The sequence below is a fragment of the Desulfacinum infernum DSM 9756 genome, assembly GCF_900129305.1.
Classification (GTDB): Bacteria; Desulfobacterota; Syntrophobacteria; order Syntrophobacterales; family DSM-9756; genus Desulfacinum; species Desulfacinum infernum.
In genome coordinates, this window is sequence record NZ_FQVB01000003.1 from 171,319 (window position 1) to 228,234 (window position 56,916).

The 56,916-nt window shown below is 62.3% G+C and carries 53 protein-coding genes (2 of these 53 cut by a window edge); 43 read left to right on the top strand and 10 right to left on the bottom strand.

Features of this window, described 5'->3' with window-relative positions; translation table 11 throughout:
* From BUB04_RS00765 to BUB04_RS00840, 16 genes are all read left to right on the top strand, one after another.
* On the top strand, positions 1-200 hold the final stretch of the coding sequence (locus BUB04_RS00765) for a phenylacetate--CoA ligase family protein (protein WP_073035999.1). Its footprint begins 1,102 nt before the window's first position; only the last 200 of its 1,302 coding nucleotides appear in the window; the start codon falls outside the window, past its left edge; it ends in the stop codon at positions 198-200.
* Between the two features lie 19 nt (positions 201-219).
* Positions 220-1,518: a phenylacetate--CoA ligase family protein gene (locus BUB04_RS00770; RefSeq protein WP_073036001.1), complete on the top strand. Its 1,299-nt coding sequence runs from the start codon at positions 220-222 to the stop codon at positions 1,516-1,518.
* Between the two features lie 212 nt (positions 1,519-1,730).
* Positions 1,731-2,915: an ABC transporter substrate-binding protein gene (locus BUB04_RS00775; protein ID WP_073036003.1), complete on the top strand. Its 1,185-nt coding sequence runs from the start codon at positions 1,731-1,733 to the stop codon at positions 2,913-2,915.
* Positions 2,915-3,676, top strand: coding sequence for a polysaccharide deacetylase family protein (locus tag BUB04_RS00780; protein WP_073036005.1), 762 nt, complete (start codon positions 2,915-2,917; stop codon positions 3,674-3,676). The genes BUB04_RS00775 and BUB04_RS00780 overlap by 1 nt, the downstream gene beginning before the upstream one ends.
* Positions 3,673-4,743, top strand: coding sequence for a glycosyltransferase (locus BUB04_RS00785; protein ID WP_178371862.1), 1,071 nt, complete (start codon positions 3,673-3,675; stop codon positions 4,741-4,743). The genes BUB04_RS00780 and BUB04_RS00785 overlap by 4 nt, the downstream gene beginning before the upstream one ends.
* On the top strand, positions 4,740-5,801 hold the full coding sequence (locus BUB04_RS00790) for a glycosyltransferase family 9 protein (RefSeq protein WP_084075814.1): 1,062 nt from the start codon (positions 4,740-4,742) through the stop codon (positions 5,799-5,801). The genes BUB04_RS00785 and BUB04_RS00790 overlap by 4 nt, the downstream gene beginning before the upstream one ends.
* 4 nt (positions 5,802-5,805) lie before the next feature.
* Positions 5,806-6,885 carry a glycosyltransferase family 4 protein gene (locus tag BUB04_RS00795; RefSeq protein WP_073036007.1) on the top strand — a complete coding sequence of 360 codons (1,080 nt, stop codon included), beginning with the start codon at positions 5,806-5,808 and terminating at the stop codon, positions 6,883-6,885.
* A gap of 54 nt (positions 6,886-6,939) precedes the next feature.
* A complete protein-coding gene (locus BUB04_RS00800) occupies positions 6,940-8,163 on the top strand; it encodes a glycosyltransferase family 4 protein (RefSeq protein WP_073036009.1) in 1,224 nt (407 codons plus the stop codon).
* A gap of 4 nt (positions 8,164-8,167) precedes the next feature.
* Positions 8,168-9,298: a glycosyltransferase gene (locus BUB04_RS00805; protein WP_073036011.1), complete on the top strand. Its 1,131-nt coding sequence runs from the start codon at positions 8,168-8,170 to the stop codon at positions 9,296-9,298.
* A 44-nt stretch (positions 9,299-9,342) separates the two neighbouring features.
* On the top strand, positions 9,343-10,980 hold the full coding sequence (locus BUB04_RS00810) for a glycosyltransferase family protein (protein ID WP_073036014.1): 1,638 nt from the start codon (positions 9,343-9,345) through the stop codon (positions 10,978-10,980).
* A gap of 40 nt (positions 10,981-11,020) precedes the next feature.
* Positions 11,021-12,118 (top strand): glycosyltransferase, encoded by a 1,098-nt coding sequence (locus BUB04_RS00815; protein ID WP_073036016.1) that lies wholly within the window; start codon positions 11,021-11,023, stop codon positions 12,116-12,118.
* Between the two features lie 12 nt (positions 12,119-12,130).
* A complete protein-coding gene (locus BUB04_RS00820; protein WP_073036018.1) occupies positions 12,131-13,264 on the top strand; it encodes a glycosyltransferase in 1,134 nt (377 codons plus the stop codon).
* Positions 13,265-13,366: 102 nt separating this feature from the next.
* Entirely contained in the window at positions 13,367-14,500 is a 1,134-nt protein-coding gene (locus BUB04_RS00825) for a glycosyltransferase (protein ID WP_073036020.1), read from the top strand.
* A complete protein-coding gene (locus BUB04_RS00830; RefSeq protein ID WP_073036022.1) occupies positions 14,497-15,648 on the top strand; it encodes a glycosyltransferase in 1,152 nt (383 codons plus the stop codon). Before BUB04_RS00825 ends, BUB04_RS00830 begins: the two co-directional genes overlap by 4 nt.
* Complete coding sequence (locus BUB04_RS00835; RefSeq protein WP_218588338.1) at positions 15,645-16,778, top strand: glycosyltransferase; 1,134 nt, start codon at positions 15,645-15,647, stop codon at positions 16,776-16,778. Before BUB04_RS00830 ends, BUB04_RS00835 begins: the two co-directional genes overlap by 4 nt.
* A 303-nt stretch (positions 16,779-17,081) precedes the next feature.
* Positions 17,082-17,741 (top strand): sulfotransferase family 2 domain-containing protein, encoded by a 660-nt coding sequence (locus tag BUB04_RS00840; protein ID WP_073036024.1) that lies wholly within the window; start codon positions 17,082-17,084, stop codon positions 17,739-17,741.
* Positions 17,742-18,281: 540 nt separating this feature from the next.
* On the opposite strand, the gene BUB04_RS00845 is transcribed toward BUB04_RS00840, so the two are convergent.
* The gene (locus BUB04_RS00845; RefSeq protein WP_178371864.1) at positions 18,282-19,424 is read right to left on the bottom strand and encodes a class II fructose-bisphosphate aldolase; all 1,143 of its coding nucleotides are present in this window, start codon (positions 19,422-19,424) and stop codon (positions 18,282-18,284) included.
* 148 nt (positions 19,425-19,572) lie between these two features.
* Between BUB04_RS00845 and BUB04_RS00850 the strand changes: the two genes are divergently transcribed.
* The 3 genes from BUB04_RS00850 (at position 19,573) to BUB04_RS00860 (ending at position 21,802) form a co-directional block, all read left to right on the top strand.
* A complete protein-coding gene (locus BUB04_RS00850; protein ID WP_073036027.1) occupies positions 19,573-20,346 on the top strand; it encodes a 5-formyltetrahydrofolate cyclo-ligase in 774 nt (257 codons plus the stop codon).
* 119 nt (positions 20,347-20,465) lie between these two features.
* A complete protein-coding gene (locus BUB04_RS00855) occupies positions 20,466-21,440 on the top strand; it encodes a L,D-transpeptidase family protein (RefSeq protein ID WP_178371865.1) in 975 nt (324 codons plus the stop codon).
* 101 nt (positions 21,441-21,541) lie between these two features.
* Entirely contained in the window at positions 21,542-21,802 is a 261-nt protein-coding gene (locus BUB04_RS00860) for a hypothetical protein (protein ID WP_073036029.1), read from the top strand.
* 84 nt (positions 21,803-21,886) lie between these two features.
* Here BUB04_RS00860 and mlaD read toward each other — a convergent pair whose 3' ends face one another.
* The 4 genes from mlaD to BUB04_RS00880 all read right to left on the bottom strand — a co-directional run bounded on the left by mlaD (position 21,887) and on the right by BUB04_RS00880 (position 24,386).
* Positions 21,887-22,345, bottom strand: coding sequence for an outer membrane lipid asymmetry maintenance protein MlaD (mlaD, locus tag BUB04_RS00865; RefSeq protein WP_073036030.1), 459 nt, complete (start codon positions 22,343-22,345; stop codon positions 21,887-21,889).
* A gap of 73 nt (positions 22,346-22,418) precedes the next feature.
* A complete protein-coding gene (locus tag BUB04_RS00870) occupies positions 22,419-23,255 on the bottom strand; it encodes an MlaE family ABC transporter permease (protein WP_084075820.1) in 837 nt (278 codons plus the stop codon).
* The gene (locus BUB04_RS00875) at positions 23,252-24,073 is read right to left on the bottom strand and encodes an ABC transporter ATP-binding protein (protein ID WP_073036032.1); all 822 of its coding nucleotides are present in this window, start codon (positions 24,071-24,073) and stop codon (positions 23,252-23,254) included. Before BUB04_RS00875 ends, BUB04_RS00870 begins: the two co-directional genes overlap by 4 nt.
* A complete protein-coding gene (locus tag BUB04_RS00880) occupies positions 24,060-24,386 on the bottom strand; it encodes an STAS domain-containing protein (protein ID WP_073036034.1) in 327 nt (108 codons plus the stop codon). Before BUB04_RS00880 ends, BUB04_RS00875 begins: the two co-directional genes overlap by 14 nt.
* Positions 24,387-24,794: 408 nt before the next feature.
* Between BUB04_RS00880 and BUB04_RS00885 the strand changes: the two genes are divergently transcribed.
* The 13 genes from BUB04_RS00885 (at position 24,795) to BUB04_RS00950 (ending at position 36,719) form a co-directional block, all read left to right on the top strand.
* Complete coding sequence (locus BUB04_RS00885; RefSeq protein WP_073036036.1) at positions 24,795-25,319, top strand: nitroreductase family protein; 525 nt, start codon at positions 24,795-24,797, stop codon at positions 25,317-25,319.
* Between the two features lie 24 nt (positions 25,320-25,343).
* Positions 25,344-25,976: an MBL fold metallo-hydrolase gene (locus tag BUB04_RS00890; protein WP_073036038.1), complete on the top strand. Its 633-nt coding sequence runs from the start codon at positions 25,344-25,346 to the stop codon at positions 25,974-25,976.
* 23 nt (positions 25,977-25,999) lie between these two features.
* Positions 26,000-26,440, top strand: a complete 441-nt coding sequence (locus tag BUB04_RS00895) for a hypothetical protein (protein WP_073036040.1) — start codon at positions 26,000-26,002, stop codon at positions 26,438-26,440.
* A 217-nt stretch (positions 26,441-26,657) separates the two neighbouring features.
* Entirely contained in the window at positions 26,658-27,866 is a 1,209-nt protein-coding gene (gene coaBC / locus BUB04_RS00900) for a bifunctional phosphopantothenoylcysteine decarboxylase/phosphopantothenate--cysteine ligase CoaBC (protein WP_073036042.1), read from the top strand.
* Positions 27,859-28,641: a uracil-DNA glycosylase gene (locus BUB04_RS00905; RefSeq protein ID WP_073036044.1), complete on the top strand. Its 783-nt coding sequence runs from the start codon at positions 27,859-27,861 to the stop codon at positions 28,639-28,641. The genes coaBC and BUB04_RS00905 overlap by 8 nt, the downstream gene beginning before the upstream one ends.
* 304 nt (positions 28,642-28,945) lie before the next feature.
* Entirely contained in the window at positions 28,946-30,268 is a 1,323-nt protein-coding gene (locus tag BUB04_RS00910) for an NfeD family protein (protein ID WP_073036046.1), read from the top strand.
* 54 nt (positions 30,269-30,322) lie between these two features.
* On the top strand, positions 30,323-31,111 hold the full coding sequence (locus tag BUB04_RS00915) for a slipin family protein (RefSeq protein ID WP_073036048.1): 789 nt from the start codon (positions 30,323-30,325) through the stop codon (positions 31,109-31,111).
* The gene (locus BUB04_RS00920) at positions 31,104-31,433 is read left to right on the top strand and encodes a Rho termination factor N-terminal domain-containing protein (RefSeq protein ID WP_073036050.1); all 330 of its coding nucleotides are present in this window, start codon (positions 31,104-31,106) and stop codon (positions 31,431-31,433) included. The genes BUB04_RS00915 and BUB04_RS00920 overlap by 8 nt, the downstream gene beginning before the upstream one ends.
* Positions 31,434-31,562: 129 nt before the next feature.
* Positions 31,563-32,117 carry an HDIG domain-containing metalloprotein gene (locus BUB04_RS00925; protein ID WP_073036052.1) on the top strand — a complete coding sequence of 185 codons (555 nt, stop codon included), beginning with the start codon at positions 31,563-31,565 and terminating at the stop codon, positions 32,115-32,117.
* Between the two features lie 89 nt (positions 32,118-32,206).
* Complete coding sequence (locus BUB04_RS00930; protein ID WP_073036054.1) at positions 32,207-32,419, top strand: hypothetical protein; 213 nt, start codon at positions 32,207-32,209, stop codon at positions 32,417-32,419.
* A gap of 45 nt (positions 32,420-32,464) precedes the next feature.
* Complete coding sequence (locus BUB04_RS00935) at positions 32,465-34,492, top strand: pyruvate carboxylase subunit B (RefSeq protein WP_073036055.1); 2,028 nt, start codon at positions 32,465-32,467, stop codon at positions 34,490-34,492.
* A gap of 185 nt (positions 34,493-34,677) precedes the next feature.
* The gene (mdh, locus tag BUB04_RS00940; protein WP_073036145.1) at positions 34,678-35,607 is read left to right on the top strand and encodes a malate dehydrogenase; all 930 of its coding nucleotides are present in this window, start codon (positions 34,678-34,680) and stop codon (positions 35,605-35,607) included.
* 770 nt (positions 35,608-36,377) lie between these two features.
* The gene (locus tag BUB04_RS00950) at positions 36,378-36,719 is read left to right on the top strand and encodes a hypothetical protein (protein ID WP_143156300.1); all 342 of its coding nucleotides are present in this window, start codon (positions 36,378-36,380) and stop codon (positions 36,717-36,719) included.
* 68 nt (positions 36,720-36,787) lie between these two features.
* Here BUB04_RS00950 and BUB04_RS00955 read toward each other — a convergent pair whose 3' ends face one another.
* Entirely contained in the window at positions 36,788-37,153 is a 366-nt protein-coding gene (locus BUB04_RS00955; protein WP_073036070.1) for a molybdenum cofactor biosynthesis protein MoaE, read from the bottom strand.
* A 752-nt stretch (positions 37,154-37,905) separates the two neighbouring features.
* Between BUB04_RS00955 and BUB04_RS00960 the strand changes: the two genes are divergently transcribed.
* From BUB04_RS00960 to mce, 5 genes are all read left to right on the top strand, one after another.
* Positions 37,906-39,585 (top strand): acyl-CoA mutase large subunit family protein, encoded by a 1,680-nt coding sequence (locus BUB04_RS00960; protein ID WP_073036072.1) that lies wholly within the window; start codon positions 37,906-37,908, stop codon positions 39,583-39,585.
* Between the two features lie 141 nt (positions 39,586-39,726).
* A complete protein-coding gene (locus BUB04_RS00965; protein WP_073036074.1) occupies positions 39,727-40,134 on the top strand; it encodes a cobalamin B12-binding domain-containing protein in 408 nt (135 codons plus the stop codon).
* Positions 40,135-40,144: 10 nt separating this feature from the next.
* Entirely contained in the window at positions 40,145-41,095 is a 951-nt protein-coding gene (gene meaB / locus BUB04_RS00970) for a methylmalonyl Co-A mutase-associated GTPase MeaB (protein WP_073036076.1), read from the top strand.
* Between the two features lie 143 nt (positions 41,096-41,238).
* Positions 41,239-41,625, top strand: coding sequence for a GxxExxY protein (locus BUB04_RS00975; protein ID WP_073036078.1), 387 nt, complete (start codon positions 41,239-41,241; stop codon positions 41,623-41,625).
* A gap of 213 nt (positions 41,626-41,838) precedes the next feature.
* Positions 41,839-42,249 carry a methylmalonyl-CoA epimerase gene (gene mce / locus BUB04_RS00980; protein ID WP_073036080.1) on the top strand — a complete coding sequence of 137 codons (411 nt, stop codon included), beginning with the start codon at positions 41,839-41,841 and terminating at the stop codon, positions 42,247-42,249.
* A gap of 84 nt (positions 42,250-42,333) precedes the next feature.
* Here the strand turns inward: mce and BUB04_RS00985 are convergent, their stop codons facing one another.
* Positions 42,334-45,414, bottom strand: coding sequence for an inverse autotransporter beta domain-containing protein (locus BUB04_RS00985; RefSeq protein WP_143156301.1), 3,081 nt, complete (start codon positions 45,412-45,414; stop codon positions 42,334-42,336).
* Between the two features lie 565 nt (positions 45,415-45,979).
* On the opposite strand from BUB04_RS00985, the gene BUB04_RS00990 reads away from it, so the two are divergent.
* Complete coding sequence (locus BUB04_RS00990) at positions 45,980-47,926, top strand: VWA domain-containing protein (RefSeq protein WP_073036084.1); 1,947 nt, start codon at positions 45,980-45,982, stop codon at positions 47,924-47,926.
* A 72-nt stretch (positions 47,927-47,998) separates the two neighbouring features.
* On the top strand, positions 47,999-48,481 hold the full coding sequence (locus BUB04_RS18915) for a hypothetical protein (RefSeq protein WP_073036086.1): 483 nt from the start codon (positions 47,999-48,001) through the stop codon (positions 48,479-48,481).
* 620 nt (positions 48,482-49,101) lie between these two features.
* On the opposite strand, the gene era is transcribed toward BUB04_RS18915, so the two are convergent.
* From era to BUB04_RS01010, 3 genes are all read right to left on the bottom strand, one after another.
* Positions 49,102-50,019 carry a GTPase Era gene (gene era, locus BUB04_RS01000; RefSeq protein ID WP_073036088.1) on the bottom strand — a complete coding sequence of 306 codons (918 nt, stop codon included), beginning with the start codon at positions 50,017-50,019 and terminating at the stop codon, positions 49,102-49,104.
* A 104-nt stretch (positions 50,020-50,123) separates the two neighbouring features.
* The gene (locus tag BUB04_RS01005; protein ID WP_073036090.1) at positions 50,124-52,031 is read right to left on the bottom strand and encodes a polysaccharide biosynthesis protein; all 1,908 of its coding nucleotides are present in this window, start codon (positions 52,029-52,031) and stop codon (positions 50,124-50,126) included.
* Complete coding sequence (locus BUB04_RS01010) at positions 52,028-53,182, bottom strand: glycosyltransferase (protein WP_073036092.1); 1,155 nt, start codon at positions 53,180-53,182, stop codon at positions 52,028-52,030. The genes BUB04_RS01005 and BUB04_RS01010 overlap by 4 nt, the downstream gene beginning before the upstream one ends.
* A 342-nt stretch (positions 53,183-53,524) precedes the next feature.
* Here BUB04_RS01010 and BUB04_RS01015 point away from each other — a divergent pair, with 342 nt between their 5' ends.
* The 4 genes in view from BUB04_RS01015 to BUB04_RS01030 are tightly spaced (each overlapping or abutting the next) and all read left to right on the top strand, a layout consistent with a single transcriptional unit that may run on beyond the window.
* Positions 53,525-54,679 (top strand): glycosyltransferase family 4 protein, encoded by a 1,155-nt coding sequence (locus tag BUB04_RS01015; RefSeq protein ID WP_073036094.1) that lies wholly within the window; start codon positions 53,525-53,527, stop codon positions 54,677-54,679.
* Entirely contained in the window at positions 54,679-55,473 is a 795-nt protein-coding gene (locus BUB04_RS01020; RefSeq protein WP_073036096.1) for an ABC transporter permease, read from the top strand. The genes BUB04_RS01015 and BUB04_RS01020 overlap by 1 nt, the downstream gene beginning before the upstream one ends.
* Positions 55,470-56,711 (top strand): ABC transporter ATP-binding protein, encoded by a 1,242-nt coding sequence (locus tag BUB04_RS01025; protein ID WP_073036098.1) that lies wholly within the window; start codon positions 55,470-55,472, stop codon positions 56,709-56,711. Before BUB04_RS01020 ends, BUB04_RS01025 begins: the two co-directional genes overlap by 4 nt.
* Positions 56,708-56,916: the 5' end (the start) of a class I SAM-dependent methyltransferase gene (locus BUB04_RS01030; RefSeq protein ID WP_073036100.1), read on the top strand. It continues 1,006 nt past the right edge of the window; 209 of the gene's 1,215 nt are visible here — the first part of the coding sequence; it begins with the start codon at positions 56,708-56,710; the stop codon falls past the right edge of the window. Before BUB04_RS01025 ends, BUB04_RS01030 begins: the two co-directional genes overlap by 4 nt.

Consider the following 56,916-nt stretch of genomic DNA (forward strand, 5'->3'; position numbering starts at 1 on the left):
TGGGAGACACCCTGGAGGTGCTCATCTGTCGCCGGGGAGGATCCGGGCAGGCCCATGAAACGCGCGGCAACCGCCTGGAAGAGATCCGAAGCCGCCTTCGACGCGAGCTGGGCCTGGGTGTGCGGGTGCAGGAGGTTTCCGCCGACCGGATGCCCCAGGAAGGATTGACATTCAAGACCGTCTTTCGAGAAAAAGTGTAAGCACGAAAGGAGCCACCCCATGAGTGTGAGTTTCATGCCGGTGCGGTCCAGCCTCGAGGACCTGGAAAGCCTTCAGCTGCAGGGCCTCCAGTGGACCGTGAGCCACGCCTACCACCATTCGCCCTTCTACCGGCAGCGCCTGGACGCGGCGGGCGTGACCCCCGAAAAGATCCGCTCGCTGGACGACCTGCGGCGCCTGCCCTTCACCACGGCCGACGACCTGCAGGCGGGCTACCCCTTCCCGCTCCGGGCCGTGCCCTTCGAAAAAATCGTGCGCATCCACGCCTCGTCCGGAACCACCGGCAAGCGGAAGGTCCTGTGTTACACCCAAAAGGATATCGACGACTGGGCCATGATGTTCGCCCGTTGCTTCGAGATGGCGGGCCTCACCCGGGAAGACCGGGTGCAGATCGCCGTGGGCTACGGGCTGTGGACCGCCGGGGTGGGATTCCAGCTGGGCTGCGAGCGGTTCGGGGCCATGGCCGTCCCGGTGGGCCCGGCCAACACGGAAATCCACTGCCAGATGCTGGTGGACATGCAGTCCACGGTCTTCTGCGCCACGGCCTCCATGGCTCTGCTCATGGCCGAGGAGATCGAAAGGCGGGGCCTTCGGGACAAGATCGCCCTGAAAAAGATCATCTTCGGCGCCGAACGCCACAGCCGCCGCATGCGCCAGCGCATCCAGGACATCACGGGAGCGGAACACATCTTCGACATCCCCGGCCTCACCGAACTGTACGGACCCGGCACGGGCCTGGAATGCACCGCCCACCAGGGCATCCACTACTGGGCGGACTACTACATCCTGGAAATCCTGAACCCGGAAACCCTGGAGCCGGTGGCCCCCGGCGAGCTGGGCGAGATGGTGGTGACCACCCTCCGAAAGGAGGCGGCGCCGCTCATCCGCTACCGCACCCGGGACCTCACCCGGCTTCTTCCCGAGCCGTGTCCCTGCGGCAACCCACTGCCGCGTCACGACCACCTGCTGGGCCGCTCGGACGACATGTTCATCTTCCGGGCCGTCAACATCTACCCGGGCCAGATCGACCACGTGCTTTCCCAGATGCCCGGTGTCGGAAGCGAATACCAGGTCCATCTCCACCACCGGGAGGACGGCCGGGACATGATGATCATCCGGGTGGAACGGGCCCGGGGTCGATCCCCGGAAGGAGACGACGAACTGAAGGAACGGATCGCCACGGAAATCCGGCGCCAGATCCTGGTCCGCGCCAATGTGGACGTGGTGGACTACGGGTCCCTGCCGCGGACGGAACGCAAGAGCAAGCGGGTCTTCGACCACCGCATCCGCGAAGAGTGAGGCAGGAAAACCGCTGTCAAGACGCAGAGGCCACATCATCCATTGAGACATGGCTCTGGACGTTCCGGGTTCGCCGGCTGTAGGGGCGAATGACTATTCGCCCCTACAGCTCCGATCCCCATAGCAGGATAGCCGGTCATTCGCGTCGTTTTGCTTCGGTGCGCAGCGCAACGGGAACGGCGCCTAACGTCTAACGCCACAAGGAGGTTGCCATGAAAGAACGTGGAAGTGCACGGAAAGCCCTCACCGCGGCGGCGGCCGTTCTGGTCGCGATCTGTCTGGGATTTTCGCCCGCGTGGGCGATGGAACCCATCAAGATCGGCGCCTTCTTCGACCTTTCCGGGCCCGCCTCGTCCATCGGAACACCCACCAAGCTGGTGGCCGAGATGGTGGTGGACAAGATCAACAAGGAAGGCGGCATCAACGGCAGGCCCCTGGAACTGGTGATCGGAGACACGGAAGGCGATCCCACCAAGGCGCTCATGGTGGCCAAGCGCCTGGTGGAAAAGGACCAGGTGACGGCGCTCATCGGCCCCACGCGGACCGGAACGGGCATGGCCGTCAAGGCCTATACGGAAAAGGCCAAGATCCCCACCATCATGACCGTGGGGGGCGATCCCGTGATCGCGGGAGGAAAGTTCGGCCCGTTCACCTGGACCTTCAAGACCCCGCAGCGGACGTCCGTGGCGGTGCGAAAGATCTACGGCTATCTCAAGGAGAAGGGCTGGACCAAGGTGGCCCTGCTCCACGCCACCGACGGCTTCGGCCGTGACGGTCTGGGCTGGCTCAAAAGGCTGGCTCCGGAATACGGCATCGAAATCGTGGCCGAAGAGGCCTTCGGGGTGAGCGACACGGACATGACCGCCCAACTGGTGAAGATCAAGTCCGGCCCGGCCCAGGTGCTCATCTGCTGGACCATCGGCCCCGCCGGCGCCCGGGTGGCCAAGAACGTGAAGCAGCTGGCCATGACCATCCCGCTCTTCCAGTGCCACGGGCAGCCCGATCCCAAGTACGTGGAGCTGGCCGGTGAAGCCGCCGAAGGCAGCCTCATGCCGTCCACCAAGCTCATGGTGGCCGACCAGCTTCCGGACACCGACCCCCAGAAGGCGGTCATCCAGGAATTCATCCACCTCTACAGGGACGTGTACCAATACGACAGCCAATACCCCATCAACACGCACAGCGGCTACGCCTGGGACGCCATCATGATGCTGGCCAACGCCATGCGCCAGGTGGGCACGGACCGGGACGCCCTCCGGAGCGCCATCGAGCAGACCCGGGGCTACGTGGGCATCAGCGGCATTTACAACTTGACACCCGAGGACCACAATGGTTTAGGTACCGATTCGCTGGTGATTGTTCAGGTGGTCAACGGAAGTTGGAAACTGGTTCAATAATGGGTTCGATACCGCGCATTTCCATTCTCATGTACCATCAGGTTGGTATTTTTCGTCGCCCGGCCGCCCACCGGGCGACTTTTTGTCATGTGCGCCGCTTTCGCACCCAAATGGCGTGGCTCAAACGGGCGGGCTACCATGTAATCAGCCTCACCGAGGCACTGAGAGGTCTCAAGGGGGAAATACCCCTGCCAAGCCACAGCGTGGTCCTGACCTTCGACGACGGGTATCGGAACTTTTATGAACACGCCTATCCCGTGCTCCGTGAGCTCGGTTTTCCGGCGACCGTCTTCATGGTTGCGGGGCTTATCGGGACCAACGCCCGATGGATCGACGAGGATGGAAGGCAGGGCGCTCCTCTGATGGAACCGGACCAGCTGCTGGAGATCCGGGCGGGCGGTATTGAGATCGGCTCGCACACCGTCACCCATCCAAGATTGAGCCGACTGGCCGTCTCTGAAGCCCAAAGGGAAATAACGGACAGCAAGGCGATCCTGGAATCCGTGTTGGGAACTCCAGTCGTCCATTTCTGCTATCCCTACGGGGATTTCGATCAGCGGGTCGCGGACTTGGTGCGGGAAGCCGGCTACGAAAGCGGACTCACATGCATCCGTGGAGCGGCAACGGGGGAAGACAGCTTGTTTCTCCTTCCGAGAAAGGCCGTTTCCTACGGCGACAGTCTCATCGGCTACCTATGGAAGCTTCATATAAAGAACAAGAAAAAGAACCCCCCCGGCGCTGCGAAGGCTCCGTTCATGTGATCGGCAGCCGGCAGTTCGGCGGGGCGGACAGATTCTACGTAAGACTGGTCAGGGCGCTGGCGGGCAAGGGACACCGGGTACTGGCCGTAAACAGACCGGGAAGCCCCGTGCACCAGGCCCTGAAAGACGTGGTGCCCCAGAGGCCCGTGCCCATGATCAACGGCTTCGATGTCTATTCCATGTGGCAAATAAGGCGCCTCGTGGAAACTCACCGCTATCCCGTGATTCAAACCTACATGGGAAGAGCCACGCGGCTGACGAGACTTCCGAAGCGTTCGCCCGCCATCCACGTTGCACGGCTGGGAGGCTTCTACAAGATCGACGGCTATTATCGCCATGCGGACGCCTGGGTTGGAAACACAAGGGGCGTGTGCGACTACCTGATCAGGGAAGGCCTGCCCGCATCCAGGGTTTTTCATATCGGCAACTTCGTGGATCCTCCCGAGAGGATCGCCGAAGATGAGCTGTCTCAATTCCGACAGCGCTGGGACATCCCCGAGGATGCCTTCGTGATCGCAAGCTTGGGCCGATTCATTCCCTTGAAAGGCTTTCAGGACCTTCTCAAGGCCATCTCCCTGCGCCCCCAACCCTCCAAGGTTCGGCCGGTTGTGTGGGTCATCGCAGGGGACGGGCCCATGGGGCCCCGCCTGCGGGAGGCGGCAAGACGGTTGAACATCGAACCGCATGTGCGTTTCGTGGGATGGCAGGACAACCCCGCCATCGTCTACAACCTGGCGCACCTGTTCATTTGCCCGTCCCGCCATGAAACCCTCGGAAACGTCATCCTGGAAGCCTGGAGCTACGGACTTCCGGTGGTGGCGACCAGGACTCCCGGGGCCCTTGAGCTCATCCAACCAAACGAAAACGGCTTTCTCGTCGAGGTGGCGGAACCCGCCAAAATGGCTTCGCTCCTGGATCTTGTCGTCAACTCTTCGGAAGATGTCCTGCGGGAGACGGGGCGCAAGGGTCTGCAGCTGGTGCGGGAGCGGTACAGCGTACGAGCCATCGTGGAGTCCTACGAATCCCTTTATCAGAGCCTGCTGTCATCCGGGAGACTAGACCGGTGAGGATCCAGTGTGGACGGCCCGAGAGCATCCTCGTGATCCGCCCGAGCGCCATCGGAGACATCGTCATGGCGTCTCCCATGCTGCCCCGCCTTCGAGGCGCCTTTCCTCAGGCGCGCATCCACTGGGTTGCGGAACCGGCCATGGCCGATCTCCTCGCCCACCATCCCGATCTGGACGGCGTTATCGTCTGGCCGAAGCAGGAATGGAACCGCCTGATCAAGAAGGGGCGATTTCCGGCTCTCATCCGGAAGGTCCGAGCCTTCCGCGAGGAACTTGCCTCAAAGCGGCCGGACCTGGTGCTGGACATCCAGGGTTTGCTTCGCAGCCGCTTTCTCGCCCGGCTTTCCGGAGCTCCCCTTCGCGTGGGCTTCCGGTCCAAGGAACCCCCTCTGGGACTCATGACCCACATCATCGACAGAGGCCCCTCCACCAAGCACATCGGATCCGAATACCATTACATCCTGGACGTCCTCGGCGTGGGTCCGGCCCGCCCGGGTTGTGCGTTCCCCATCGGTGAAAGCGCCATGGAAAGGGCCCGTAACCTCCTCGAAAGGGAGAACATGCGCGGGCCCTATTGCGTCCTGGCGCCTTTCACCACCAGACCCCAGAAACACTGGCTGGAAGATCGGTGGGCCCGTGTGGCCGACATCCTGCGAGATGATCTGGGCCTCGAAGTCATCCTTCTTGGCGGACCGGCGGACCGGCCATCGGCAAAACGGATCCAGAGCCTCTGCAGCGGAAGGGTCCACGTGATGTGCGGCAAGAGCAACCTCCTGGAGAGCTTCGCCATTGTGACAGGGGCTTCCCTCACGATCGGGGTCGACACGGGCCTCACGCATATGGCCATGGTCCAGTGTCGCCCGGCGATCGCCCTTTTCGGAGCCACGTGCCCCTACCTTTTCACCGACGGAACCCGAAGCCGGGTGCTATACCACCCCCTGGCCTGCTCACCCTGCAAGCGCAGCCCCGTGTGCGGGTCCAGCTATCCTTGCATGCGGTCCATCACGGTGGAGGAAGTCGTCGAAAACGCCAAAGAGCTTGTAGGGTCAGGGGGCTGAAGCCATGCGCATCCTTCACGTGGAAACGGGCCGCCATTTGTATGGCGGCGCCTACCAGGTGCTGCTCCTTTTGAAGGGCCTGGCGGATCTTGGCATGGAAAACATTCTCGTGGCCCCGCACGACAGCGCCATCCTATCCCAGGCCGCCTCGTATGCCCGAACTCACCCCGTTCGCATGGGTGGAGACCTGGATCCCCGACTGCCGCTCGAGATCCTGCGCGCGATCCGATCCGGCAGGCCCCACTGGGTCCACGTGCACAGTCGGCGGGGAGCCGACTGGTGGGGGGGAGCCGTCGCCGGAGCTCTCGGCATTCCCGCCATGATCACCAGGCGGGTCGACAACCCGGAGCCCCCCGCCATCGTTCGCCTCAAGTACCGGTGCTACCGGAGGGTTGTGGCCATCTCCTCCGCCATAACGAAGATCCTTGAAGAGCAGGGAGTGCCCTCCCGGAAACTCGCTCTGATTCCCAGTGCCGTGCCAACAGGGGAATTCGCCGGCCAATGCGCCCGGGATGGTTTTCTACGCCGATTTCACCTGGAACCGGACCATCTGGCCGTGGGGATGATTGCACAGTTCATTCCCCGCAAAGGGCATCACATGCTGCTTCAGGCGGCTCCTATGATCCTCGAGTCTTTCCCGACCGCCCGATTCCTGCTGTTCGGTAAGGGCCCCCTTCTTCCATCGGTGCGCCAGGAATGCGAAAACCGGGGGCTCGGCTCATGCTTTCGTTTTCCCGGATTCAGGCACGATCTTCCCCGCATCCTTCCGTGCCTGGACCTGGTCGTTCATCCGGCGAGCATGGAAGGGCTCGGCGTCTCCTTGATTCAGGCGGCCGCGGCAGGAAAAGCCGTTGTGGCCTGCAGAGCAGGCGGTATTCCGGAGGTCGTGCGGGACCGTTTCAATGGTTTGCTTGTGGAACCGGGCGATGTGGAGGGCCTGGCCGGGGCGGTCAACGCCCTCCTGGGGGATCCGGAAAAACGCCGGCAAATGGGCGAAGCGGGCCGACGGTGGGCCCTCGAGCGCTTCAGTCCCGAGGCCATGGTGGCCCGGTACGCAGCCCTTTACAAAGAGATCGCCTCCTGACCTTGAAGAGGGCAAGATCCACAGATTCACGGGAAAGAGCAAGGACAGAGCCGGATGAGCGACGAAAAAGAGTTCGTGGACATTGCACACTTTGTCAGCCTCCGGAAGGTGGGCGGTGTTGAACGTTGTTACGCCGAACTGATCAACACGCCACTGTCCGCACCCGTCAGGCACCACACCATCCTGCCGCGCCCCAAGATTGCCCGCCCCCTTGCGGCACCCATTTCCGCCGGATCCTCATCCATCCAGAGTCTCAAAAGGTGGGGCCGGCTTCCTCTTCCCGCTCATCCCCGCTTTCTGCGAGCGAAAAACACGCGCAGGATCTTCCAGCGGATCCGCCCCCATGCCGTGTTGTTTTGGAACACACCCACCGGAATCCTGTTGTACGGGATGGAAACGATCCAAGCCCCGGCGGTCTATTATGAACATGGTGCCTCTTGGTACAAAAACGACGCGGCCGTGATGAGAAAAGCTCTCGGCCGGTTCCGCGCCATCATCGCCAACTCCCGCGCCGCCAAGAGGGTGATCGAACTCCGCTGGGGGGAACGCTACGGCGGGAAAACCCGCGTGTGCCTCAACGCCGTCCGTCCCGGGTGCGTTCCGAGCCCTGGTGGGCCCAGGGAACTTCCCGTCGGTCGACCCGTTCGGCTGGGGATCGCCGGGAGGTTGGAACCCGTCAAGGGGTTTCCCCTGATCTTCCATGCGCTTGCCCGACTCAAGCGGAGCGGGATCTTTCCGGAACTGCACATGGCGGGGACGGGAAGCGAACGACATCGACTCCAGAGCCTCGCGCATGAACTGGGGGTCGAGAAACAGGTTCATTTCTGGGGATTCCAAGAGAACATCAATCCGTTCTTTTCCTCCATCGACATCTTTCTCTGTCCCTCGCTTCGAGAACCTTTCGGGCTCGTTTGTGTGGAAGCCATGGCCCATGGGATTCCCGTCATCGCCTCCCGGATCGACGGCCTAGGGGAAGTGGTCGTGCACGGCCGAACGGGACTTCTCGTGGACCCTCTCCTGCCCGTGTCCCAATACCCTCGATACGGAGGCGTCAGGGAAGGACTGCCGCCTTTTGCCTATGACCCTCTTACGGACACACTTTCCGAGCTTCGCTTCCCGGATCCGGAAGCATTGGCCGCGGCCGTTCGTTGTCTCGTTGAAGACCCCGACACCTACAAGCAAATGAGCGAAGAAGCTCAGAAGGTGTGCCGGGAGAACTTCCGATTCCAATCCTACGCAGAAAAGCTGCAAAATACGCTGTTTACCTGCATGGACTGACCCCATGGAAAGAATGGGTGGAGTGGACGAGTTGAAACTGAGGATCGCCTACATCGCTTACCTGGGTTTTCCCTCCAATACGGCCGGAAGCCTCAATGTTGTGCGGGCCTGCAGCGCCATGGGTGAAATGGGCCACGAGGTTCTCCTGCTGGTCCCCTCCCGACATCCACTCAAGCTGGACACGGTCACCAACTGTTTCTCGCATTACGGCGTCCCGCCCACCTTTTCCGTCCAGCCACTGCCAGCGTGGCAGGGCCTCGGGGGCCGCCACTATTTTTCGTGGCGTTGCCTGATGAAATTGCATGGCTTCAGGCCGGACCTGGTGATCTGCCGCTACCTGCGATCAGCCAGATATACATGCCTTGCTGGATTCAACACCGTGTGTGAACTCCACAGTCCCATCAAGAAAAAAAGAAAACAGATCGAAAAGCTTCTGAGCAGCGCCCACATGAAGCTGTTCGTAACCGTGAGTCACCGGCTGAGGCACCACTATCTCGCCCAGAATCTTCCAGGCCTCTCCCCCGACCGGATTGTCGCCCTTCCGAGCGGACGGGCCCCCTTGGAACAGACACCTCCGCCCGTGCCTCTGTCCAAGACGACACCGGGATGGAACATCGGGTATGTGGGAAAGTTGCAGCATCAGAAAGGCATGACCGTGGTCAGGGACTTGGCCCGTAGGTTGCCGCACCACGACTTTCACATCATCGGAGGAGACCAGGAGAGCGTCTCCTCGTGGCGATCTCAAATGCCCGGCGGGAATGTCCATTTCCACGGATACATTCCACCGGCTGAGGTCCCTTCCTACATAGAGGCGATGGACATCTGCCTGCTTCCCAATCAGCCCCATTCCGCCAACCCATCAGATACCCTATATACTTCTCCCATGAAAGCTTTCGACTACATGGCCCAGGGCAAGGCGATATTTGCATCCGACTATCCCGAGATACGTGAAATACTCTCAGAAGACACATCGGTTCTCCTACCGCCGCAAGACACGGATGCCTGGGTTCATGCGATTGAATCGTCCCGCAAGGAAGACCTTCTGTCCATCGGGCGCACCGCCAAGGAATTTTTCATGAAGAATTTTACAATACAATCAAAGTATAGAAGGATCATCGAACAATCGACACGGTAAATTATGATCATAATCGAGATCCATCAGCATTAGCATTCTGAGACATGATGAAGAAATCCACCTATTTCGGTAACCATGAAGAAGGTCCCCGGAGGCGGAACCGCCGACTCGCCTGGCTGGACAGCCCCGACGGCCTCTACGTGATATTGGGCCTCTCCTGCCTGTTGAAGCTTGCCCTGCTGATCGTCACCCTGGACAAGACCCCCAACGCGGACGGCATCCGATACATACGGGCCGCGCAGGAGCTTGCTTCGGGCAATCTGGAAGGGTCCTTGAGGATCTACCCCATGCCCGTACTTCCGGCCCTGATGGCCGGAGTCCACCTGCTGATCCCGGACTGGGCGCTGTCGGGGCGGATTCTCTCTTCCGTGTTCATTGTGCTGGCCCAGATTCCGCTCTACAAGATCACCCAAGGGTGGTTCGGATGCCGGGCGGCCTTCTTTGCCTGTCTCGCCTTCACCCTGCAGCCGTTTGGAAACGAGATGTCCACCCTGATCTACAGGGGCCCCGGCCATCTCCTTTTTTTTGCGTGGGCGCTCCGGGCCATGTTGAGGGCCCTGGAGCACCCATCGACTACACGCCTCGCGGCGGCATTCCTGTTGAGCATCCTTCCCGCCGCCTTCCGGGTCGAAGGAGCCCTGCTGATCCCTTTTTTTCCGTTGAGCGTGATGGGACTGGCTCTCAAGGACAAGCGGTTCCGGGGAAGGCCCGTCCTCCTGTCCGCCGTGTGGGTGTTGGTGCCTGCGGCCGCCCTGTTTCATGTCTGGCACGTGTCCCCACAGTCCCTGTGGATCAATCGCATGGACGACCTCAAGAGGATGGCGCTGGAAATCTGGCACCTCAAGTTCCTGGACCAATACAAGATCATTTACGAACATCTCCGAGGCATGGAATCGCTGGGACCGTTGCCAACTCAGGATCAGAATTTCGGGGAGATCGCGAGACACTTCCTTTGGCTCATCTACCTCATCGGGCTGATTCAAACCGTCGCAAGGACCCTCTATCCTGTTTCTCTCATCCCCTTGGCGGTTGGTCTGCGGTCCGCTCGGAAGAACCTTTACCAGGGGTACACGCTCTCACTCTGGCTTGCCTACTTCTTGTTGCTCTACATTCAGCTGATCAAGAAGGATTGTACCGGTGAGAGATTTGTGTGGACATGCGCCTTTCTCTTGTATCCGTGGGTGGGCCATGGAATCTCCTTGATCCTGGCATGGAAGCCCCCCGCTGACTTCCGCCGTCTCTTCAAATGGTCGGTGGTGCTCATGCTCGCGATTTTGCCTCTCTCAAAGCTTCCCAAGACCGTGGAAAAGCCCGACCTGGTGTCGGCGAAAGCCGGCCAATGGCTGAGACAAAGCCCGTGCCGGAATCTTAAGATACTCGGAAACGACTACCGGATACCGCTTTCGGCGGGCATTCCTTTCGACTATAAGAACAGGAAGGACGCTCCCTATTGGCATTTCGATCCGGAGGACAAGGACTATTCCACCGTTGAGAAACTGGCTCAAAGAACCAAGCGGGATTTGATCCTGCTGAAGTTCCCCAACAAGAAAACGGCGGAACCCCCGCCCATGTCCCTCTACAGGCTGATCACCACCATGAAGGACGAACGGCGAGTGGTTTTCGTGTTCGGAACGCCCGAGGCCGCCTTTCTGTGCTCCCCCGGGAGCGAGCCGGGCCGGTGAGGCCGACCGAAAGATACAAAACGAGAGAGGCGTAACATCCATGGGTCCCATCACCTTCTATACACCCGGACTGAGCACCGGGGGCATCGGCAAAATGCGGCTCCACCTCATGGAGGAAATGGTGCGGCGCGGAATTCCCGTGGATCTGGTCGTTTCGGACACGTCGAGCCCCCTGCTGGCCGCCCTCCCGAAGGAGGTCACCCTTTCCACCGTGGTTACGACTCACGGCATCTGGAGCCTCTACGGTCTTTGCGGGTATCTGCGGGCGAGAAGGCCGACGGCTGTGGTCACCGACCGTCTGAGGCTCAATACGGCGGTGCTCAGGGCCCGGAGTCTTGCCCGGGTCCCGGTGAAGGTCCTGCTCAGCTTTCACAATCCGTTGTCGGTGAAGATGGATGGTCTGAGTCCGTCAAAGAAGGACGGCTTCCGGAAGAGACTGCTGAAGTGTTCCCTTCGTAATGAAAAGTTCGTGGCGGTTTCCCGGGGTGTGGCGGACGAGCTGGTCCGAAACTTCGGGATTCCGGAAGACCGTGTCCAGGTGATCCATAACCCGGTGATCCGTCGGGACATCCCGCGGCTGGCCGCGGATGCGGCCCACCATCCCTTCTTCGAGGAAAAGATTCCCGTGCTCATCACGGCCGGGCGCATGACCGAACAGAAGGACTTTCCAACCCTCTTCATGGCGTTTCGCCGCATTCTCGATCGCATGGATTGCCGGCTGCTGGTGCTGGGAGATCACGGAAAGCACTACCACGCACTCCTGAGCTTGGCCAAGGACTTGGGTATCTCCCATGCTCTCGATTTGACGGGTTTCAAAGCCAACCCCTACAAGTACCTGGCCCGCGCCGACGTGTTCGTGCTCTCTTCCAGGTGGGAAGGATTCGGCAACGTTCTCGTGGAGGCCATGGCGGTGGGAACACCCGTTGTTTCCACAGATTGCCCCGTGGGGCCGCGGGAGATTCTGGAAGACGGCCGATGGGGCAGGCTGGTTCCGGTGGGCGATCCCGACAAACTGGCCGCCGCCGTCGAGGAAACGCTGGCGAATCCCCCCGAGAGCGAAAGCCTCATGCGGGCCGCCGCTAAATTCACGGTCGAAAAGAGCACCGATGCTTATCTGGAAGCCTTGGGACTCGGATAAACGGAGCGTACGATGCCCCTGTTTCGGCGACGATCTCAGGATGTCCCGCACATTTGCTTTTTCTTGGCTCGCCTGGGGTCCGGAGGCATAGGCAAGATGCGCATCCACCTGACCAGGGCTCTGGTCAGGCGTGGATACCGGGTGGATCTCGTGCTGGGGGACCTTTCGGGACCTTACGTGGGACAACTGGACAAGGGTGTGCGGGTCCATCCCGTCCACTCCTCCCATGGCTTGCTCGGTATTCCACTTTTTGCCACCTACCTGCGGCGAAGAAGGCCCAGGGCGGTCGTCTGCGAGAAGCTGCGGGTGAATGTGGTGGCTCACAGGGCCAGGAGGTTGGCCGGCGTTTCCTGCCGCATCTACGCCAGCGTCCACGGCCTGTTGACTCACAAGCTCTATCATGAAGGCCTGGACCGGCACAAAGTCCGAAAGAAGGAACGGCTCATCCAACGATGGTATGGGGAAAACGACGGTTTCCTGGCAGTGTCCAAGGGTATTGCCGTCGATCTGCACGAAAACTTCCAGGTGCCCGGACACAAGATCCACGTGGTGCACAACCCCGTCGTCACCCGGGAGGTCATGGATCTTGCCCGACACGAGGCGAATCATCCCTGGCTGAAGGACAAGACCGTCCCGGTTGTGGTGTCCGCGGGAAGGCTAGACAAGCAGAAAGGATTCGACACCCTCCTGGAGGCCTTCGCCGGAGTGGTCCGGAATGGAAATGGCCGCCTCATCATCCTCGGTGAAGGCCCCCAAAGGCCGGAACTGGAGCTGCTCATCGACCGGTTGGGTCTTCGAGAGTCCGTTTCCATGCCCGGATTTGTTGACAATCCCTATCCGTTCATGCGACATGCAGATGCTTTCGTCCTAAGCAGCCGGTGGGAGGGATTCGGCAACGTGCTCGTGGAAGCCATGGCCTTCGGGACCCCCGTGGTTTCCACGGATTGCCCCGTCGGCCCCAGGGAAATCCTGGAAGACGGGCGTTTGGGGCGGCTGGTACCGGTGGACGACGTCCCGGCCATGACCGAGGCCATCCTGGAAACCCTCCGGAGCAAGCCGTCCCCCGAACCCCTGATTCGAGCGACGGGACGATACACGGACGAGCAAGCCGCGCAAGGCTACCTGAAAGCACTGGGTTTTGAATAGGACCCTTTGCCAGGCGGAGGACCTCCCGACCGTGAATCCGGTCTTCCTCCCCGCAGGCATGGAGAGGATCGTCATCCCGGATCCAAGACAAACGGATGGTCCATGAGCAAGCTCAAACCGAACCACGGCCCCGTCGCCTTCATCGGATTCCGTGGAGGTCCGGGGGGAATCAGCCACGTCATGATCCACCTCATGAACGGCTTCGCCCGGCTGGGCCTGGAGACGGAGATCCTTCTCAACAAGGAGGACATACCGGAACTGTCCCTCCTGGACCCCCGCATCGTCCGAAGACCTCTGAAGGCCAAGCCGGGACTGGCCAGCATTCCCCCCCTGGCGGCCTACATGAAAGCAAGGGAGCCGCAGGTGATCCTGGCCAACAGGGAGCCCGCGGTTCGCGCCCTCATTCTGGCCAAACAGTGGGCCCGGAATTCCACCCGTACGGCCGTGCGGGTGGGCATGCCCATCTCCGTGGCGTTGGGAAGACGGTCCTGGCTCAAAAGATGGATTCGCCGCGGGTTCATCCGTTATTGTTACCGAAGGGCCGATACCATCATCGCCAACTCCGGAGACGTACTGAAAGACATCGTGGATGAAACGGGCCTCCACCCCGGAAGGATCGCCCTTTTGCCCAATCCCACGGTGGACGACGCGATCTATTCCCGTGCCCGCATGCCGGTTTCCCACCCCTGGATCGCGGACAAAAAGGTTCCCGTGATCACGGCCGTCGGGCGCCTGGCCCCCCAGAAAGACTTCCTCACCCTGCTGCGGGCCTTCGCGCTGCTGAGGCGGGAACGGCCCTGTCGGCTTTTGATCCTCGGCGATGGCAAGCAGCGGGCCGTGCTTGCCCAGGAGGCCGAGCGCCTAGGAATCATCAAAGACGTCTCCATGCCGGGTTTTGTCGACAATCCCTTCGCCTATCTGGTCCGATCGGATCTTTTCGTCCTTTCATCTGCATGGGAAGGCTCGCCGAACGTCCTCATTGAAGCTTTGGCGTTGGGCGTCCCTGCCGTTGCGGCCGATTGTGGCTCCGGACCCAGGGAGATTCTGGCGAACGGCCGTTACGGCCCTTTGGTGCCCGTGGGCGATGCGAAGACCATGGCCCGGGCGATGGCCGAGGTGCTTGAGTCTCCCCTGCCCCGGGAAGTGCTCAAGGAAGCCGTGGAACCGTTTCGCACGCAGAAGGCTGTGCGGCGCTATGCCGAGACGCTGGGGCTCGTGGAAGGAGTCGTCCCATGAAAACCCCCGACCGTTCCTGGCGCCTTGCCCTCTTCCTGGCCACATCGGGGCACAGCGGCGTGGACCGCATCATGAAAAACCTGGTGGGAGAACTGGGACGGCGCTCCATCGCGGTGGACCTCCTGCAGGTGGAAGGTCACGGCCCTCACTTCGACCGGCTGCCCGAATCCGTTCGGCGGGTTCCTTTGGGAGCCAGGCACGTGAATTCCTGCATTCCGCGCCTGGCATGGTACCTCCGAACCCGGAAGCCGTCGGCCCTCCTCTGCGACAAGGACCGGGTCAACCGGGCCGCCGTTGTGGCGTCCCGATTGGCCGGCTACCGGGGCAGGCTGGTCCTGCGCGTGGGCACGACGGTTTCCAAGAACCTGGAACGGCGCGGCCCCCTGCACCGACAAGCCCAGGTTTTTTCCATCCGGCGTCTCTATTCCAGGGCCCATGCCGTCATCGTTCCATCTGAGGGCGCAGCGGCCGATTTGGTCAGAATCGGAGGGTTCCGCGACGGCTTCGTCCGCACCGTTCCCAGCCCGGTGGTCTCCCCCGAGCTGGATGCCCTGGCCGGAGCCCCCGTGGAACACCCGTGGTTCTCGGACCCGTCGATCCCCATCGTCCTGGGGGCAGGGGAATTGTGCGCCCGCAAGGATTTCGCAACGCTGATCAGGGCATTTGCGGAGGTGAGAAAGGATCGCGAGTGCCGGCTGGTCATCCTGGGGAAGGGCAGGAAAAGGGACGAGCTCCTCGGTCTGGCCGAGGATTTGAGGGTGAGCGAACACGTGTGGCTGCCGGGATTCGTGGGCAACCCCTACGCCTACATGGCCAGGGCGTCGGTCTTTGTGCTCTCTTCGGTATGCGAAGGATCCCCTGTGGTTCTCATGGAAGCGCTCTCGCTGGGAACGCCTGTGGTGTCGGCCGACTGTCCCAGCGGTCCACGGGAGATCCTGCAGGCGGGTCGGCTCGGCCCCTTGGTTCCCGTGGGAGCCCATCAGGCCATGGCCGAAGCCATCCTGCGGGTCTTGGACTCGCCGCCCCCCCGAAAGGCCCTGCAGGAGGCCGCCTTGCAGTTCCACGTGAGTCGCGCCGCCGATGCCTATCTGCATCTGCTGGGCTATCCGGGGTGCTCGATGGGCGGCGGCCGGGAGAACCCTGCATGAGGATGGATCGGGGATGTTCGAAGGAGCGGCGTCCCATTGCGCTCTTTGTGTCCTTTTCCGGACACGGAGGCGTGGAACGCATGATGCTGAACCTGGCCAACGCCTTGTCCCGCATCTACGGGCCCGTGGATCTGGTCACCGTCAAGACCCGAAGCTCTTTTTTGTCTGGGCTTGAAGGCGGAGTCCACCATGTGTCCCTTCGCACATCCCACACCTTCCAGAGCCTTCCGGAACTGGTGGGCTATCTCAAGGCCAGACGGCCGGCCGCCCTGTTGGCCGCCAAGGACAGAGCCAACCAGACGGCGGTGCTGGCACGGATAATCGCCCGGGTTCCCACGCGCGTCGTCCTTCGCATGGGCACCACCACCTCGGCCGCCCTTGAAGGTGCCTCCACGTTGCGCCGAGCCGCCTGGTTCTACCCCATGCGCCTGCTCTATCCGCGGGCCGACGCCGTCATCGCCGTTTCGAGCGGCGTGGAGGAAGACCTGGCGGCGACGGCCGGCGTCCCGGGACACAAACTGCACACCATCCCCAACCCCGTAGTCAACGACACGATCCACAGCCAGGCCGCCGCGCCCTTGGCTCACCCTTGGTTCGGCACCACCCGGCCGCCCGTCATCGTGGGCATGGGACGGCTCACACGCCAGAAGGATTTTCCCACCCTTCTCCACGCCTTCCGCATCGTGAGCTTGCGGCGCCCGTCACGTCTCGTCATTCTGGGGGAGGGACGGGATCGGGCGAGCCTGGAGTCCTTGGCCTCCCAATTGGGCATTCGGGCGGATGTGGATTTCGCAGGTTTCACACCCAACCCCTACCCCTATCTTAAGAGGGCTTCCGTGTTCGTGCTCTCGTCCATCTGGGAAGGATCTCCCAATGCCCTCACCGAGGCGCTGGCCCTGGGCACGCCAGTGGTGGCCACGGATTGTCCCAGCGGCCCCAGGGAAATCCTGCAGGACGGTGCCGTGGCTCCTCTCGTTCCCATGCGGGATCCCGACGCCATGGCTCAGGCCATTCTTGACATGTTGGATCATCCGCCGGATAAGGAGCGGTTGCAACGGGCCGCGGCGCCCTACACGGTGGAAAACAGCGCCCGGCGCTACCTGGAGGTGCTACTGGGAAAGGCGCCTTGACCATCACAGCCGATCCGGCGCCGCCGCTGCAACGCCATTGGGACAATAACTGATGTGGAGGGTTCGGCGGGCGGGGATAAACCCCGCCCCTACGGATGGATGTAGGTGAACTCGGTCCCTACGCACATGGTCGATCGGTTTTTTGGGCGGGTGGGGGGAGACTCCGCTCCGATTCAAGCGGCCGATCCGTTTTTGATGTAGGGCGGCTTTTATGCCCGCCCGTCGGGACCGAGGAAAAAGAAAAAATCGTCCAGTTCAGGAATGTGAGCCGGAGAAGACGGCGGCTCCATAAGGATGACAACCGTGTTGCTTTCACCCAAATACAGGTTTCTCTTCGTGCATATCCCCAAGACGGGGGGAACCAGCGTTCGGGTGGCCCTGCGGGGCTACAAGTGGAAGGATCCCTGGCGAATCCCGCTCTTCGTCTGCAGCCGCCTGAGCGCCCTGTCGGGGCACCGGCTGGCGTGCAAACTCCCGCGGCATGCCAAGGTGATCGCCGCCCAGGAGATGCTGCCGCGCGACTTCTTCGAAAGCCTTTTCAAGTTCGCCTTCGTGCGCAACCCCTGGGACCTCCAGGTCAGCTCCTTTCACCACATCCGCCGGGAACGGCCCCATCTCATGAAAGGCCTGGAAACCTTCGAGGACTTTCTCAAGTACAAGCTCGACCCCCAACGGCCCTACGTCTTCCACTTCGATGTCTCCATCGAGCGCCAGTCGGACTACCTGGTGGATTTGAACGGAAGCCTGATCGTGGATTTCGTGGGACGTTACGAAAGGCTGGAAGAGGATTTCAACGAAGCCTGCCGGAGGATCGGAATCCGGGCGCCGGCGTTACCCCACAAGAGGAAGGCCGTGGACCGGAGGGACTACAGGGCCTATTACACGGACGAGACGGCCGAACTCGTAGCCCGTCACTTTCGGCGGGATATCGAACTTTTCGGCTACCGGTTTGATGAGGTCTGACGGACCCAGGCGGCCACATATCGAGAAAAGAGATGGAAATCCTCTAGGCGATTTCGAAAGATCCCGGCGACGACCTCCGGGGCCACCTTATCGCGAATCTTTTCAGCCAATTTGACCAGATGCTCATTCTGAACCACGGCAGGGCCCCAAAAAGAACCGCGAATAAACGCAAATGATGGGTCTTTTCCTACGCATGGATGACTCTTTCAGCCATGTGGGGCGTTGCCTTCCTGTGGGAGCGCCGCAAGGCTCGATGAGCCGCGGGCGGCCCCACCGCCATGGAATGGCTGGCCATCCTTTTCGCGGCTTTCGCCGCTCCCACAGGTGATGGTGCTCCTACAGGTGTTGATTCGAACTCCCGATATTCCTGCAAGATGCTGAAAGCAAAGTTATTCCACACAAAGCCGAGCGATCTTCTTGTGGAATTTTTGGGTCACCGCGCGGTTCGCGGGCGGGGATAAACCCCGCCCCTACCCAAAGGGTTCACCCGCCTTAGATAGGGCCGCGACTTACGCTGCCCGTCAGAAGTGCATGGTGCCCTTACCTGGTCATGGCCTCCAGCTCTTCCCAGACCGCGTCGGCCAGGCCGATGGAATGGGTGGCCTCAAAGAGCCGCACGGCTTCCTCGTAGGCGTGGGCCGTGATCCGTTCCTTGTATTCCGCGCCGATGGCATTGAGCTTGCCCGCGAACGGCAGGTTGGCCTTCTTGATGTTTCCGCCCACGTTTCCCGTCTCCACGGCCCAGGCCCACATTTCCCGCCACAGCTCGTCGGGAATCCCCCGGTAGGGCCGCTTCACGTATCCCTTCTCCTCGGTGGTGATGGCGTTTCCGTTCTGGTTCATGGCAAACCCGAAGGCCACGTTCTGCCACAGGGTGCCCACGTTGCCCTTCCGGATCCCGTAGTTGATAAAAGACGTGATCTTGTCGAGCGACGTCCCCGTGATGCCGTGCTGGGCGATGTCCACGTTCCACGGCTGGATCGCCTTCCAGATCTCCAGGGTGAGGTCCAGCTGGATGCCTTCCTGGGCCGTACCGAAGTAGGTGCCGTGGATGGAGCCGTTGTTGATGGCCAAAAGGTCCGGATGGACGCCCTTTTCCGCCAGGTTCCGGATGAACCATTCCGCTTCGTCGGGCTGAGTGAAACCCTCTGCACTGCCGCTCTTGGCTCCGATCTCGCCCAGTTCCACTTCCAGGCTCAGACCCGCTTCCACGATGGGCCGGGCCAGCTCGGCCGTGGCCGCCAGGTTGAGTTCGTTTTCCATGTGGGACGCGTCGATGGCAAAGGAGGTGTAGCCGGCCTCCATCTCTTCGGCGATCAAGGCCGCCACCGATTCCTTTTCCTCCGGCTTTTTCACCGTGATGTGGTCCCCGTGGACGGCGAAGGGCACCCGGGTGTTTCCGAGCCGCTCGTTTTCCTTCACGATGAAATCCACGAAGGAAGCCGGAGTGAATTCCGTGTAGGTGAGTTCCGACTTGGCGATCTCGTACATCACCGGAGCGCCCGTGGCCATGGATGCCCGCACGATCCCTTCCACGGGCAGCCGGCACCGGATGTTGGTGGCCATGATCATGGCATTGTGCTTCTTGGCGGCTTGCAAAAGCGCCTTTCCATTCACCAGGGGCACCACGCTGTCGGGAAAGCGCTTCTTGACGTTTTCGGGCCGAAAGTCTTTGCGGGTCATCTTTTCTTCCCTCCCCGGTTCTTGAATCGAATTCAGATCCTTCGATGAATCTGCCAAGATACGTCTGGACATTCCAGCAATCTTTTGATCTATAGAGAATCCTTTGTAAAACTTCAAGGCGGGCGCCGCCCCAGGAACCGGCTACCCCATGGACGATACCACGATCTCGAGACAAAAAGAACAGATACGCGAAGAGCTGCTGAAAACGGAGGCCTTCGCAGGCAGCCCCCAGCCCCGGTGGGGAAAGGCGGCGGAAAGACTCCGGCGCCTGCCCTGCTACCGGACCGCCCGGTGCCTGCTGATGCCTCCGGTCCAGGCGTTTCGTCAAATCGCGCTGAACGCCCTCACGGACGGCAAGCGCCTCATCCTGGCAACCCCTCAGCTCCAGAACGGCTTCTACCTGGTGGATCCGGCCGCGGTGCCTCCCCACAGACGCCCCCAGGCCGTCGTTCCCCATCGGTCCAACCCCTTCGCCCGGCGCATCCAATACGGTTCCCCACGAGGCCCCCGCGTGGATCTCATCCTCACCCCGAGCCTGGCCGCAGCCCGCGACGGAAGCCGCCTGGGAGACGGCCACGGCCACCTGGACATCCAGGTCGCCTGCCTGGCGGGACTGGGCTGGTTGAAGAAAGGCACCCGGGTCGTCACGATCGTGGCACCCTTCCAGATCGTTCCCCCTCTGCCCATGAAGAGCACGGACGTGGGGGTCCACTGGGTTCTGACCGAAGAGGAAGCGATCCGGACCGGCTGGAACCGCCCTCTCCACGCACCCATCTTGTGGTCCCGCCTGGACAGGAAGACGGTGCGCCGAAACGACGTTCTCTTCTACCTGTCGGGGAAACGGAGGCTGCAGAAGCCCGCGGGATCCGACGGGAACCGGAACCGCCCCCGGGCGGACCCGGGAGGCGGTAGGGGCGAATAACCATTCGCCCCTACTTCGTTGTCACAGCCCCCGTAATGGGGGTTCGGGGAACACGCCATTTGACCACCGACGAAAGACGCTGGGAGCGCAGATTGCCACTGGAATGGAGCAGACGACGCATGACGGCGAAAAGAACGGCAGGCGGCCCGGCAGCCGCCTTTTTCACGGTCCTTCTCACATGCCTTGCGGCATGGACTCCCTCTTCGGCGGCGGAAACACAACACCCTTCCGTCGCCATTGTGAAATATCCCTACGACTTGGAGACCCTCACCGTGGTGGGGGCTCCCCGTTGGCACCAGGTGCGCCCCAAGGAGACCTTGCTGGACATCGCCCGCCTGTACGGGTTGGGCTACAATGAGATGGTGCTCCTCTATCCCAGGTTGGACCCGTGGCTGCCGCCCAAACAGAAGCAGCTCATGATCCCGGCCCTGTGGGTGCTCCCCCCGACCGAGCACGAAGAGCTGGTGATCAACCTGCCGGAGCTTCGCCTCTACTTTTTCAACAAGAAGGAAAAGACCGTTCAGACCTATCCCATCGGGATCGGGGACGAAGGCTGGGAGACTCCGCTGGGGGTCTGCCGCATATCGGAAAAACGAGCCAACCCCACCTGGTACATACCCGAATCCCTCCAGGAAAAGTACGGCCGGAAGACCATGCCCCCGGGCCCGGAGAATCCCCTGGGGGAATACATCCTGAAGCTTTCCCTGGGCCCCTACGGCATCCACGGGACCCACATGCCCTGGGGGGTGGGTCGTCTCGTCAGCCACGGCTGCATCCGCTGCTACCCGGAACACATCGCCTTGCTCTTTCCCCAGGTGCCCGTGGGCACCCGGCTGGAAATCATCTACGAACCCATCAAGCTGGGGGTCAAGGACGGCGCTATTTACGTGGAGGCCCACCCCGACGTGTACCGAAGAATCGAAGATTACGAGCAATACGCGGAGGAAAAACTCAAATCCTTTCCTCTTGCGGAAAAGATAGACCGGGAACGATACTTTCTCGCCGTCAAGCTCCAAAACGGGGTACCCACCAACGTCTCAAAACCGGCCGGTGAGCTCCCCACAGGCCTGGTACGGTCCCTCACCGAGCCGTAAATCCCTCTTGATTCCCCCATATTTCTTGGATAACATTGCACGCTCACAAGGGGTAAGTGGTATTAGGGTGAAACAGTCAACCAAAATAGGAGGAAAGGGTTATGAAGAGGGTTTTGGCGGTGTTCTTCGTAGTGGCTCTTTGTGCGTCCATGCTGGGCGGCTGCGCCAGCCAGAGCACGGTGAAGCAGCTTCAGGCCAACCAGGATCAGATCATGCAGCGCCTGGACAGCCTGGAAAAGTCCCAGATGGACAAGACCCAGCAGTGTGAGGACGCGGCCCGCCGCGCGGAAGCCGCTGCCGACCGCGCCGAGGCCATGGCCAACAAGTGCGAATCCATTTTCATGAAGCACATGAAGAAGTAGTTTTCTCTCCAACGTTCTAAACAGAAAAAGCCGGCGTCCCCTTGGGGGCGCCGGCTTTTTTCGTCTTCGGGAATCCTCCATGGCCTACTTGTTTTCGCCGATCTGGCCGAAGACGTACTTTCCCAGAAGATCCTCCACATCCAGGGGCGGCTGGGTATCCATGATCCATCCCCCCGGTTCGATGTACACGTCCGATCCTCCGGCGGTAATGGAGATGTACTTGTCCCCGATGATGCCCATGGTCTTGATGGCGGCAATGACGTCTTCTTCCAGCTTGACGTCTTTTTGGATCCTCAAGGTCACCACCGCCTCCCCGCCTTCCAGGCGGATGTCTTCCACCTGCCCGATTTCCACGCCCGCCATGGTCACCGCGGCCTTCTTCTTCAGGCCCGAAACGTTGGAAAACCGGGCGTGGACTACGTAATCGGAGCTTCCCCACAGGCGCACGTCCCCCAGGTTCAGCGACAGATAGGCCACGCAGGCGAGACCGATCACGATGAAAAGTCCCACTCCGGCTTCCAACCCCCACGAGTTCCGATTCATCGGCTTGATTCCTCCAAGTGTCTGCGGTTCTCGGTCGAAGGCTTACGGCCTCCGCTACCCCTCCCCCACGGCCTCATAGCAAAATGGATGTGGCCACGTAGTCGCTCACCAGAATGGCCACCGACGAGACCACCACGGCATCCGTGGTGGCCCGGCCCACGTCTTCCGGGCCGAAGCTTCCCCGGTCCACACCGGCGTAATAGCCCTTGTAGGTGCAGATCCAGACGAAGAGCACGGCGAACAGGAAGGACTTGACGATGCCCATGTAGACGTCCAGCCATTCCACGCTCCTTTGCATGCCGTCCAGATAGGCGCCCGGATTCACCCCCAGAAGCGACACCCCCACCAGGTAGCCTCCCACGATGCCCACCACGTCGAAAAAGGCCGTCAGGAGCGGCACGGCCACCAGGGAGGCCACCAGCCGGGGGGTGATCAGGTAGGCATGGGGATCGATGGCCATGCATTCCAGGGCGTCGATCTGCTCCTCGATCCGCATGATGCCGATCTCGGCGCAGATGGCCGAACCCGCTCGTCCCGTGACCATGAGCGCCGAAAGAACCGGACCCAGTTCCCGGATGAGGCTCAAAGCCACGGCGGCCCCCAAGAGCCCTTCCGATCCGAACTTGGACAGGGTGTAGTAGCCCTGGAGTCCCAGCACCATGCCCGTGAAGGCGGCGGTAAAGCCGATCACGAAAAAGGACTTGGTGCCGATGAAGTGCACGTGGCGAAGGACACTATGAAACTTCCCGGGCCGTCGAACGATGCCCCGAACGGCATAAATGAGAAAAATTCCCGCCCGGCCGGTTCCCCGCACATGCTCCAGCGCCCACCGCCCCAGCCTTCTCAAAAGCTCCACCAAGGGTCCCTCCGTCGCCTGAACCCGGTACGCCTTCCGCGTCCGGGATGTCATGAACGATCACGGCCTCCCGCCGCAGCCAGGAGCTCCGCCAGGTACCCTTCCTGGTCCCGGGCCCTTTCGTCGGCCCGCCGGCTCAGGAACTGGACCACCCGCTCGTCCCGGCTTTCCCGGATGGACTCGGGCGGTCCGGCGGCCAGCACCCGGCCCTGGTCCAGCACGATGAGCTGATCCGCAATGCGAAAGGCGCTTTCCAGTTCGTGGGTCACCACGATGAGCGTCATGCCCATGGCTTCCCGCAGTTCTAAAATAAGGTCGTCCAGGCCGGCGGCGGTGATGGGATCCAGCCCCGAAGAGGGTTCGTCCACAAAGAGGATCTCCGGGTCCATGGCCAGGGCCCGTGCGAGCCCGGCTCTCTTTCGCATCCCGCCGCTCAACTGGGACGGCATGTAGTCTCCGAACCGGGTGAGGCCCACCTGGTGGAGCTTGATCCGCACCATGATGGAGATGGTGGGTTCCGCAAGGCGCGTGTGCACCCTGAGCGGTACGGCGATATTGTCCTGCACCGTCATGGAATTGAAAAGGGCTCCGGCCTGGAAGAGCACGCCGATCCGCTTTCGGTAGGCTTCCATCTCCCGGGAATCGAAAGCGGCCAGATCCTTCCCGTCCACGAAGATCTGTCCGGGACCTGTGGGCTTGAGGCCGATCAGGTGGCGAAGCAGCGTGCTCTTGCCGCAGCCGCTCACCCCCATGATCACGGTCACCTTCCCCGCCGGCACGTGGAAGGAGATGTCCCTGAGAACCTGCCTTTGGCCGTAGAAGCTGTTGAGATTCCTGACTTCAATGATCGCGCGCGCATCAGTTCCGGCCATGATCCGCTCCCGCGTCGGCCAGAATGTCCAGCCGGGCCAGCTCCAGCATTTTCATCACGGATTCGCTCACCCTCTCCAGGCGCCAGGATCCGCCTTTGCCGCTCACCAGGTTGCGAAGTTCCACCAGAAGCGCCACGCCCGCCGTGTCCATGCGCCCGATTCCCTCCAGGTCCACCACAACCTCCGTGGGCCGTCGCTTCTTGAAGGCCTTCAGGAGCTCCTTGCGGATACCGGGAACCGTCTCCAGATCCAGCCGGCCCTCAATGGCAACGGATACGGCGCCGTCCTCGTTCCAGTCCAATCGAATTCCCATGAAACAGCCCTTGTCCGTGAGAAGTGAGAAGTGAGGAGTAAGGAGTAAGGAGTGAGGAGTGAGGAGTGAGGAGTGATGCATCTAACGTTAGACACTTTCCCCTTCCAGGAGGGTGGTAGACGGATTCCCCGCAAACTGCCCCTCCCCCAGCCCCTAATCCTTAATCCTCTAATCCTTTAATCCTTCAGTCCACGCTCCGCCGTCACCCGTCACCCATCACCCATCACCCATCACCCATCACCCATCACCCATCACCCATCACCCATCACCCATCACCCATCACTCACCACTCACCACTCACCACTCGTCCGCCCTTCCTTGACCCCCGTCATGCCTTACGAATATACTCGGCTGACTCACGTTTGGCCATAAATTCCATCTTATCCACAGATACCCCGAGGAGTGGTCATGACCCAAGTGCAAGAAAAGCCCGCCGTACTGCAGGCCATCTACGAAAGGCGGAGCGTCCGCCATTTCCAGGACGCTCCGGTGGAGCGCGGCCAGGTGATGGAAGCCCTCCGGGCGGCCTCCTGGGCCCCGTCGGGCCTCAACAACCAGCCGTGGCGCTTCGCCCTGGTCTGGGACCCGGAACTCAGGAACACCCTGGCGGGCCTGACTCGGTATGCAGCCACCCTGAAGGCCGCGGCCGTGCTGATCCCCGTCTTCCTCGACAAGGAAAGCTCCTACGATTACGTGAAGGACTGCCAGGCCGTGGGCGCGGCCCTTCAGAATCTTCTGCTGGCCTGCCATGCCCAGGGGCTCGGCGCCGTCTGGATCGGCGAGATCCTCAAGAACAAGGAAAAGGTGCGGGAAGCCCTGGGACTTCCGGAACGCCTGGAGCTCATGGCCGTGGTGGCCGTGGGTCATCCGGCGCACACCAAGCAGTCGTCCCACCGTCGCCCCCTGGAAGAGCTGATCGTCTTCGATCGATAACCCTCCAACCGCGAGGACGCGCTGATGATACTCGAACACTACGTGGTGGGCATGCTCCAGACCAACTGCTATCTGGTCGCCGACGAGGAAACACGGCAGGCGGTGGTCATCGATCCGGGCGGCGATGCGGAACGGATCGCCGGAAGGATCCGCCAATTGGGCCTGGACCTGGTGGGGATCCTGAACACCCACGGCCACTTCGATCATGTGATGGACGCCTGGACCTTGAAGGAAGAGTTGGGCGGCCTGATCTTCCTGCACCCCAAGGACGAACCGCTCCTTTCCGACCACAAGGTGGGTTTGGGAGCCCTCTTTGCTTCCCTGGCCAAATCGCCCCGGGGCAAGGTGGACGAATGGCTGGAAGAAGGAGAGGAACTCACCTTCGGATCCATCCGCATGACGGTCCTGGAAACCCCGGGCCACACCCCCGGCCACGTGGCTTTCCATCTACCGGACGCCGGAGTCCTCTTCGTGGGCGACACCCTCTTTGCGGGATCCATCGGCCGAACCGATTTTCCCGGCGGGTCCTACAACCAGCTCATCCGGTCCGTGGAAGAAAAGATCTTCACCCTGGACGGCAAAACGAAAGTCTTCCCCGGCCACGGGCCTCAGACCACGGTGGAGCGGGAGCGGCGCACCAACCCGTTTTTCAATTGAAACGAGACAAACAGGAGGGGACCATGAACCGCCGATTTGGAACCGTCGTGATGGTGACCGCGCTTCTGACCCTGTCTTTGGGGGGGTGCGCCTGGTTTCAGCGGGAGACTCCGGCCGGAACCGAACAGACCCCGCAACCGGCCGCCGCGTCCGCCCCCATGTTCTACGACTTCCAGGACATCCCCGTTCCCGGCGAACTGAGCCTCCAGTCCGACCAATCCACCGTGTTCCAGGGCGGCGGCGTCAAAACGGGCCTGCTGGTCTTCAAGGGCCGTGTGGACCCCGGGTCGGTCATCAATTTCTTCCAAGTTTCTCTGGCCCGGGAAAAATGGCGGATGAAGGGCAGCATCCGCTACCGCAAGTCCCTGCTCCTTTTTGAAAAGGACGACCGATTCTGCATCATCAACGTCTATGAGGGGCATCTGTACACCTACGTGGAGATCTACGTGGTGCCCACGATGTAGGGGAAAGGGGAAAGGCTAAGGGTGAAAGGGGAAAGGTGAAAGGCTAAAGGGGAAAGGCTAAAGGGGAAAGAGGAATACCCGCAGCTCTACTTTGGGAAAAGCGCGGGGCAGACGTGCCCTACTCCTTACTCCTTACTCCTTACTCCTAACGCCTGACGACTCACGACTCACGACTCACGGATTACGGATTACGGATTACGGATCACGGATTACGAAAATGCTTCGAGGAAAATCGATTCTTCTCGGTGTGACGGGCGGCATTGCGGCCTACAAGGCGGCGGAACTGGTCCGGCTGCTGGACAAGCAGGGGGCCGTCGTCCAGGTGGTCATGAGCGCCGCGGCGCAGCAGTTCATCACGCCTCTCACCCTGCAGGCCCTCTCCGGGCGACCGGTCCTCACCGACCTTTTCGATCTGGGAACGGAATCACGGATCGGGCATATCCAGGCCGCCCGGGAGGCCGACCTCATCGTCGTGGCGCCCGCCACGGCCAACGTCCTGGCCAAGATGGCCCACGGCTTGGCGGACGACTATCTGACCACGGTGCTTCTGGCCGCCACGGCCCCGGTGATCGTCTGCCCGGCCATGAACCATGTGATGTACGCGCATCCGGCAACCCAGGAAAACCTTGAACGCCTCAAAGCCCGGGGCGTTCACGTGGTGGAGCCCCAAGCCGGGGAACTGGCCTGCGGCGAGGAAGGCAAAGGCCGCCTGGCGGAACTTTCCCTTATTTTGGAAACCGCCGTTCGGGTCCTCACCCCCAAGGACCTCCAGGGAAAGCGGGTGCTCGTCACGGCCGGCCCCACCTGGGAACCTTTCGATCCGGTGCGCTTCATCACCAATCCGTCGTCGGGCAAGATGGGCTTCGCCCTGGCCGTGGAGGCCTCCCGCCGCGGGGCTCACGTGGACCTGGTGACCGGCCCGACCCATCTGCCGGATCCCCCCTTTCTCAGCACCCACCGGTTGAAGACGGCGGGGGAAATGGACAGCGTCGTGAGGCACCTGGCCGCCGACGCGGACGTGATCGTCATGTCGGCGGCGGTGAGCGACTACCGGCCCGAAGAACAGGCCCCCCAGAAGATGAAGAAAACCGACCGGGATCTCACCATCCGGCTGGTTCGAACCCCCGACATTCTGGCCGGAGTGGGCGCCGCCAAGAAACCCGGGCAGGTGGTGGTGGGCTTCGCCGCCGAAACGGAGAACCTCATCGAAAACGCTTCGGAAAAGCTTCGAAAGAAAAACCTGGACTTCATCGTGGCCAACGACCTCACCCAGCCCGGATCGGGCTTTCGTTGCGACACCAACCAGGTGAAGATCCTGGACTCGGGCGGAAATGTGGAGGCCCTTCCCTGCCTGAGCAAGGAGGAAGTGGCCCGGCGGATCCTGGATCGCATTGCGGGGCTTGTGAAGAAGGCGAATCATGAATGAGGCGGAAGTTCGGCGTCTGGCCGAAAGCATCCTGGGGACGGTGGCCGGCCTTCGGCGTGCCGGCCTGAGGGAGATCCTCCGGGAGGAGCCCCGGCAGGCCGCTCCTCCGGCGGACCAGCGCGAGGAACCCGGGATCTCCATGGCGGCCCCCGCGGAAACGGAACACCCTACGGCAGAACGATTTTCCATCCAAACGGAAGCTGCGCAGGGGGACGAAAAGGAGAAAGCGGAACGGCTCCTGGCCGTGCGAGACGAACTGGGCGAGTGCCGCCGGTGCCGGCTCCACGAGACCCGGACCCACCTGGTCTTCGGAGAGGGGAACCCCGCGGCGCGCCTCGTCTTCGTGGGCGAAGGCCCCGGCGCGGACGAAGACCGGCAGGGCCGCCCCTTCGTGGGCCGAGCCGGAAAGCTCCTGGACAAGATGATTCAGTCCATCGGGCTGGAACGCGGGCAGGTCTACATCTGCAACGTGGTGAAATGCCGCCCGCCGGGAAACCGCACGCCGGCTCCGGAAGAGATCGAGCCCTGCTCGCCTTTTCTCACCAAACAGTTGGAAGTCATCCAGCCGAAGGTTATTTGTACCTTGGGAGCCTGCGCCACCCAAACGATCCTGCAGACCAGGAAGTTCATCTCCGAACTTCGTTCGGGCGTGCGCCTGTGGCGGGGGATTCCGGTGGTGCCCACGTACCATCCGGCCTATCTGCTGCGAAACCCCGCCAAGAAGGCCGATGTGTGGAAGGATCTCCTGCGGGTGTTGCAGATCCTGGAAGGGTGAAGCCATGAGCGGGCGGGGATAAACCCCGCCCCTACTCAACAGGTCCATCTGCTTTCGTAGGGGCGGGCTTTACGCCCGCCCTTCAGGACCTGTCCATGAGAAAGAATCGCCCGATTTGATTTGAAACGCGACCTCGTTTCGTTCGTGCGGGCTGTAGGGGCGAATAATCATTCGCCCCTACAGGGGCCTGTTTTCCAAAGGTACGTTTCATCCTTCGTTGTCACGAGCCGTCCGTGATGGGGTTGATGTGAAAGAGATCCGCGAATGGACGCAAATGGTTGGGACGCGACGTAAAGGAGGCACCATGCAGCGCCGGCGTGCCAAGTCGACCGTACTGCTTCTCATCCTTCTCGCGATCTGTTGGCTGATCCCCGGCGCCCAAGGCGTGGGCCGCGCCCAGGACCGGCACATCAACGTGATCCGCGTCCACGACACCATCAATCCGGGGCTCCAGGACTTCATCCAGTACACCATCGACCGATCGGAAGAGGAAAGCGCCGAATGCCTCATCATGGAGCTGGACACCCCGGGAGGCCTCATGACGGCCATGCGCGGCATCGTGAAGGCCATTATGAACGCCAAGATCCCGGTGGTGGTCTTCGTGGCGCCCAGCGGAGCCCAGGCGGCGTCCGCGGGCGTGCTCATCACGGCGGCGGCCGATGTGGCGGCCATGGCGCCGGGCACCAACATCGGGGCGGCCCATCCGGTGACGGCCACGGGCGGGGACGTGCCGGAGACCATGAACGAGAAGGTGGTGAACGACATGGTGGCGTTCGCCAAGAGCATCGCCGAAGAACGGGGCCGGAACGCCCAGTGGCTGGAAGACGCCATCCGGAAAAGCGTTTCCATCACGGCCGAGGAGGCCTTTTCGCTGAATGTCATCGACCTGGTGGCCCGGGACCTGGGGGATCTACTGGAAAAACTGGACGGCTGGGAGGTGCAGCGAAAGGGCTATTCGCGAACCATCACCACCAGGGGGGCGGAAATCCGGCACATCGAGCCCGGCTGGCGCCACAAGGTGCTTCGGGCCATCAGCAACCCCAACATCGCCTACATCCTGCTCATGATCGGGCTGGCCGGCCTCTATTTCGAACTCTCCCAGCCGGGCGTGGTGCTTCCGGGAGTGATCGGCGCCATCGCGCTGGTGCTGGCCTTCTACGCCATGCAGACCATTCCGGTGAACTACGCCGGCTTCATCCTGATCGCCCTGGCCGTGGTGTTCTTCATCCTGGAGATCAAGGTGGCGAGCTACGGCATGCTGAGTCTCGCCGGGGTCACCTGCCTCGTGCTGGGATCCCTCATGCTGTTTCACGTGCCCGGCCAACCGTTCCGGCTGGCTCTGCCCGTCTTCATCCCCACGGTGCTCACCGTCTCCGCCTTCTTCGTGGCGGTGGCCACCCTGGCCTTCCGCGCCCAGATGCGGCGTCCGCAAACCGGCGTGGAGGCGCTGGTGGGAGCGACCGGGGTGGTGACCCGACCCATCGGCCCGGACCGGGAGGGGAAGGTCTTCGTGGAGGGGGAGCTTTGGAACGCGGAAAGCGACGAAAGCATCCCGGAAGGAGCCCGGGTGGAAGTGGAGTCGGTCCGGAATTTGAAGTTGCAAGTCAAGAGGATAGATGATAAATAGGCTCAGTCTTTTCCGGGCATCAACTCGATTTTCCTTGAAATTACGGAGGCCCCCATGTCCCTCTACGGGCTCATCACCGTCGCTGTGCTCGTGGTTCTCTTTCTGGCCAACGCCATTCGTGTTCTCAACGAATACGAACGGGGCGTGGTCTTCCGGCTGGGGCGCGTCATCGCCGCCAAGGGTCCGGGGCTCATCATCCTGATCCCGCTCATCGATCGGATGCAGAAGGTGAGCCTTCGGCTCATCGCCTCCGACGTGCCCCCCCAGGACGTGATCACCCGGGACAACGTGTCGGTGAAGGTCAACGCGGTGATCTACTTTAGGGTGGTGGACCCGGTGAAGGCGGTCATTTCCGTGGAGAATTATCTTTTCGCCACAAGCCAGCTGGCCCAAACCACCCTTCGGAGCGTGTGCGGCCAGGCGGAGCTGGACGAGCTGCTTTCCGAGCGCGAAAAGATCAACGCGCAGCTCCAGGACATCCTGGACCGCCACACGGACCCCTGGGGCATCAAGGTCACCGTGGTGGAGCTCAAGCACATCGACCTTCCGCAGGAGATGCAGCGGGCCATGGCCCGCCAGGCGGAAGCGGAGCGGGAGCGGCGCGCCAAGGTGATCCACGCGGAAGGCGAATTCCAGGCCGCCGACCGCCTGAGGGAGGCCGCCCAGATTATCCAGGAAAACCCCATGGCCATGCAGCTTCGCTACCTGCAAACGCTCCGGGAAATCGCCGCGGAGAACAACTCCACCACCATCTTTCCGGTCCCCATTGATCTCATCAAGCCGTTTCTCGTCGATACGGTGACAAAGACAACGGAAGCGAAAAAGGAGTCGCAGGATGGGTAAGAAGAAGGAAAAGGAAGTCAAGGAAAAGCCCCTGGAGAAAATGACCGCCAAGGAATTGCGGGAAGTGGCCCTGGGCCTGGAAGGCATCGTGGGGGTCCACGCCATGAACAAGGCGGAGCTCATCGCGGCCATCAAGGAAGCCAAGGGCATCGTGGAAGAGTCCACCAAGAAGAAGTCGGTGGATGTGCGCGCCTTGAAGGCCAAGATCCGCGAGCTTCGCGCCCGCCGCGAAGAAGCCAAGGCGGCCGGAAACAACAAGCTGGCCGACGCCCTGAGACGCCGGATCAGCAATCTAAAGAAAAAGACACGCCGCGCGGCTTAGCCTCCATGGGGCGGGGCGGCGCCCGGGGGCGCCTCCCCGCTTCCTTTTATCTGCCGCCGCGGGCGTCACATCCCTTTCCCCCAATCCACACGTACTCTCTCCATCCCACGGCGTGACGAGGTGCAACCCATGACCCGAGAGGATGCCCTGAACCTCCTGAATCAACACATCCACGCGGACAACCTGAAAAAGCACTGCCTGGCCACGGAAGCCATCATGCGGGAGCTGGCCCGGCATTTCGGTGAAGACGAAGAGGCGTGGGCCGTGGCCGGCCTGCTGCATGATCTGGATTTCGAAGAGACCCGGGACGACCCGGCTTCCCACGGAAAACGCACCCTGGAAATCCTGGACGGAACGGACCTGAGCGAGGAGGTGCGCCGGGCCATCGCCCGTCACAACGCGGAAGCCCTTGGCCTCGCCCGGGAAACTCGCCTGGATTTCGCTCTCACCTGCGCCGAGACCATCACGGGGCTCATCGTGGCGGCGGCCCTGGTCCATCCGGACAAGAAGATCGCTTCGGTCAAGGTCAAGTCGATCCGAAAGAGGATGAAGAGCAAGGATTTCGCCCGGAACGTCAACCGGGACCACATCGCCTTGTGCGAAGAGATGGGCCTTCCCCTCAATGATTTCATCGAGATGAGCCTCCGGGCCATGACCGCCATCGGCGACCAGCTCGGGCTTTAGAACCGGGAAAACCCTAGCGGCAGCGGAAGCGACAGCGGAAGAGCAACGGGATCCATGGAATCGGGACGCACAAGGAGGAGGTATCGCCTATGAATGTCCACCCCAAGATCGTGGCGGCCATCACGGCGGCCGTCGCCCTGTACATGCAGGCCCACCAGCAGGTGGTTCAGGAAGGGGCGCCCCCGGAGGTGAAGCGGGAAACGCCGCCTGCGCCTGCGGTGACTTTCAGCCCCTGGACCCTGTCCGGGCGTCAATCCATGATGGACATGCGGCGCATGCTCCAGATGCGCCTGGTTCGATAACACCCTTCCAGGCAGGAAGATTTCGGAATCAAAAGGAGAATCACTATGGCGGAACAGCACGGCGTGTTGACGGCAGGCCTTGTGGATGAACCCATCGAAGTGACCCATCCCGTGAAGATCCAGGACCTCACGTTCCGTGACGGCCACCAGTCGCTGTTTGCCACGCGGGGACGGACGGAAGACTTCATCCCCATCGCCGAGGACATGGACAAGGTGGGATTCTACTCCATGGAAGTCTGGGGCGGAGCCACCTTCGACACCATGCACCGCTTTCTAGGCGAAGACCCCTGGGAACGGATCCGGACCCTGAAGAAATACATCAAGAACACCCCCTTTTCCATGCTGCTGCGCGGCCAGAACCTGGTGGGCTACCGCAACTACCCGGACGATGTGGCCGAGGCTTTCGTGGAACGGGCCTGCGAAAACGGCATGGACATCTTCCGGGTGTTCGACGCGCTCAACGACTTTCGCAACTTCGAAACAGCCGTGAAGGTCATCAAGAAATGCGGCAAGCACTTCCAGGGCTCCATCTGCTATTCGCTCACCGAGCCGCGCATGGGCGGCGATGTCTACAACCTGGAGTACTACGTCCAGAAGGCCAAGCAGCTGGAAGACATGGGCGCGGACACCATCTGCATCAAGGACATGGCCGGCCTCATCGCCCCCTACGACGCCTATATCCTCATCAAGACCCTGAAGGAAAACGTGAAGGTGCCCATCCACCTGCACAGCCACTTCACCTCCGGCATGGCGGATATGTCGCTCCTGAAGGCCATCGAGGCGGGCGTGGACATCGTGGATACGTGCCTTTCCCCCTGGGCCTACCGCACGTCCCATCCGGCCGTGGAACCCCTGGTGGTCACCCTCAGGGGCACCAACCGGGATACGGGCCTGGATCTGAAGCTATTGGCCAAGTGCAGCGAGTACATGGAAAAGATCTCGCCCAAGTACCGCCATCTTCTGGACGACCGCATGTCCATCATCGACATCAACGTGCTGCTCCACCAGACCCCGGGCGGCATGCTGTCCAACCTGGTGAACCAGCTCCGGGAAATGGACGCTCTCGACAAGCTGGACGAGGTCTTCCGGCAGCTTCCCATCGTGCGCCGCGAACTGGGCCAGGTGCCCCTGGTCACCCCCACCAGCCAGATCGTGGGGATTCAGACGGTGAACAACGTGCTCTTCGACACGCCGGAAGAGCGCTACAAGATGATCACGGCCCAGGTCAAAGACCTGTGCTACGGCCTCTACGGCAAGACTCCCGTTCCCATCGACCCGGAAGTGCAGAAGAAGGCCCTCAAGGGCTATCCGCGCGGCGAGACCCCCATCACGGTGCGGCCCGCCGACGTGCTGGAGCCCGAGCTGGAAAAGGCCAAGAAGGACGTGGAAGGCCTGGCGAAGGACATCGACGACGTGCTCATCTACGCCCTCTACCCCACCACAGGCAAGCGGTTCCTGCGCTGGAAATACGGCCATGAGCCCATCCCGGAAGAGGTGAAGCCCAAGACCCTGGAGCAGGTCAAGGCGGAAGAGGAGCTGGTCAAGAAGGCCAAGGCGGGACTGCTGGTGGAAAAGCCCCGGAAGGAAGCGCCGCCCAAGGGCCCCGGCCTGGCCACCTTCAACGTCTTCGTGGACGGAGAGTACTTCGAGGTGGAAGTGGAGCAGGTGGGCGGGGTCCCCGTGGTGACCCAGATCACGCCGGTGGCGGCTCCCGCGGCCGCACCCCAGCCGGCGGCTCCGCAACCCGTCGGACCCCAGCCCATGGTGCCTCCGCCGCCGCCCCGACCGGTGCCGGCTCCGGCCGCTCAGCCCGCGGCGGCCCCGGCACCTCCCAAGCCGGCCGCTCCGGCCGTTTCCGGCGGAACGCCCATCGAAGCCCCCATGCCGGGCATGGTGATCCGCTACGAAGTGAAGGAAGGCGACACGGTGAACGAAGGCGACGTGGTCCTCATCCTGGAAGCCATGAAGATGGAAAACTCCATCACCTCGCCCGTTTCCGGCACGGTCCTCAAGATCAACTACAAGGACGGCGACAGCGTGCAGAAGGGCGACGTGCTGGCCCTCATCGGCTAACGAGGGGAAGGATTAAAGGATTGAAGGATTAAGGATTAGAGGGTCGGGGCAGAAGTGGCGGATAGGGCTGCGCCCCGATCCCCGCCCTTCCCTCCATTTACGATTTCACGATTTACGATTTCACGATTTACGATTTCACGATTTCACGACTTCACGACTTCACGAAACGGAGTGGACATATGAGCATGAAGCGCAAAAAGATCACGGTGGTTGGAGCGGGCTTCGTGGGCGCCACGGCGGCCCATTGGGCGGCGGCCAAGGAACTGGGCGATGTGTGCCTGATCGACATCGTGGAAGGCATGCCCCAGGGCAAGGCTTTGGACCTCATGGAAGCCTCCCCCGTGGAAGGCTTTGACGCCCACATCATCGGAACCAACGACTACGCGGATACGGCCGATTCGGACATCGTCATCATCACGGCGGGGCTTCCGAGAAAGCCGGGCATGAGCCGCGACGACCTGCTGGCCAAGAACACGGAAATCGTCAAGTCCGTCACCGAGCAGGTGGCCAAATATTCGCCCGACGCCTTTCTCATCATCGTCTCCAACCCGCTGGACGCCATGGTGTACGTGGCCCACAAGGTGAGCGGCTTTCCCACCAACCGGGTCATGGGCATGGCGGGCGTGCTGGATGCGGCCCGGTTCCGCACCTTCATCGCCATGGAACTGAACGTGTCCGTGGAGGACGTGACGGCCTTCGTGCTGGGCGGCCACGGAGACACCATGGTGCCCCTGCCGCGCTATTCCACGGTGGCCGGCATCCCGCTTCCCGATTTGCTGCCGCCGGAGAAGATTGAGGCCCTGGTGGAACGGACCCGGAACGGCGGCGCCGAGATCGTCAACCTCCTCAAGACCGGAAGCGCCTTCTTCGCTCCGTCCGCTTCGGCCGTTCAGATGGCCGAATCGATCCTCAAGGACAAGAAGCGGATCCTTCCCTGCGCGGCCTACTGCGACAAGGAATACGGCGTGGGCGGCTACTTCGTGGGCGTGCCGGTGAAGCTGGGCGCCGGCGGCGTGGAGCAGGTGATCGAGATCAAGCTGCTTCCGGAAGAAAAGGAAGCCTTCCAGAAGTCCGTGGACGCCGTGAAAAACCTGGTAAAGAAGATCAACGTGTAGCCGAAAAGCCTGAGCTGGACGAAATCCCTTTGCCCGCCGCTCCCTCACGAGTGGACCCGGATGGAGCACTCAACGAACAGGTGCTCCCGGGGGTGGGGAGATGGCGGGCAAAGTACTTTCAGAGGATCGCTCGGATCCACGGCGAAAGGGTGAGGACGATGCGACGCACAGTCGTTGTGGGCATGATCCTGTTTCTTGCCGCTTCCACGATGATTTCTTGTGCTGCAAGGACAGCGAAGATCGATCATTACTTGACCTACACCAACAAGGGAACCCGTTCCGAAGCTCGCCACGGTCACCTTGTGGTCAATGGAAAGGAAATCCCGTGGTGCTTTGACCGTGTGGCCGCGGCCGGGCGGTCCTTTTCGTTTCGGGTGAGGACGAATCTGTGGGGCGATGACGGTTATTTCCCTGACGCGTCACCATGGTCGGAACGGACGGCCCGGACGGACATAGCCCCCTCGGAGTTGACCCGCGGATACTATGTGGGAGATGAGAGGCTCTCGGGCACCCCCTCCTCGTGGATTTTCGTTGAGTGGAGCGGAAAAGGTGCCAAGCGATCCGCATTTGTGGATCCACTGATGATTGAAAGGCTGATCCAGGACTTCAAGATTCCCGTCAGGAGCGGCGTTGCCCGGATGCGCATCCGGCTAACGGATTAGTAGCCGAACGGTCGGATACCGGGCATGCGCATGTCCGCATGGGATGTTGATACCGGAGGGCGGGCGCAATGTTGTTTCGGTTGCCGTTGAATCTGAAAAGGAGAAACCATGCCACGGATGCTTGCCGCGCTGATGATGACCATGTTCTTCGCTCTTCCCGCCGCCCATGCCTGGGCCGGCGGCATGATGAGCTACCAAGAGTGTGCACGAAACTGCAAGAGTTCGTACCAGGAATGCAAGAAAAAGGAAACGACCGAAAGCGTGATCAACGACATCTCCTGCGTTGAATTGCTGGAGATGTGCCAGCTGGAGTGCCGAAACAGGGAAGACTACCTGAACTGCAAAAGAGAGTGCGGCGACGACACGGACTGCCTGGCCTCCTGCAAGGAAGGTTTCATGGAAAACGTACCGGATTACCGCCCCTACCTGAACCGCAAGCAGAAGAATTGACACCGTGCAAAAGGATCATCCCGTCCTCCCGAAGAGCGCCCGCAGTCGGCGGGCGCTCTCTCCTCCGATCAGGAATTCGCCAGCCACTCCTTTTTCTTCACCGCTTCCGCCTTGAGGCGGTTCACGGTCTCTTCCAGCACGGGAAAGACGTTTTCCCGGATGTCCCCCGCCACCACCACCAGCAAGACGTCGTCGCCCACCTCGCGCCGGCCTGTGTTGAGGTGCGCTTCCACGGCCGCGATCCCCGGCCGGGACCGCACATCCCGAAGCACCCTTTCCCAGGCGTCCCGGTCGCAGTCGATGTCCAGGGCCCGGGCGGGCTTGCCGTCCCGGCTGGTGGCCCGCACCACCCCGTTGTGGCAGGCGAACATGCCCACCTTCGCCGGATCCACCGTGGCTTTCAGTCGCTCGATCATCTCCTGGATGTTGGGCATCTTTTCTCCTTTCGTGAAATCGTGAATCGTGAATCGTGAATCGTAAATCGTAAATCGTGAATCGTGAAATCGTGAATGGTGATTGGTGAGTGGCGGAAGGGAGAAATGGCGGCCGCTAGCCCGTTCCCCCCTTCCCCTTTCACCTTTCGCCTAGCACCCTGTTCCTGGGAGCCTGTCCGACAATGGCAAATTTGCCCCGTTCAACGCCCATTCGTCATCCCCGCGAAAGCGGGGATCCAGTATTTCCATAAACTTATGGACTCCCGCTTGCGCGGGAGTGACGGTTGGGGGAGTTCTCGGACAGGCTCCTAGCGCCTTTTCCCTTTAACCTTTAGCCTTTAGCCTTTTACCTTTCCCCTCACCCCATACCCCTCTCCACGCTTGATCCCGCCGGCCATCGCTGCTATAAGCGTAGAGGCTTCATCCGCTGCGGCCCGGCCGCACCCTATCAGAACCTATCCGGCACGATCTCGACCCGAAGGTACCCGCTGCACGCTGTTGACGACGCATCCGGCAGAGGCGCTGTTTCCCTTTCCACCCTTCCAGCAGACGGAACAATCGACGTGCCAGCCCGTAAAATTTTCCACATTCGACACCTCGCCGTTTTCGGGGACTTCCGCCCCTATCCCCATCCTCCGGATTTGTCAAGATTGCATCGCCCGGGTCCGCCCGCCGCGACGGTGCAGGCCGTCGCCCGAGGGCGCGGCATCGGGCGTTTTCTAGGGCCACAGGAATGAGTGAGGAGGGACAACATGTACGATGACAAGGAACTGGAACGGATTCGAGCCGGAAAGGAAAACTGGGAAAAGACCACGCTCGGGAAGGCCCTGAGCAAGTTCCCGGAGCGAAAACCGATCTTCACCAGCATCTCCGGCATGCCCGTGGAGCGGCTCTACACGCCGCTGGACACCGCCGATCTCGACTACGAAAAGGACCTGGGCTACCCGGGCCAGTACCCCTTCACCCGGGGGGTGCAGCCCACCATGTACCGCGGCCGCTTCTGGACCATGCGCCAGTACGCCGGGTTCGGCAACGCCCGGGAGAGCAACGCCCGCTACCGCTACCTCCTGGAGCAGGGTCAGACCGGTCTCAGCGTGGCCTTCGATCTTCCCACCCAGGCGGGCTACGACAGCGACCATCCCCTGTCCATGGGCGAGGTGGGGAAAGTGGGGGTGGCCATCGACAGCCTGGACGACATGAAGATCCTCTTCGACGGCATCCCCCTGGACCAGGTCACCACCTCCATGACCATCAACGCCCCGGCCACGGTGCTTTTGGCCATGTATCTGGCCATCGCCGAGGAACAAGGCGTTCCCTTCGACAAGGTGGGCGGCACGGTCCAGAACGACATCCTCAAGGAGATCATCTGCCGCGGCCAGTACATCTTCCCGCCCAAGCCCAGCATGCGCCTCACGGTGGATCTCATCGACTACTGCTTCAAGCACGTGCCGCGCTGGAACACCATCTCCATCAGCGGCTACCACATCCGGGAAGCCGGGTCCACGGCGGCCCAGGAGATGGCCTTCACCATCGCGGACGGCATCGCCTACGTGCAGGCCTGCGTGGACCGCGGCCTGGCCGTGGACAGCTTCGCGCCGCGCTTGAGCTTCTTTTTCAACGCGTTCACCAACGTGCTGGAGGAAGTGGCCAAGTTCCGGGCGGGCCGCCGGGTCTGGGCCCGCATCATGAAAGAGCGCTTCGGCGCCAAGGACCCCAGGTCCATGATGATGCGCTACCACGTGCAGACGGGCGGCGTGACCCTCACGGCCCAGCAGCCCCTGAACAACATCGTCCGGGTGGCCCTCCAGGCCTACGCGGCGGCCCTGGGCGGCTGCCAGTCGCTCCACACCAATTCCTACGACGAGGCCCTGTGCCTGCCCACCCAGGAAGCGGTCACGGTGGCCCTGCGCACCCAGCAGATCGTGGCGGAAGAAAGCGGCGCCACGGACACCATCGACCCGCTGGCGGGCTCCTACTTCGTGGAAGCCATGACGGACAAGATCGAAGCGGAAATCGAGGAGTACATTAGAAAGATCGACGCCATGGGCGGAACCCTCACGGCCATCGAACAGGGCTACATCCAGAAGGAGATCCAGGACAGCGCCTACCGGTTCCAGAAGGAGATCGAATCGGGAGAGCGGGTCTACGTGGGGATCAACAAGTACACCATGGAAGAGCCCGAACCCACCAACCTGCTCAAGGTGGACATGAAGGTGGGAGAGATCGAAGCGGAAAAGCTCAAAAAACTCCGCGCCGAACGGGACCAGGCCCAGTGGAAGGCGGCCCTGGACAGGCTCCGGGAAGTGTCCCAATCGGACGAGAACGTCATGCCGGCCGTGATTGAGGCGGTGAAGGCCCGGGCCACCATCGGCGAGATCTGCGACGTGTGGCGGGATGTTTTCGGCGAATATCGGCCCAAGGAATTCGTGTAGGGAAGATTTCACCCCAGAGGCGCAGAGATCCCAGAGAAAAGCCTTTTGAGGCGCGGCGCTGAGAAGCCGCCGCGCCGCGAACGCTCTCGCTGCGTGAAGCGTTGTGCCGTTTCGCGCTAATAGATCGGAGGAGCGACAGCCATGACTCAGGATAGAAAGATCAAGATCATCGTGGCGAAACCCGGCCTGGATGGCCACGACCGAGGCGCCAAGCTGCTGGCCCGCATCTTCGCCGAGGCGGGCATGGAGGTGGTCTATACGGGCCTTCGGCAGACCCCGGAGATGATCGTGGAAACCGCCCTGCAGGAAGATGCGGACGTGGTGGGCCTTTCGAGCCTTTCGGGGGTGCACATGTACTTCTTCCCCCGCGTGGTGGAGCTCCTGCGGGAAAAGGGCCTGGACGACGTGCTGGTGGTGGGCGGCGGCATCATCCCCAAGGACGACATCCCGGAACTGAAGAAGGCCGGGGTGGCGGAGATCTTCGGGCCCGGCACGCCCACGGCGGAGATCGTGGAATTCATCAAGAAAAACGTTCGCACGCGCGACTAGCGGATCATCCATGCGAGACTACGCCAAGGAAGTGCTGGAAGGATCGCCCCGGGCGGCGGCCCGCCTCATCAGCTGGCTGGAAGACGAGGACCCGCGCGCCCTGGAACACATGGAGCGGCTCCATGCCCACACGGGCCGGGCCTACGTGGTGGGGATCACGGGTTCCCCCGGAGCGGGCAAGAGCACCCTCACGGACAAGTTCACCTTCGCCCTGAGAAAGCAGGGCCTCACGGTGGGGATCGTGGCCGTGGATCCCAGCAGCCCTTTCACGGGCGGGGCGGTGCTGGGAGACCGGGTGCGCATGAGCCGCCTGGCGGTGGATCCGGGGGTCTTTATCCGAAGCATGGCCACCCGTGGATTCCTGGGGGGCCTGGCCAAGGCCACGGGCGAAGTGGTGAAGGTGCTGGACGCCTTCGGAAAGGACGTGATCGTCATCGAAACGGTGGGGGTGGGCCAGGACGAGGTGGACATCATCCGGCTGGCCGACACCACGTGTCTCGTGCTGGTGCCTGGCCTGGGAGACACGATCCAGAGCATGAAGGCCGGGGTGATGGAGATCGCCGACGTGTTCGTGATCAACAAGGCGGACCGGCCCGGCGCGGACCAGCTCTACGCGGAAGTGACCAGCCGGGTGGAACAGGACGCCCACATCCGGGAGCGGGCCTGGACCCCGCCGGTGGTGAAGACCGTGGCCGTGGACGACGAGGGGATCGACGACCTGGTGGAAGCGATCCGGTCCCACAGGCGGTTTCTGGAGGAATCGGGTGCCCTGGAGGAAAGGCGGCGGCGACGCGCCCGGGAGGAGACGCTCCAGATGATCCACGGGGAGCTCTTCCGGCGCATCCGGGATCGGCTCACGGCCGACGGGGAACTGGAGGCCCTGGTGGAGGCCATCGCGGAAAGGCGGGAAAGCCCCTACCGGGCCGTGCAGGACGTGCTGGCGCGGTGGCTCAGGGAGTGAATTTCACCGCAGAGGCGCAGAGACCGCAGAGGCTTGGGGCGCACGGGGCCGTGCGCCCGGAGCTTCGGGGCGCGGCGCTGAGACGCCGCCGCGCCCCGAAAGCGCCCGCGCTTCGCGCGAACTGCCCAATTTTGGGGGCCGCCATGGAAGTCAACGAGATCACCTCGGCGATCATCGGCGCGGCTATTGAGGTGCACCGGCACTTGGGGCCGGGCCTTCTGGAATCCACCTACGAAGAATGCCTGGCCCACGAGCTGAATCTCCGCGGTGTCTCGTTCAGGCGCCAACACCCGCTGCCCCTGGCCTACAAGGGCCGCACGCTGGACTGCGGCTACCGCCTGGACTTTCTGGTGGAAGAAAAGGTCATCGTGGAGCTGAAGGCGTGCGATCGCATCGAACCCATCCACAAGGCCCAGGTGCTCACGTACCTCCGGCTCACGGGCTGCCCGGTGGGGCTCCTGATCAACTTCAACACCGCCGTCCTGAAAGACGGCATTCACCGCATCGTCCTCTCCCCCAGCCGGGGCTAGGACCGTGCCGAAGGCGCCGGCGCGTGCGCTGTGGCGGCGTCTCAGCGCCACAGCGCACACAGGGGCGCACGAACCCGTGCGCCCCTGCCTCTGCGCCCTCTGCGCCTCTGCGGTTAATTTTCCTGTTTTTTTCGAACCCGAAACCGACACACGAGGTAACCACCAACCAACCCACACCCCCCAATCCACAACCACTCACCAAGGAGGACTCCCATGAAGGTGCTCAAAGTGGACCACATCGGCATCGCCGTCCAATCCATCGACGAAGCCCAGAAGCTCTACCACGACATCCTGGGCCTGCCCGACCACGGCCGGGAAACCGTGGCCGAACAGAAGGTCACCACGGCCTTCTTCCCCGTGGGCGACACGGAAGTGGAACTGCTGGAATCCACCGCCCCCGACGGTCCCGTGGCCAAGTTCATTGAAAAAAAGGGTGAAGGGGTGCATCATATCGCCTTTCGGGTGGACGACATCGACGCGGCCCTGGAGGAACTGAAGGCCCAAGGCGTCCAGCTCATCGACCAGACCCCGCGCAAGGGAGCCGGAGGCGCCCGGATCGCCTTCCTCCACCCCAAGTCCACCCGCGGCGTGCTGGTGGAGCTGTGCCAGCGCGACGACACGTGAGTGACACAACAAAGAAGGGAGGGCCGGCAGGCCCCCCCTTCTTGCGCGTCCACAACCCGGCAGGCCGGAACCGACGCGGTTCCGTTACGGAGCGCTGGTCAGGAAAGGATCGGCATCCACCGCGCCTCCGATCTGCCCGGCCTGGGGCCCCGCCGACTGACCCCACCAGTTGCCTTCCGCCTTGAGAGCCGTGGAAGTGTCGTTGTAAAGGTCCTCGTCCGTGTTGCCGAGCAGGCTGTTTCTTCCGAGAGATCCCAGCGCACCGCCGCCCAGGTCTCCCGTGAAGGAGCCTCCCGAGCCGCTCAGGAACACGCCGTAGCCGTCGTTGTCGGTCACGGTGTTCCCTTCCAGCAGAGCCCGAGCAAGGGTGCCCGTATCGGAGTCCCAATCGAGGGCCAGACCGTCGTCGCCGTTTCCGACGATCCGGTTGTTCTTCACGGTGCTGCTGATGAGCCCGTTGGTGATCCGGCTGGTGCTGTCACCCCCGATTGTTGCCGTGACATCCGAGAGGGTGGAGGCTTCCACGGTGGAATCCAGGTTCGCACCCCAGTCGTTGTTTTGAGAAAACTCGTTTCCAGTGATCTCGTCTTCCACCACCGCCCCCTCCAGGGAAGCGGACACGTCACCTTCCACGGTGGACGAATCCAACGCCCAGACGTGCGCGTCCACATAATTCGAGACTCTCAGTCCGTAATCGTTCCCCTTGGATACGTTGTCCTCGAAGCCGTTGGCGATGGATACGCCTGCGGCCGAGGCGACCAGGGATCCATGCACAACGCCGTCGTCCCCCGAAATGGAATCCACCCCTATCCTGTTATCCAGCTCCATTCCCGCCCCGACATTGTCGAGGGCGCGGTTTCCGGTGAAGGTATTTGCGATGTCGGCGCCGGAAAGATCCGCCGTCACCGATCCGGTCACCTCGCCCTCGCCGTGGCTGGCGGCCACATCGATGACATTGGCCAGGTAAGCACCGGTTCTCGCCATGCCGGCACCCTGGTTGCGGTCCATCCGGTTGGAGACGAAGACATTTTCGATCGTCACGTCCTCGGCGGCGGCCGTCAGGGACGTCGCCGCGCCGTCCACCATGGCTCTCGAACTTATCGTGTTGTTGAACTCGCTGAAGTCCAGAACGGCACGCAGGCCCACCACCAGGGCCCCGTACACGCCGTCTCCGGTGTTGTCCGACAGGACGTTCCCGGTAAAGACGTTGCGGATCTGCGCGCGGGCCACGCGGGCGGAAAAGATGACCGGAGTGTCCGAGGACTCGGAGTAAGCCGCGGCGCCGATGACGTTCGTCATCTGCACCCCGTGTCCGTCGTTGGCCGTTACGGTGTTGGCTTCCAGGGTGTTGGAGATCCGAACGTCCTCCGCCACCGCGATCACATCGCCCGGAGCGGTGTCATCCCTCACGGCCCCCAGGCCGGTTGCCAGAACCACCCCTGTCCCGTCCAATGGTTCCAGGCCGTTCACATCCAGATTCCCGGCCACCAGGGCCCGGCCGGCGGTGATGGTGTTTCCTTCCAGCGTGTTGGTCACCACGGCGTCCCGAAGCGAGCCGCCCACCAACTGGTTGTTGATCACCACGCCGATCCGGTTGCCCGTCACCGTGTTGCCCACGATCCGGGCGGAGAGGTCCACGTCCTCCACGGCTCCCGTGGTCCAGAGCACGTTGGCCAGGTAGACGCCCGCTCCGTTGTTGTCCCGGATGTCGTTGTATTCGATGCGATAGCTGCGTGAGATTCCGGAGAAGTCCCCGGTGCTTCCCGTGGTGGTGTTTTCGATGTGGATCCCGCTTGCCGGGATCGCCGCGTGGAAGCTTTCCATGCCGGAATCGAATCCGGGATTGGCACGGATGAGGTTGTGGTGGATGTAGGTCCTGCTTATGCCGGAGCCGTAGATGCCGTTGGCCCCGTTTTGCAGGGTGAGACCCATGATCTCATTGTTTTCGGCCAGGGTGACGACGTTGCCCGTACCGCCTCCGTCCAGGATGGGGTTCGGACCGTCCCCGCCCAGTTTGAAAACGGGATGGCGATACCCCTGCCCCCACAGAACCATGTCGTCCCGCAGGCTCAGATGCACGTCGTCATAGGTGTCCGCATGACCGTCGGAGCTGAACACGTAGATGTAGGCTCCGTTCTTGTACCGAGGGCTGCTCTGCGCTTCCATGATGTCGCGGTAGGGGTTTTCCAGGGATCCGTCCCCGGGGTTGGGGTTGTCCTCGTTCACGTAAATCACGTCCGCCACCTTCTCCCCATCTCGGGATCCGTGGACCCGGGTGGTGATGTGCCGGTCGCGGATCACCTTCTCGGTCATCCTTTCCTGCATGGTGCGCGGCCCCCCGCCCAGTTGAAAGACCCGACCGGTCTTTTCGAAGGCGGGACCCCCGCCGAACAGGGAGATGGGAAGACTGATCCATCCGCCCAGGAACATATCCGTGCCGCGGTCGTTGTCATCGCGGATCTCGAAATTCAGGCTGATGTATTTGCCGGGGCGGAACTCCAAACGGGTCTTCAGGCCTTCATAGCCGTCGCCCACATCGGAATCGTAATAATAGCCGCCCACATAGAGCCGCGTTTCCATGTAATCCGACACATAGGGGACAAGCACCCCCACTTCTCCATCCACGCCCTCCAGAGCCTCTTCGTAGCCTTCCACCAGGGTGATGGAAGTGCTCGAAAAGCTGTAGCCTCCATTTCCGGCGGCCTCCCGGGTGTCGTCCCCCACCGGGGCGTAATAGTTGGCCCGAAGGTCCAGCCGGCGGGACAGCGCCTCCACGCCGAACCCCAGTTGGTTGAAGCCGTTGGACTGTTCGGTTTCGATGTGATCGTAGTAGAAGTTAGCGCCCAGGATCCAGGCGCCCCCGCCGAAGAGCCCCCGGTAACCCAGGCCCAGGTTGAATTCTTCCCCGCTGTTGTCGTCCATGCGCAACGTGGGGTTGACGTAGAGCAGATGACGCTCGTTTCCCCAAAACGGCATGAAGAAGTCCAGGAACCCGTCCACGCCGGGTTCCGCATCCCCCAGACCGGCGAACACCCCCGGCCTGAGCTGAGCGTCCCACGGCACCCCCGCCTTGGGATCCGCACTCGCCCCGCAGGGGCCGCTTCCCGCCGCCAAGACCACGAGGACGGCCAAGGCGCACCACAACATCTTCCCCGTTCGAACCATGACGCTCCCTCCCTTTTTCCCCAGGTTCACTGTTCAACAGGCGTCCCAACATGAGCGGCGATCTCCGTCGGCAAGGAGGCGCTCCCTTTCCGGAATCCCATCCATGCGGAGCGTCCGGCGCGTTTCTCTCCGGACGAAGGGAAGGCCCGGGACATCCCCCTTGCTCGTCCCGGCCGCCGGACGGACCGCGGATGGATCCGAAACGTCTTCTTCTCTCGTGTCCAGGGGCACAAAAAGGATAGGGCCGTCGTCCGCGGCCCGGAGGGCGGTTATTCGGCGGGATCCTCACCCATGGTGCTTTCATGCGCCGCAGCGGAGAGACCATTCCCCTTAGCATGGCGCCTGGCTCTTTACAATTCTTTTCTCAAGCCGTAAGGAAATCCCAAGACGAACGCCGTTGAAAAACGCGCGGGGGCGATGCATTATGAGAACGTCGTGGCCGCGCAGCCTCGGATCCCGTCGAGGAAGCGGAGGAAGCCGGGAGCGATGCCGCCCCCGGAAATCTGCCCACATGGAAGGATGAAAGAAAAACGCGGGACGGACAAAGACCCGCAGGACCCGGACCATGGAACGAACTTTTCCCTTCTCGGCCCTGGTGGGCCAGGACCTCATGAAGCGGGCGCTGCTTCTGAACGTGGTGGACCCCACCCTGGGCGGGGTGCTCATCAAAGGCGAACGGGGCACGGCCAAATCCACGGGCGTGCGGGCCCTGGCGGACCTTCTGCCCCACATCCGGGTGGTGGAAAACTGCCCGTTTCGCTGCGATCCCGATGCGCCCGACGAGTGGTGCCCGTCGTGCCGTGAGCGGGCCGCATCCGGCGAACCCCTTCCCGTGGCGGAACGCAAGGTGCGCCTGGTGAACCTTCCCATCGGCACCACGGAAGACCGCCTGTTGGGAACCATCGACATCGAAAAGGCCCTGAAGACCGGAACCAAGGCCTTCGAGCCCGGGCTGCTGGCCGACGCCCACCGGGGCATCCTCTACGTGGACGAGGTGAACCTGCTGAACGACCAGATCGTGGACCTCTTTCTGGACGCGGCCGCCTCGGGCCGCAACGTGGTGGAACGGGAAGGGATCAGCTTCAGCCACGCCAGCCGCTTCATCCTGGTGGGAACCATGAACCCGGAAGAAGGCGACCTGCGCCCGCAGCTCCTGGACCGGTTCGGGTTGTCGGTCACCATCGAAGGGATCGACGCCGTGGAGGAGCGCGTGGAGATCGTGAAGCGCCGGCTGGAATTCGAAGCGGACCCGGAGGGGTTCCGGGCCCGCTGGGCCGACGCGGACCGGGAACTGGCCCGGAGGATCGTTTCGGCCCGGTCGCGGCTGCACGCCACGGCCTTCACGGAAGAGCTGCTCAGGCTGGCATCCCGGATCGCCGTGGCCATGGGAACGGACGGGCACCGGGCCGACATCGCCATGATGAAGGCGGCCCGGGCCAACGCGGCCCTGGAAGGCCGGGACGCCGTCACGGCCGACGACCTGCACCTGGCCGCCCGGCTGGTGCTTCCGCACCGCGTGAAGAAAACGCCGTTGGAAAAGGCGGAACTGGACGAGGGAAAGCTCCGGGAGCTGCTGCAATCGGAAACGGCTCACGCGGGAGGGGACGCCCGGGAATGGGTGCCCGTCCACCAGAACGCGCCCAAGCATTCGTCCAAGGCCCGGTCCTACAAGGCCCCCACGGAATGCGTGACCCATCTTTGCCCCACGGCCAAGAGCCTCGCCGTCACGGTTCCGTGGCACCGGATCCTTCCGGGAAACCATCCGGGGCGCCGCTTCGTTCTGCCCCTGGCCCGAAAATCCGGCGCGGTGCACGGAAGCCGCCTTCCCCGCCCGGAAGACGATCTGACGGATCTTTCCCTGGTCGGCACCCTGCGGGCGGCGGCCCCCTTCCAGGCGAGCCGCCGGAACGGAAACGGCGGCGCAAACGGCCGGCCGATCATTCTGCCCCGAGACGCGCGCCTCCGGAAGCGGTCCCGGAAGACGGGCCTTTCCCTGGTGATGATCGTGGATTCCAGCGCCAGCATGCGCACCAACGACCGCATGGCCGTGACCAAGGGCGTGGTGGACGCGCTCCTCAAGGATCTCTATCTTCGGCGGGACAAGCTGGGGATGATCACGTTCCGGCACACGGGAGCGGAGGTGCTTTTGCCGCTCACCCACAACATCCGGGACGCGGCGGCGGCCGTGGGCGCCCTTCCCGTGGGAGGCCGAACGCCGCTGGCGTCCGGGCTGGACCTGGGCCTCCGGCTGCTCCGCCAGGAAATGCGAAAGAACCCGGAAACCGTGCCCGTGATGCTCCTCTTTTCCGACGGGCGGCCCAACGTGAGCTGCTTCGGGGCGGACCCGGTGGACGAGACCTTCCACTACGCCCGGGAGATCCGGCGCCACGGCATCCAGGCGATCTTCGTGGACACCGAGATGAACCCCATGGCCATGGGCTGCGGCTACGAGATCGCCCGGCGCATGGGCGCGGTCTACCTTCCCGTAGACCGCCTCTTCCGCGACCGGTGATCCCTTGCTGTACCTTGTCCGCCCCGGCTCCCTGTGATAGATAAGCCGGAGAAACCACGGAAGGAGACCGCCATGAAGGGGCGACACTTCATTGGGCTTCTGGTTTTCGCGGCGATGCTGTGGGGACTTTGGGCTGGGCCGCCCGCTGCCTGGGCGGAAGAGACGGGCTTCACCCGGCAGGACCGGGATCTTCTCATCGAGCTGCGCACCCGCATGCTCGAAATCGACAAACGGTTCGAACAGATCGACAAACGTTTTGAGCAGCTGGAAAAGCGCTTCGAGCAGATCGACAGACGCTTCGAAGACGTGGACAAGCGCTTTGAGCAGCTCATGGACTTTCTCTACATCCTGGCGGGGATCTTCACGTCTCTGGTGATCGCGGTCATCGGGTTCGCCTACTGGGACCGGCGGACCATCATTTCGCAGGCCAAGAAGGAAACCCGCGAAGACCTGGAACGGGAAGGCCGCTTAAGGGACGTGATCCTGGCCCTCCGCGAATACGCCGCCAAGAACGAAGACCTGGCGGCCATCCTCAAGAGCTTCCATCTCCTTTAGCGCATTCCCCCGCGTCCGCCCCCTCACCCTCCCCGACCCCGAACCGCCGCGCTAAGGAAAAGCCCCCTTTTCCCGACGAAGCCAAAGGAACGTTGCTTGCCGGCTCCTTGTGAGAACGTTCCGGGAGCTTGTGGGAAAGCGCCGCGGATGTCCTCTTTTCGCGTAGCGCAGCCCTTCAGGGCCGCGGAAGATGCCCCGGTCGTCGGATGGGCTCCCGGGCACAGTGTCTGCCATGTCATAGTGTATGATGGCCCCTCTTCGCGGGGCTGAAGCCCCGCGGCTACGAAGTGATTGGAAATTCCCGGCCTCTTGAGCCGGAAAAACATTCTCGGACCGGCCCCTTGGCGGCTGTCCGACCATATGGCCTAAAGTCCTTTCCCCTGGGAGCGCGGGCCTCCGACCCGCATCTCCCCCGAAGGGGCGGCGTTCGGGCCGGGGCGGCGTCTCAGCGCCCCGGCCCGAAACACAAACGGGGCGCACCCTCTCCGTGCGCCCCGCCTCTGCGTCCTCCGCGTCTCTGCGGTGCTATTTTATCGGGCCCCCGCACGCCCAGGTCACTCTCGCCCGACGCACCCGCCGACCGCCTCCCTGCGCGCCGCCCATGCCTTTCCGCCTGCCCGCTATCCTCCCCTCGGCATCCGGTACCCGAACTCGCCCAGCACCCGCCGGTCGCGCCGCCAGTTCTTCTGCACCCGCACGAACAGCCCGAGATACACCCGGCATCCCAGGAACCGCTCCAGTTCCTTCCGGGCCTGGCGGCCGATCTCCTTGAGCATCCGGCCGCCCTTTCCGATGACGATGCCCTTCTGGGAATCGCGCTCCACGTGGACGGTGGCCTCGATCCGCACCAGGTTCCGCTCGGGCTCCTCCCGGAAGCTGTCCACCGTGACCGCCACGGCGTACGGCACCTCCTGCTCGGTCAGGTGAAAAACCTTCTCCCGGACGATCTCCGCGACGAAGAACCGTTCCGGCTGGTCCGTGATGTAGTCTTCCGGGTAGTAGCGCGGCCCTTCGGGAAGGAGCCGCACCGTCTCCTCCACGAACTCCGCCACCCCCTCGCCGGTGAGGGCCGAAAGGGGCACCACGGCGTCAAAATCCCGCAGGGCCCGGTAGCGCTCCATGACGGGCAGCAGCGCGCTCTTGTCCTTGACCAGGTCCACCTTGTTCAGCACCAGCACCACCGGGGTGGACACCTTTTCCATGCACTGGAGCACGAACCGGTCCAGGTCGGAGCTTCGCGCCGTCACGTCCACAATGAAGGCCGCCACGTCCACCTCTTCCAGGGCGGCCAAGGCCGTCTCCACCAGGATCTTGTTGAAGGTGTCCCGGGCCCGGTGGATCCCCGGCGTGTCCACGAAGATTATCTGGCAGTCGGGCCGGTTGTAGATGCCCAGAATGCGGTTCCGGGTGGTCTGGGGCTTGGGGCAGGTGATGGAGATCTTCTCCTTGAGCACCTGGTTCATGAGGGTGGACTTTCCCACGTTGGGCGCCCCCAGAAGCGCCACGAACCCCGAGCGAATCGGATCAGTTGTTGCCATACCCCCCAGTCCTTTCACGCCATCATGTCGCCTGCGAAATCAATTCCTGGGCCGCCGCTTGGATTCGAGCAGGGAAGAGTTACAACCCAAACGTTTCCCTCACATCAACTTCCATGCCTGAACCCTCTGCCCGGATCGTATTCCGGCACCATCCGTCGCAGAGCCCGAATGATGCCCTCCCGGTCATGGGTTTCCGCAGCCCGGCAAAGCGCCTCCAGCTGCCCTGCCAGGCTACGGTGCAATTCGGCCGGGTCGATTCCGTTGCATCTGAGGACCATGATCTCATCATGAGGGGTGGGCACCACGTCTTCCCCGTCGGTGATGAGTTCCTCCGTGAGCTTTTCCCCTTCCCGAAGGCCGGTGAAGACGATCCGGACATCACGGTCCGGCTCCTTTCCCGACAGGCGGATGAGGTCCCGGGCCATGTCGGCGATGCGCACGGCCGTTCCCATCTTGAGGATGAAAATCTCTCCGCCCCGCCCCATGGCGGCCGCTTGCAGGATGAGCTGGGCGGCCTCGGGAATGGTCATGAAGTAGCGGGTGGCGTCCGGGTGGGTCACGGTGACGGGCCCTCCACGCTCGATCTGACGCCGGAAGAGCGGCACCACGGACCCGGAGGATCCCACCACGTTGCCGAACCGCACGGCCATGAACCGGGTTCCGTTTCCCTGCAGGGACTGCATGAGCAGTTCCGCCGCCCGCTTGCTGGCCCCCATCACGTTGGCGGGCCGCACGGCCTTGTCCGTGGAAACGAGCACGAACCGCTCGACCCCGAACCCAACGGCCGCCTCCATGACCACGCGGCTGCCGAGCACGTTGTTGTAAACCGCCTCCCAGGGATAACGTTCCATGAAGGGCACGTGCTTGCAGGCGGCCGCATGGAAGACGATCTGGGGGCGATGCCTTCGAAAGATCTCCTCCATTAACACCCGATCCTGCACCCGGCCCAGGTAACCGGCAGTGGGACACCTTTTCGCCTCGTGGGCCAATTCGGTTTCCATCCGGAATAGGTTGGCTTCCGAGGCGTCCAGGAGGATCAACTCCGAGGGATCGAATCGGACGATCTGCCGGCAAAGCTCCGAACCGATGGACCCCCCCGCTCCGGTCACCAGCACCCGCTTCGCCTCCAGGACGGCCCTGATCGTCTCCGTTTCCAGCTTCACCGGGGGACGGCCCAAGAGATCCTCGTAATTCACTTTCCGGAGAGCCTCCACGCTCACCTGTCCGGTCATGAGCTGGCCGATGCCGGGAAGGGTCTTGTAGGGGATTCCCGACTCTTCGCAGGCCTGGGTGATCCGGCGCATGGCGTCCCCGGAAGCGGAGGGGACGGCAAGGAAAATTTCGTCGATCCGCTTCTTCTGAGCGATATGCGACAGGTCGTGCACCCCTCCCAGGACGGGAATGCCGTGGAGCCGGCGACCCCACTTTTGATGATCGTCGTCCACAAACCCCACGATCCGGTAGGAAAGCCCCGGATTGTCCTGGATTTCCCGAACCAGCTTCTCCCCGGCACTTCCCGCACCCACGACCAGCACCCTCCGCGGGGACTTGCGCTTCCCCGGGGAACCGCCCGCATGGCCGCCCCTTTCCCTGGCCGCCACGTGCCCCCAGCGGGTGTAGCCCCAGCGAATGGCCAGGCGCACCCCCCCGGCAAAAAGGAACGAAAAGACCCCCTGGAGAACGAACACCGACCGGGAATAGCCCATGAACCGATTCGCATAGAGGACGACGGCGATGGCCGCCAGTGTGGAGGTCACCACCGCCTGGATCAGGCGGATTACGTCATCGCTGCTGGTATAGCGCCACATGCCGCGATAGAGGCCGAAGGCCCAAAAGGTAAGGGACTGCAAGGGAACCAGCCAGAGGCACAGCCTCAGAAATTGTTTCTGGTAGTAAGGCGCCACCGACATTTCAAAACGGACCAGATAGGCGGCATAAAGCGCCGAGGCAAAGCATACGGCGTCCAGCAGGATCATGAGGTAGAGTTTCGGGTTCTTCAGTTGGCGCATCATGGCACCCCCCCACCCCCATTGCCACGTGCGCCCGGGCGGCCGCCGATGAGCTCTCGGTAAAGGGATGCGTATCGCCTTCCCATGACCGCGAAAGACAAGTGCGACTCGAAGCGGGCCCGCGCCCCTTCGCCGAATCTTCGTGTCAGTTCGTCGTCCCGGGCAAGAAGACGCAGCGCCCGGCGAAGCGCCGATGCGTCGGCAGGAGGAACAACCAGCCCCGTCTCCCCATGCCGATTCACGTAAGTCGTGCCGGTACCCACCTCACAGCAGACCAGGGGTTTCCCCATCATGGCCCCTTCCGCCAGGCTGATGCCGAAGGCTTCCGCGGGAAGATGGGACGGCATGACTACGGCCCGGCACAACTTGAAGAGGGCCATCTTGACCTGGTCCGGCACATGGCCGGCAAAGGACACGTTGTGGAGGCCCATCCGGGCGGCCTTTCGGCGCAGCCGTTCGCCCTCCGGCCCTTCTCCCGCGATCACCACCCGGAAAGACTCTCCCCGCGACGCCTCCAGCAGGTAGTCCAGGCCCTTGTAATGGCGCAACACTCCCACGAAGAGGAAGAAATCCTCCCCGTGGACCCGCCTGACTTTCTCGATCACATCCATCGACGGTCGCGGATAGCTATTTTCGTCCAAACCGAAGGGCACCACCTCCACCTTGTCCCGGAACCTGCGCAACACCTGGCTGGATTCGACCTGGAATTGGGAAGTCGCCACGATCCGGTCCACACTGGCGAGGAACAGATGGAGAACCGGGCGGTACAAGTCCAGGTAGAGTCGGTTTCGGACGATGTCCGCATGGTAGGTGACGAGCGCCGGCTTTGGGACCCGGTGAACAAGATGCAAAAGGTCCATGAAAGGCCAGGGGAAATGGTAGTGGATGACATGGCAGCGGGCCGCTTCGCCACGAAAGCCCCTCAAGGCGCCCAAGGATACGGGGCACGACGCGGGTCCCACGGCATCCCCGTAACGCACCACGCGCGCTTCCGGCAGATGGACGATGGTTGTCGGAGTTCCGTCGTAGCCGGCGGTCAAGACGGTGTGGTCAAACCCGGATGGCTTCGTGCCCAGGCATATCTGGCGGATGGCTTCCTGCAACCCGCCCTGGGTTTCCGGAAAGTATGTCTTGAACACATGAAGGACGCGCACCGACGTTGCACCTCTCCCATTCGCCCGGAACCGAGCACCGGGCAAATCCCAGTTGTGCGGTTGAGTTTTTTATAGGCATTCTCATTGGTTCCAGCATGTTATCTCATGGGAACCTCTTGCGCCAGCTCAAATCCTGTGCTAAGGACGGTCACGCATTTCGGGCGGAGGGGCTGGCGGCCAGCCCTCCTTTAGCGAGTAAGCCGTGTTCCGTCAATCAGAACCCACCGACCTTTGGCCCGACGTTTTCCGCGCAGAGCGGAAGCGAGTTGGCGGAGCTGTGCCCGCGTCCCGGGGGCTTGAAACCGAACCCATGAAGAACGTGTCGGGAAGTCGCACGCACCCGTGAATCTCCTCGTCAACGCCGTTCCATTGCTGGCCATTCCCACGGGAATACCGCGCTACCTGAGAAATCTTTACGGCACGCTGCAAGCCCTGGAAGGCCCGGAAAGCGTGCAGGTGTTTTGTTTTGACGGGAAAAGATCCCTGCGCGGGCTCCCCAAGCCGGTGGAACCGGGCCCTTGGACACGCAAAAGGACCCTTCTGGAGAAGATACCGGCCTCTCTTCTACTGGGATTCCGGTGTGCCCGCTGGTGGGCCTATGAGCAATCCTTGAGATGGATTTCCGCGGGGAGGCGATACGATTTGTACCACGAAACCGGTTTCGTTCCCGCGGCGCAGTCCCACCTTCCTACGGTCTTCAGCCTGTACGATCTGTCCCTCCTCCGCTATGCGGAAACCCACCCACGGGACCGGGTCCTTTTCTTCGAGATGTACATGAAGCGAAGACTGCACCACGCGACCCACATTCTGACCATTTCGCGCTTTGTCCAGGACGAGATCCAGGACCTGTTTCGTTGGCCCGAAGGCCGCATCTCTGCGGTTCCCCTGGCCCCGGACGCCGTTTTTTCCCCCCGTCCCGCTGACAGAGTCGTTCACGTGAAGAAACGACTGGGGATCCCGGGGGATTACCTCCTCTTCGTGGGCTCGCTGGAACCCCGGAAAAACCTGTGGGGTCTGATCCAGGCCCTGCGGATTTGCCGTTCCCACATCGCGCTGGTCCTGGTCGGATGGAGTGGGTGGGGCGAAAAGACCTGGCTGGGCGAGGCCTGCCGGCACCTGGGCCAACGCCTCATAGGGCTGGGTTTTGTGGACGATGAGCTCCTGGCGTGCCTCTACAGCGGGGCGTCAGCCCTGGTTTATCCAAGCCTCTACGAGGGCTTCGGGCTTCCCATCGTGGAGGCCATGGCCTGCGGCTGCCCCGTGATCTGCTCCAACACGTCGAGCATGCCGGAGGTGGCGGGTGGCGCCGCCCGCCTCGTGGATCCCCGCGACCCGGAGGACCTGGCCGCGGCCATCGACCACGTCCTGGAATCGTCCCAATACCGCCAGGAGTTGATCCGGAAGGGCTTGGCCCGGGCGGCCCGTTACAGCTGGGAGCGGACCGCCCGCGAAACCAGGGCCGTTTTCGAGAAAGTCCTGGAGGAGGCGCGATCCTGATGCTTGCCATGCTCCGCGCCCTGTGGCGCTACAGATACTTTGTTTGGAGCTCCATCCGAAACGAGCTGGTGAGCCGATTTCTTCGAAGCCGGCTCGGCGGACTGTGGATGATCATCCACCCGCTGGCGCAGGTGGCCATCTATGCCCTGATCCTCTCCAACGTTCTGGCGGCCAAACTGCCCGGCATATCCAACAAGTACGCCTACTCCATCTACCTCATGGCGGGCCTGGCGGCCTGGACCCTTTTTACGGACATCCTGGGGCGATGCGTCAACCTCTTCGTGGATCAAGGGAATCTCATGAAGAAGATGGCCTTCCCGCGCATTACTCTTCCCGCCATCGCCGTAGGCTCGTGCCTGGTCAACAATCTCCTGCTCCTGGCAGCCATGGCCCTGATCTTTCTTCTTCTCGGCCACGGCTTCGGCTGGGCCGTGTTGTGGATTCCTCCCCTCTTGATCCTTCTCACGGCCTTCTCCCTGGGGATCGGGCTGATCCTCGGCGTGGTGAACGTCTTCGTGCGGGACGTGGGCCAGGCGGTTCCCATCCTCCTGCAGATCTGGTTCTGGTTCACGCCCATCGTCTATCCGGCCACCATCATTCCCGAACCCTTTCGAAAGTGGCTCGTTCTGAACCCGATCTATCCCTTTGTCGCCGCGTACCAGCAGGTTCTGGTCTATTCCAGGACACCCGACCCCGCAACCATTTCTATCGTTGGGGTCGCGGCCGCGGGACTGCTCCTGCTGGCGCTCCTCCTTTTTCGGCGCGCCGCCCCGGAACTGGTGGACGTGCTATGAGCCTTCTTCGAGTCGCCAACCTGGGAAAGGCCTTTCGTTCCTACCGGCGCGAATGGCATCGTTTCGCCCGCTGGGCGGGACTCCCCATGGCCCCGGGAGAGGAGACCTGGGTCCTGAGGCACGTGAGCTTCGAAGCCCACCATGGCCGGGCCATCGGCATCATCGGGCAGAACGGCGCCGGCAAGAGCACTCTGCTCAAGATCATCACCGGCACCCTCCATCCCACGGAAGGCCACGTGGAAGTGAACGGGCGCATCGCGGCCATCCTGGAACTGGGCATGGGGTTTCACCCGGAATTGACGGGGAGACAGAACGCCCGCCACGCCGCCGGCCTCATGGGCTTCACGGCCGATGAAATCGAAGCCGCCATGCCTTCCATCGAGGAATTTGCGGAAATCGGCGAATACTTCGACGAGCCGCTTCGCACCTACTCCAGCGGGATGCAGATGCGCCTGGCCTTTTCCGTCGCCACCGCCTGGCGGCCGGACATCCTGATCGTGGACGAGGCGCTTTCGGTGGGGGACAGTTACTTTCAGCACAAGAGCTTTGACCGGATCCGCAAGTTCAAGGAAGAGGGCACGGTTCTTCTCTTCGTCTCCCACGGCATGCAGGAGGTCAAGGAGCTTTGCGATCGCGTGGTGCTCTTGGACAAGGGGAGGGTAATCAAGGACGGCCTTCCCGACGAGGTGGTGGACTATTACAATGCCCTGATCGCTGAGAAACAAGCCGCCGGCGCGACCATCCGACAGCAACGAACCGAAAAGGGGTGGATGCAGACCCGTTCGGGATCGGGAGAAGCCCGGATCGCCTCGGTAAAACTTCTGGACGCCGGGACCGGTGTCGAGGTGGCCACGGCCCGTGTGGGACAGAAGCTGTGCCTAGTGGCGGAGGTGGAAATCCGGGCGCCTATTCCCAGGCTGGTGATGGGCTACATGCTTCGGGACCGGGTGGGACATGTGGTCTGGGGCACCAACACGTGGCACACCCGGCAGGTTGTGGAAAACCTTGCACCGGGCGACCGGGTCACCTATGAGCTTCATTTCACCTGCAGCCTGGGACCGGGATCCTATTCCTTTTCCACCGCTTTGCATGAGAACAATGCCCATATGGAGTCAAACTACGAGTGGGTCGATAACGTTTGTGTTTTTGATGTAATCAATACGGATAAGCACCATTTTATAGGCTGCAACCACCTACAGAAACATATACATATTAACTACATCAGGAATGCGGGATGAACAGAGACCTGTTTTACAGATTCTTTGAGGATAAATTTAGAGGAAGTAGGGATACAATAAAATTCCGATTAGAAATTTACGAACCTCTTCTGCAACAGCTTAAATCAATTTACCCCAGTGGCGAGGTGTTAGATCTAGGCTGCGGTCGCGGGGAATGGCTCGAGTTATTGAGAGACTGGGGAATCAAGGCCAAAGGGGTAGACAT

What these genes read in the sequence shown, in the direction of transcription:
- BUB04_RS00925 (WP_073036052.1), top strand. Translation starts at nt 31,563, where the DNA reads ATGACCCGAGAGGATGCCCTGAACCTCCTGAATCAACACATCCACGCG.
- BUB04_RS00960 (WP_073036072.1), top strand. Translation starts at nt 37,906, where the DNA reads ATGTACGATGACAAGGAACTGGAACGGATTCGAGCCGGAAAGGAAAAC.
- BUB04_RS00890 (WP_073036038.1), top strand. Translation starts at nt 25,344, where the DNA reads ATGATACTCGAACACTACGTGGTGGGCATGCTCCAGACCAACTGCTAT.
- era (WP_073036088.1), bottom strand. Translation starts at nt 50,019, where the DNA reads ATGGCAACAACTGATCCGATTCGCTCGGGGTTCGTGGCGCTTCTGGGG.
- BUB04_RS00820 (WP_073036018.1), top strand. Translation starts at nt 12,131, where the DNA reads ATGCCCCTGTTTCGGCGACGATCTCAGGATGTCCCGCACATTTGCTTT.
- BUB04_RS00860 (WP_073036029.1), top strand. Translation starts at nt 21,542, where the DNA reads ATGAAGAGGGTTTTGGCGGTGTTCTTCGTAGTGGCTCTTTGTGCGTCC.
- BUB04_RS00845 (WP_178371864.1), bottom strand. Translation starts at nt 19,424, where the DNA reads ATGACCCGCAAAGACTTTCGGCCCGAAAACGTCAAGAAGCGCTTTCCC.
- BUB04_RS00895 (WP_073036040.1), top strand. Translation starts at nt 26,000, where the DNA reads ATGAACCGCCGATTTGGAACCGTCGTGATGGTGACCGCGCTTCTGACC.
- mdh (WP_073036145.1), top strand. Translation starts at nt 34,678, where the DNA reads ATGAAGCGCAAAAAGATCACGGTGGTTGGAGCGGGCTTCGTGGGCGCC.
- BUB04_RS00835 (WP_218588338.1), top strand. Translation starts at nt 15,645, where the DNA reads ATGAGGATGGATCGGGGATGTTCGAAGGAGCGGCGTCCCATTGCGCTC.
- BUB04_RS00885 (WP_073036036.1), top strand. Translation starts at nt 24,795, where the DNA reads ATGACCCAAGTGCAAGAAAAGCCCGCCGTACTGCAGGCCATCTACGAA.
- BUB04_RS00920 (WP_073036050.1), top strand. Translation starts at nt 31,104, where the DNA reads ATGGGTAAGAAGAAGGAAAAGGAAGTCAAGGAAAAGCCCCTGGAGAAA.
- BUB04_RS00880 (WP_073036034.1), bottom strand. Translation starts at nt 24,386, where the DNA reads ATGGGAATTCGATTGGACTGGAACGAGGACGGCGCCGTATCCGTTGCC.
- BUB04_RS00875 (WP_073036032.1), bottom strand. Translation starts at nt 24,073, where the DNA reads ATGGCCGGAACTGATGCGCGCGCGATCATTGAAGTCAGGAATCTCAAC.
- BUB04_RS00775 (WP_073036003.1), top strand. Translation starts at nt 1,731, where the DNA reads ATGAAAGAACGTGGAAGTGCACGGAAAGCCCTCACCGCGGCGGCGGCC.
- BUB04_RS00965 (WP_073036074.1), top strand. Translation starts at nt 39,727, where the DNA reads ATGACTCAGGATAGAAAGATCAAGATCATCGTGGCGAAACCCGGCCTG.
- BUB04_RS00805 (WP_073036011.1), top strand. Translation starts at nt 8,168, where the DNA reads ATGGAAAGAATGGGTGGAGTGGACGAGTTGAAACTGAGGATCGCCTAC.
- BUB04_RS00955 (WP_073036070.1), bottom strand. Translation starts at nt 37,153, where the DNA reads ATGCCCAACATCCAGGAGATGATCGAGCGACTGAAAGCCACGGTGGAT.
- BUB04_RS00810 (WP_073036014.1), top strand. Translation starts at nt 9,343, where the DNA reads ATGATGAAGAAATCCACCTATTTCGGTAACCATGAAGAAGGTCCCCGG.
- BUB04_RS00830 (WP_073036022.1), top strand. Translation starts at nt 14,497, where the DNA reads ATGAAAACCCCCGACCGTTCCTGGCGCCTTGCCCTCTTCCTGGCCACA.
- BUB04_RS00930 (WP_073036054.1), top strand. Translation starts at nt 32,207, where the DNA reads ATGAATGTCCACCCCAAGATCGTGGCGGCCATCACGGCGGCCGTCGCC.
- meaB (WP_073036076.1), top strand. Translation starts at nt 40,145, where the DNA reads ATGCGAGACTACGCCAAGGAAGTGCTGGAAGGATCGCCCCGGGCGGCG.
- BUB04_RS00950 (WP_143156300.1), top strand. Translation starts at nt 36,378, where the DNA reads ATGCCACGGATGCTTGCCGCGCTGATGATGACCATGTTCTTCGCTCTT.
- BUB04_RS00975 (WP_073036078.1), top strand. Translation starts at nt 41,239, where the DNA reads ATGGAAGTCAACGAGATCACCTCGGCGATCATCGGCGCGGCTATTGAG.
- BUB04_RS18915 (WP_073036086.1), top strand. Translation starts at nt 47,999, where the DNA reads ATGAAGGGGCGACACTTCATTGGGCTTCTGGTTTTCGCGGCGATGCTG.
- BUB04_RS00770 (WP_073036001.1), top strand. Translation starts at nt 220, where the DNA reads ATGAGTGTGAGTTTCATGCCGGTGCGGTCCAGCCTCGAGGACCTGGAA.
- BUB04_RS00905 (WP_073036044.1), top strand. Translation starts at nt 27,859, where the DNA reads ATGAATGAGGCGGAAGTTCGGCGTCTGGCCGAAAGCATCCTGGGGACG.
- BUB04_RS00990 (WP_073036084.1), top strand. Translation starts at nt 45,980, where the DNA reads ATGGAACGAACTTTTCCCTTCTCGGCCCTGGTGGGCCAGGACCTCATG.
- BUB04_RS01020 (WP_073036096.1), top strand. Translation starts at nt 54,679, where the DNA reads ATGCTTGCCATGCTCCGCGCCCTGTGGCGCTACAGATACTTTGTTTGG.
- BUB04_RS00825 (WP_073036020.1), top strand. Translation starts at nt 13,367, where the DNA reads ATGAGCAAGCTCAAACCGAACCACGGCCCCGTCGCCTTCATCGGATTC.
- mce (WP_073036080.1), top strand. Translation starts at nt 41,839, where the DNA reads ATGAAGGTGCTCAAAGTGGACCACATCGGCATCGCCGTCCAATCCATC.
- BUB04_RS01025 (WP_073036098.1), top strand. Translation starts at nt 55,470, where the DNA reads ATGAGCCTTCTTCGAGTCGCCAACCTGGGAAAGGCCTTTCGTTCCTAC.
- BUB04_RS00815 (WP_073036016.1), top strand. Translation starts at nt 11,021, where the DNA reads ATGGGTCCCATCACCTTCTATACACCCGGACTGAGCACCGGGGGCATC.
- BUB04_RS00985 (WP_143156301.1), bottom strand. Translation starts at nt 45,414, where the DNA reads ATGGTTCGAACGGGGAAGATGTTGTGGTGCGCCTTGGCCGTCCTCGTG.
- coaBC (WP_073036042.1), top strand. Translation starts at nt 26,658, where the DNA reads ATGCTTCGAGGAAAATCGATTCTTCTCGGTGTGACGGGCGGCATTGCG.
- BUB04_RS00850 (WP_073036027.1), top strand. Translation starts at nt 19,573, where the DNA reads ATGGACGATACCACGATCTCGAGACAAAAAGAACAGATACGCGAAGAG.
- BUB04_RS00780 (WP_073036005.1), top strand. Translation starts at nt 2,915, where the DNA reads ATGGGTTCGATACCGCGCATTTCCATTCTCATGTACCATCAGGTTGGT.
- BUB04_RS00855 (WP_178371865.1), top strand. Translation starts at nt 20,466, where the DNA reads ATGACGGCGAAAAGAACGGCAGGCGGCCCGGCAGCCGCCTTTTTCACG.
- BUB04_RS00915 (WP_073036048.1), top strand. Translation starts at nt 30,323, where the DNA reads ATGTCCCTCTACGGGCTCATCACCGTCGCTGTGCTCGTGGTTCTCTTT.
- BUB04_RS00870 (WP_084075820.1), bottom strand. Translation starts at nt 23,255, where the DNA reads ATGACATCCCGGACGCGGAAGGCGTACCGGGTTCAGGCGACGGAGGGA.
- mlaD (WP_073036030.1), bottom strand. Translation starts at nt 22,345, where the DNA reads ATGAATCGGAACTCGTGGGGGTTGGAAGCCGGAGTGGGACTTTTCATC.
- BUB04_RS00795 (WP_073036007.1), top strand. Translation starts at nt 5,806, where the DNA reads ATGCGCATCCTTCACGTGGAAACGGGCCGCCATTTGTATGGCGGCGCC.
- BUB04_RS00910 (WP_073036046.1), top strand. Translation starts at nt 28,946, where the DNA reads ATGCAGCGCCGGCGTGCCAAGTCGACCGTACTGCTTCTCATCCTTCTC.
- BUB04_RS01005 (WP_073036090.1), bottom strand. Translation starts at nt 52,031, where the DNA reads ATGATGCGCCAACTGAAGAACCCGAAACTCTACCTCATGATCCTGCTG.
- BUB04_RS00935 (WP_073036055.1), top strand. Translation starts at nt 32,465, where the DNA reads ATGGCGGAACAGCACGGCGTGTTGACGGCAGGCCTTGTGGATGAACCC.
- BUB04_RS00800 (WP_073036009.1), top strand. Translation starts at nt 6,940, where the DNA reads ATGAGCGACGAAAAAGAGTTCGTGGACATTGCACACTTTGTCAGCCTC.